Source organism: Nakamurella sp., from assembly GCF_044224575.1.
GTDB lineage: Bacteria > Actinomycetota > Actinomycetes > Mycobacteriales > Nakamurellaceae > Nakamurella.
Map to the genome: position 1 here is coordinate 1 of NZ_JBGAKE010000033.1, position 47,060 is coordinate 47,060.

Genomic DNA, 47,060 nt, shown 5'->3' on the forward strand with positions numbered 1-47,060 from the left:
CGTTCGAGCATCCGTCCCCCTTGACGTCACACCGGATCGATGCGCCACCAAGGCCCCCGCACGGACGCGCACCCGAGGGTCCCACCGAGGGCCGGGACGCGTCGCCACGCGATGGAGTGAAATTTCCGGTTCGTCCGTGTCCGGCGGGCCGACGACGCTCACCCGACGCCGAGCACCACCCCGGGTGGGTGGACCGGTTCCGCGCCCGGGTACGGCGAATCGTGGGCGGGCGCCCACCCCGGCGCGAGCGGGAAACGGGCCACCCAGCGCGTGTGATCCGCGGTCACGGTCCCGCCACCGCCGGCCACGACGTCCGCCAACTCGACCGGCACGGGTCGATGAGCGCCGAGATCGAATCGCAGGATCAGGTCGGCCCCGACCACGGTCAGGTCGACGGCGCCGATCCGTGGGGCGACGGTCACCGCCGTCACCACCGCCCGTTCGACGGTGATCGCGACGACCGGATCGGGGGGCCGCGTGGTGATCTCATCGGCCACGGTCAACGGCGCCCGGCTGCCCGCATGGGCCAGCCGGGCCGCCACGGCCGCCCCGAGGCCGATCGACTCCAACACGTCCGAATGGACCCCGTGCGACAGGTCGCGCAACGCGGTCAGGCACCGCCCGACCTCGTCCAGCAGTTCCGCCCAGGCCGGGCTGTCACCGGTCGGCGGATCGGCGGCGAGAACGGCCAGCCGGCGGCCGAGCCGGTCCAGGTCGGGGGACATGGTCATGCGCAGGGTCCGTTCGAGCCGGGCCAGTTCGTCGTCCCGGACCCGGGTCAGCCGGGCCCGCGACCGGTCGATCTGGTCGGCCACCATCGCGAGCTCGTCGATCTTGGCCCGCAGGCCGGCCTCCAGCCGCAGGTTGCGGAAGACCAGGGCGGCGTGCTCGGTCAACCCGTTCACCACGAGCCGGTCCCGCCGGCCCAGTGGACGGTCCGGCGCCGGCCGGATCCGGATCACGCCGAACCGGTCGCGCCCGTCGGTGATCGGGGTGGTCACCATCGGGTCGGCGGGACCGGGATCGGCGCCGGCCACCCCGACGGCCACCGGGACGCCGGCCTCGTCGTGCAGCTCGATGACGACGGTCTGCGCGCCGGTGGAACGCTGGCAGGCGTCGGCGATCTCGGCCAGGGTCGCGTCCGAACCGGGGCTGTCGGCGAGCCGCCGGCTCAGCTCGGCCAGCGCCTCGTAGGGCTCCAGCCGGACGCCGTAGGCGAGCCGGTCGGCCAGCCGGACCACGTGCGCACGCAGCGGTTGGAACAGGCACGCGGCGACGGCGCTGGCCAGCAGCACGGGCCAGAACCCGTCCGCCGAGCCACCGACCACGCCGACGACGACGACGTAGGCCACGCCCACCACGACGGTGGCGCCGAGCAGCAGCCACGCCCGGTTGAGCACCAGGGTGATGTCGTAGAGCCGGTACCGCAGCACGGCCACGGTGATGGCCAGCGGGAACGCCAGCTCGGCCAGGAACAGCGGCAGATGGGTGGCCTCGCCGCGGGGCAGATCCAGCAGGTACCGGGAGCCGACCAACCACAGGATCGCGGCGGCGAACGGCACCGCGGCCACGATGAACCACTGGATCTGTACCCGGGCCACCCCGTGCGACCGCCGGCGCCGCACGAACAGCGAGACCACGCCTGCCACCACCGCGGCGTCGATCAGCACCAGGCCGGCCACGAAGAGGATCTGGGACAGCGGGCCGGGCTGCGGATCGACCTGCGCGTACGTCGCCGCCTCCAGCAGCGGCGGCAGCGACCAGCACACGCAGCCGATCACGGCGGCGGCGACGGCGGCCGACCAGCCCCGGCCGAGCAGCCGGCCGCGGGGCGCCAGCAGCAGGATGATCGCGTTGGCCGCGAACGGGATCTGCGCGCCGAGGAACGAGGCCAGCCAGCCGCAGATCAGGGCGGCGGTGGTCGAACCCGGCCCGCCGTCCAGCAGCACCCAGCCGCAGTAGGCATCGAGCGCCAACGCCAGCGTGGTGGTGACGCCCGGGATCAGCAGCAGCCAGCCGATGGGTTGCCGGCGATCCCGGGCCACGATCAGCCCGCCCATCACGGCCGACACCACCCCGGTCAGCGTGATGATCGGCCAGCCGTGATCGATGAAGCCGAACGAGGTGAACAGCCGCCCCCGCAGGCCCATGCACACGGTGTCGACAACAGCGGCCAGCACGGTGATCCCGATCGCCCACCGCACCGTTCGCCGGCTCGCCGGTCGCGGCCCGGGCGGGTCCGACAGGTCCGGCGAACCCGGTCGCCCGGTCATCGCACCGGGGGCGGCACGTCGGATCGGTCAGGTCCGGGATCGGCCGGATCCGGGCCGCTCCGCGCGGGAACGGTGGCGGTCAGCACAGTGCCGGCGCCGGGCATCGACGCGATGCCCAGCTCTCCCCCGACGTCGTCGAGCCGGTGACGCGCGTGGCGCAGGCCGGCGCCGGGTGCCGCCGCGGCCACGTCGAACCCGGCGCCGTCGTCGGTGACGGTCACCCGCAACCGGTCGCCGGCGAGCGTGAGCCGCACGTCGATCCGGCCCGCCGCCGCGTGTTTGGCGGCGTTCTGGATCGCCTCCAGCACCACGAAGTACACAGCGATGCGGCGCGGCAGGTCGGCCCGTGCCCCGGCGCCCGGCGGATCCGCGGTGACGGTGGTCGGGATCGGCAGGCGGGCGGCGGCGTCCCGCAGCGCGGCGGTCAGGTCACCGGCCGCCGGGTCGGCGGGATCCGCGGACGGGCCGAGCGCCGCCGGGTAGAGCGAGAGCGAGATCCGGCCGAGGTCGGTACCGGTGCGGCGGGCCAGCCCGGCGGCGTCGGACAGGGCCGCTCGCACCTGGTCGGCCGACCGGTCGCCGGCCCGTTCCGCGCTGCGGGCGGCCAGGCGGACCGCCAGGCCGAGCGCGATCAGCTGCTGCTGCGCCCCGTCGTGCAGGTCGCGTTCGAGGCGTCGCCGCTCGTCCCGCTCGGCGACCAGCTGGGCGGCCCGGGCCGCCCGCAGCGTCTCGGCCTGCCGGGCCAGCTCGACCTCCCGGTGGCGCAGACTCTCCTGCCGGGCCAGCATCACCAGCACCTCGCCGGCCTGGTCGGCATAGGTGGCCAGCAACCGACGCTCGACGGTCGACCGGCGCTCGGCGGTCGGGTCGACGAGCACCAACCGGCCGACCTCCCGGCCGGCGTGGCGGATCGGGTGCACCTCGGCGGGTTCCCCGGTGGGCGGTTCGGGCCGATCCTCCGACGGCCAGGCGGCGGCCGGCTGCAGCCGCCCGTCCACCTGCAACCACAGTTCGGCCCGGCGGGCCCGCAGACCCTGCGCCAGCAGGCGCACCATGTGCGACGGTAGCTGCTCGGCCGGCACCTGCGCGGCCAGGCTCCGCGGCAGCTGGCGGACCAGGTCGACCGGCGGGTCGGGCACGCCGAGCCGCCACCGGCACCACCGGCGGGTGCGCCGGTACAGCGGCTGCAGGACGAGCGCGACGACGACCGTGGCCAGCACCAGGGACACGGTGGACGGCGGGTGGTCAGCGCTCGACCCGGTGCCCAGCAGCATCACCAGATACGTTCCCGTCACCGCGGTCAGCACGATCAGCAGCGTCGCGGCCTGGGCGCCGACCGATCGGATGGTCATCCGGGCCGGTGCCCGCGCGGCGGCCCGTCGGAACCGGCCGGCGCGACCCGCAGGTAGGCCAGCACGGCCGCGACCCGCCGGTTCGTCTCCCCTTCGTCGGTCAGCCCGAGCTTGGCGAAGACGCCGCCGATGTGCTTTTCCACCGACCGTTCGCTCAGGTGCAGGGACCGGGCGATCGACCCGTTGCTGCGACCCGTTGCCATCTCGGCCAGCACCCGTTGTTCGCGGTCGGTCAGGTCGGCCACCCTCGAGTCGGTCGTCCGGCGGAGCAGCCCCTCGATGACCACCGGGTCCATGGCCGAACCACCCCGGGCCACGGTGCGCAACGCATGCACCAGCTCGTCGGTGTCGTACACCCGGTCCTTGAGCAGGTAGCCAAGGCCGGCCGCACCGTCCGCCACCAGTTGCAGGCACCACTGCGCCTCGATGAACGAGGAGAGCACGACGACGCCGATGGTCGGGTGGTCGGCGCGGATGCGGCGGGCCGCGTCGATCCCCTCGGTGGTGAACGTGGGCGGCATCCGGACGTCGGTCAGCACCGCGTCCGGTTGATGGCGACGCACCGCGGCCAGCAGCGCCGGGGCGTCCCCGACCCCTTCGAGCACGGTGACCGCGGAATCGGCCAGCAGCTTGGTGACGCCCTCGCGGACGAGGAAGCTGTCGTCGGCCAGCACCACCCGCAGCGCCACCCGCGCAATGTACCGGACCGGTCCGGACGTGCGGATTTCCCGCGAGGTCAACCCGCGCCAACGGTGCGGCCGGCCACCCCGCAAGGGCGGGCAGCACGCTGGTGCCCGACCGGGCCCGGCCCGCACCGTGGGCACATGTCTCGCCGACTCGCCATCGGAGCGTGCCTGCTCACGCTTGCCACCGTCACGGCCTGCACGTCGTCGACCGGTTCGTCTACTACGTCCGGTTCATCCTCCCCCGCGAGCACGCCCGCCGCATCCTCGGCGGCCGGCTCGGGCTCGGCCTCGCCCCCGGCGTCCGGATCGGCCGGGTACGTCGAGGGTGCAGCCCTGACCTTCGCCGCGTGCGCCCCCAGCGACAACCCGGCCGTCGACCTGACCGGGTTCGACTGCGCGACCGCGACGGTGCCGCTGGATTGGCAGGACCCGACCGGCGAGACGATCTCGCTGGCTGTCGTCAAGCATCCCGCGGGCAATCAGGCCCAGAAGATCGGCGCGCTGATGTTCAACCCGGGTGGGCCCGGTGGCACCGCCACGACGTCATTCCCGCAGTGGATCGACGGGTTCCCGAAGCAGGTGCGGGACCGGTTCGACATCGTCAGCTGGGATCCCCGCGGCATCGGCCAGAGCACCGCCGTGCAGTGCTGGGACACCCCCGACGAGATGGGTGCGGCGGTCGGGCCGGTCAGCGGCTACCCCACCGACGACGCCCAGAAGCAGGCGTGGTTCCCGCAGATGGCCGCGATCGGCCAGGCCTGCGCGGCCCGCAACGGCGAGCTGCTGGCCCACGTGTCGACCGCCGACACCGCCCGCGACCTGGAGGAACTGCGCAAGGCGCTGGGCGAGGAGAAGCTGAACTACCTGGGCGTCTCGTACGGCACATTCCTCGGCGCCACCTACACGAACCTGTTCCCCGACAACATCCGGGCGATGGTGCTCGACGGCAACCTCGATCCGAACAACTGGACCAACAGCAACCAGCCGGCGACGCACAGCATCAGCCACCGCATCGGCTCGGACCGCGGCATCGCCGACGATCTGGACGCCTTCTTCACGCTGTGCGGGCAGGCGGACCCGTCGGCGTGTGCCTTCTCGGCCGGCTCCCCGGAGGCCACCAAGGCCAAGTACGACCAGATGCTGGCCCAGCTGAACGCGCAGCCGGTCACGATGCCGTCCGGACGGACCATCGACGGCCAGGATCTGGCCAACGACATGGGCAACGCGATGGACATCGTGCAGCCGGCCTTCGGTGGGCAGGGCTGGAGCGGCACCGCGAAGGTGCTGCAGGCCGTGTACGAGGCGCAGACCGCGCCGGCCGCGGCGTCATCGGGGGCGTCGTCGTCGGGGGCGTCGTCGGCCGCCTCCCCGGATGCGTCATCCGCTGCCGCGTCGGGTGCACCGTCGTCGGAGCCGCCGGCGGTGCAGACCTACGCCGGGCCGGAGCAACCATGGGCGGTGATGTGCGGCGACGCGGCGGTGCCCCCGCAGTCGGCCTGGCCGGCCATCGGTGACGAGGCGCTGGCCCAGTACGGGCCCAGCTCGACCGGCATCATCTGGGGCGAGGCGATGTGCGTCGACTGGCCGACCCGCTCCGCGCAGCCTTACCTGGGACCCTGGACCGCCGATCCGGGCATCACCGTGCTGCTGATCGGCAACACGCACGACCCGTCGACGCCGTTCAGCAACACCCAGAGCATGTCCACGCTGCTGCCGCGGACCAGCGTGCTGACCGTCGAGGGCTACGGCCACACGATGCTGCTCAACCCGAGCAGCTGCGGATCGCAGTACGAGGCCGCCTACCTCATCGACGGCACGCTCCCACCGGCGGGGACGGTCTGCCAGCAGGACCGCGCGCCGTTCGCGCAGTGATGAGGCCGGACGCGGCCGGGTCGTTCCGGTCGCCGGGGACCTTGGTGTTGCCGATACGAGGGTGGTCCCGGGCCGGCCGGGTGGCCCTGGCCGGCGCGCTCCTGATGCTCGGCGCGTGCACAGCCGGCGGCGGTGACTCCTCCGGTGACGCACGCACGTCCGCCGGCACCGCGGCGGTCTCGTCGGCCTCGCCAGCCTCGTCGGCCGGGGCGCCGTCGGTCCGGCCCTCCGGGGCGGCTCCCGCGGTACCCGTCCTGGACTGGACCGCCTGCCCGGCCGCGGTCGACGGCGCCGCGAGCACCGCGGGTTTCGACTGCGCGACCGCGACCGTGCCGATGGACTACGCCGACCCGGCCGCCGGCCGGTTCGACCTCGCCGTCATCAAGCACCCGGCTACCGACCCGGGAACCAAGGTGGGCACGCTGTTCTGGAACCCCGGCGGACCCAGCGACGCCGGCACCCAGTACCTGCCCGCGTCGATCAACGGGTTCCCGGAGGAAGTGCGGCAGCGGTTCGACATCGTCAGCTGGGACCCGCGCGGGATGGGCGGCCGGACCACCCCGGTCGTGCAGTGCTTCGCCGACCAGGCGGCCGAGCAGGCTTTCCTGGAGGACCCGGCCTACGGCACGATCCCCCGCACCGACGACGAGTTCGCTGCGTTCGACGCCGCCCACTCCGCGCTGAACCGGCAATGCGGAGAGCAAGCCGGTGACCTGCTGGCCCACGTGTCGACCGCGGACAACGCCCGGGACCTGGACCTGCTGCGGCAGGCCGTCGGCGAGGACACCCTGAGCTACTACGGCACCTCGTACGGCACGTTCCTGGGTGCCACCTACGTCAACATGTTTCCCGACCGGGTCCGCGCGGCGGTGCTGGACGGCGCGGTGTCACCCATCGCCTGGGGCGGTGGCGCGGGCACCGACCCGTCGCTGAGCACGTTCCTGCGGGTCGGCTCCGACCTGGGGACCAAGGAAACGACGGACGAGTTCATGCGCCAGTGCGGCGCGGTGGACGCCACCGCCTGCGCCTTCTCCGCCGGATCGCCGGAGGCGACCCTGGCCAAATGGACCGCGCTGCTTACCCAGCTGAAGGCCACCCCGGCGGTGGTCGACGGGCAGCCGATCGACGACCGGGTCCTGCTCAGCCTGGTGCAGGGCTCGATCTATGTGACGACGCCGCTACCCGGCTTCGGCCGGTTCCCCGGCTGGCCGGCCGTCGCCGAGCAGGTGCAACAGATCTGGGCGGCGGCGCAGCAACCGGCGGGGGCCGCGGCCAGCGGCACCCCGGCCGCGTCCTCCTCCGCGTCCTCCCCCGCGGCGGCCGCCCCGTCGACCGGAGCATCGGCCGGGGCGAGCACTACCGGCCCGGCCGACTCGACCTACGTCACCAGCGCCGGACGGCAGCTCGCCGTCGTGTGCGGCGAGAGCCCCAACCCGGCCACCGGGGCGGAGTACGACGCCGCCGCCCGGGTCAGCGTCGACCGGAGCCAGCCGTCGTACTGGCCGTGGGTCGCGTACTGCGTCGACTGGTCCGCGCGGGCGAGCGAGGCGTACGTAGGGCCGTGGAACAACCCCACCCCGGTCCCGGTGCTGGTGGTGGGCAACACTTTCGACCCAGCCACCCCGTACACCAGCTCCCAGGCGATGGCCGACGCGCTGGCCGACGGGCACCTGCTCACCGTCGACGGGTTCGGCCACACCGAGCTGCTCAATCCGAGCGCCTGTGCCCAGCAGCACATCTCGGACTACCTGCTGAACGGCACCGTGCCGGCCGACGGGACCCGGTGCGCGCAGGACCGGGCGCCGTTCGCGACAGGGTAAGGCCGGCCGGCCACCGGAGGCCACCGGCGAACTTGGCCGGCGCATCGACTCGCCTCATCCGCGGCTTCCTCGGGCCCGGGAACATGCGGATGGGGCGAGTCGGCGCAACCTGGGTGGGACCCGGGCCCCGGGACCCGAGACCCGAGACGCGAGACCCGAGACGCGGGCCGCGGAAGGGCCGCACCTGTACGTACGGGGCGCCAACCCGTCAGACCGCCGTCCGCATGGGGCCGCCGTTCCACGTGACCGCATCGGCCATGGCTCCCATCAGGTCCAGCTCGATGCCGAGGTCGTCGGCGTAGGCCCGGTGCAGGTTGAGCACGATCCGCTCCGCATCGGCCAGATCGGCGAAGGAACCGAGCTCGCAGCGGCGAGCGGCATCGAGCGGCGAGAGTCCGTCGCGTCGCCCGCGGCGAGCCGTGTCGAGGACGAGATCGTAGTACCGCCGGTGGGTGTCGAGCACGCTGGACAACTCGGAACCGGTGATGAGTGGTCCGTGCCCGGGTACGACGTGATCGGGTTCGAACGTCGCGATCCAGTCCAGCGCGCGGCGGGCTCCCTCGACCGAGCCCATGAGTGTCATGGGCGTCCCCTGGTGGAACAGCAGATCGCCGGCGAACAGCACGCGGACGTCCGGCAGCCACACGACGAGGTCGCCGGTGGAGTGCGCCGGGTGGCCGGGATGCTCCACCTCGACCCGCCGATCCCCCAGGTGCACGGTCACCGATGACGTAGTGGTGAGCGTCGGCGGGCGCCGGACGACGTTGCCCCAGTCGGGCACCGGCTGCCAGACCGGCGGGCAGCCGTCGATGATCGAATCGGCGAGGATCCCGGCCCGGGTATTTGGATGCCCGATGATGACCGTGCCGGCCGGCAGCAGGCAGTTGCCGTGGGTGTGGTCCCCGTGCAGGTGGGTATTCACCGCGACGGTGATCGGCGCACCACCCGCGATCTCGGTCAACGCGGCCAGGAAGGCCCGGGTTCGCCGCTCGGTGGCGCTGGTGTCGACGACCACGATGCCGGCGTCGGTGACGACGGCTCCGGCGTTGTTCACCCACCAGGAGCCGTCCGGCTGGATCCAGGCGTAGGCGCCGTCGGCCAGCACCTGCAGGCTCGGTTCGGTTTCGTCGCTCACAGTCAGGTCCCTTTCGCCCTTCGGACCGGACCATCGTCCCCGATGATGCCGTGCCGGGGCCGCAGCGATCGCGATAGCGTTCCGGCGTGGGCACTCCGGTCGCCCGACCACTGCTGTCGGCCAAGCTGATCGTGCCCGCGGTCCGTCCGGGCACGGTGCCTCGGCCGCGGCTGCTCGAGCACCTGGACGGCAGCGTCGACCACCGGTTGACCGTGGTGGTGGCGCCGGCGGGCTGGGGCAAGACGACGGTGCTGAGCGCCTGGGCGCACGGGCCGGCCCGGGCCGGCCGGGTGGCGTGGCTGTCGATCGACGAGGCCGACGACGAACCCGTCCGGTTCTGGACCTACCTGCTCACCGCCCTGGCCGGCATCGCCCCCCGGCTGACCAGCGAGGCGCTGGCCGCGCTGCGGGCCCCGGGTCTGGACCCGGTCGGCATCGCCCTCGACGCGGTGCTGAACTCGGCCGTGGACAGCCCGGGTCGGCACGTCGTGGTTCTCGACGACTTCCACCTGTTGCGGGACCCGGCGATCCACGAGAGCGTCGAGTACCTGCTGGCGTACCTTCCGCCCGCTCTGCACCTGGTCATCGCCGCGCGGACCGACCCGGCCCTGCCGCTGGCCCGGATGCGGGCCCGCGGCGTGATGACCGAACTCCGGATCGATGACCTGCGGTGCACGACCGACGAGAGCCTCGCGCTCATCGCCGGTGTTGCCGATGTCGGCGCGCCGACCGCGCTGGTGGTGGCCGATCGCACCGAGGGGTGGCCGGCGGGGCTGCAGTTGGCGGCGCTGACCCTGCGCGGCGCGGCCGATCCGGGCGCGGCCGCCGCCCGCATCGGCGGCGGCGAGCGGCACCTGCTCGACTACTTCTCGGCCGAGGTGTTGACCGAGCTGGACGCCGAGCAGCGCGATCTGCTGGTCCGCACCTCGGTGCTGGAACGGCTGTCCGGCCCGCTCTGCGACGCGGTCCTGCGCCGATCCGGGTCGTCCCTGGTCCTGGCCGCGCTGGCCCGGGCGGACCTGTTCGTCACCCCGCTGGATCGGGGGTGGTACCGCTGCCACCGGTTGTTCCGCGACGTCCTGCGGCGCGAGCTGGGTGACGCGGAGCCGGATTCGGCGCCGGATTTGCTGAATCGGGCGGCCGACTGGTTCCTGGCCCAGGGTCAGGTCGAGGAGGCCGTCGAACACCGGGTCGCGGCCGGCGACGAGTCCGGCGCGCTATCGCTGTTGCGGGGCCGGGCCAGGTGGTTCCTGGACCGCGGCGCGATGGGCACGATGCTCCGGCTCAGCGCCCACCTCCCGGGCGTCGAGCGCGATCCGCTGCTGTGCCTGCACCTGGCCCTGGCTGCCGGGCTGTCCGGTCGACCCGGCCGGAGCGCGCAGTGGCTGGCGGCGGCCGAGCCGCACATCGGGGCCGATCCGGACCCGGTTCCCGGCTGGCGCACGGTGCGGGCCTATGCGGACTTCATCTGGGCGGTCTACGGCACCACCGGTGATGTCGAGGGCGCCCTGCTGCACGCCCGTCGGGCCGTCGCGCTGGAGACCGACCCGACCATGTGGGGCCACGTCGTCGCCCTGACGTGCCTGGGCGGCGAGTTGCTCGGAGCCGGCCGGATCGCCGAGTCCGCCGATGTCCTGCAGCGGGCCTGGGACGTCCCCGCCCGGCGGACGGTGCCACCGTTCTTCGTGCTCCAGGCGGCCGGCCTGCTCACCCTCGCCCTCGTCCAACTCGGCGAGATCGCCCGAGCGCAGAATGTTCTCGTCGACGTGCGGGCGACGGCGACTGCGGCCGAGCAGGACTGGGGCGACGGGGCGGCCGCTGCCCTGGCCATGCTGCGGCTCGCCGAGGGGCGGCTGATCGCCCTGAGCGATCCCGGACGGGCGATCGCCGTTCTGGACTCCGCCGTGCGGCTGGCCGAGAATTGGGGCCAGCTGTCCGTGGTGGTGGGCGCACTGACCAGCCTGACCACCGCGCAATGGGCGACCGGCGACCAGGCGAGCGCGCGGCGCACCCTCGACCGGGCCCACGAGGCGAGCGCCGCGGAACCGGCCCAACCCGCGGTCGTCGAGCAACTGGCCGCCCTGGACACGCGAATCGGCCGTGACGCGGTTCGCCGGGCCCGAGCCGGTCGAGACCTGGTGGAGGACCTTACCGACCGTGAACTGGCGATCCTGCGCGCCTTGCGCGGACCGCTGTCCGCCCGGGAGATCGGCGCCGAGCTGCACCTGTCGATCAACACCGTCAAGGGCTACACCAAGAGCCTGTACCGCAAGCTCGGGGTGGTCACCCGCGACCAGGCCGTGCACCGCGGCCACGACCTCGGCCTGATCTGACCCGCCGGCCGGCGGCCGTCCACCCCGGGTGGTCATGGATGCGGTGTGGTGTGCGACCACCCACCTGAGCCGGACAGTCTCCTCGTCGCCCTCACCGGACGAGGGCCCAGGAGGATCACCATGACGGAGACCGTTGCTCGACCCGTGCCGACGACGAACGGGTTCCTCGCGCTGCTGCTGTCGACCGCGGGCGGGTTCGCCCTGGCCGGGACGGCGATGCCGGTGGTCGGCGCGGCGGCGCCGGCCGCACTCGGGGTCGAACTGGTCATCTGGGCCTTCGTCGCCCGGGCGGCCGGCCTGCTGATCGCCGGGTCGACGCTGGCCGGGGTCGGCACCGGCGTCATCCTCGCCGCGGGGCCCCTGGCGGGCGCCGGACCGCAGCCGATCGGCGCGGCGTTCCTGTTCGGTGTGGCCGCCGGCTTCACGTTGATCACCACCCTTTCCTGGCTGTGGTGGCGGGAACCCCGCGCCTGGGCCGCGATCACCGCGGTCGCGGTCGGAGCCGCCGGGGCCGCCACCCTGACGGCGGGGACGGGCTGGGCCGGTGCCGTGAACTGGGCCGCCCCCGTCGCCCTGCTGATCGGCGGCCTCGTCGCGGGCCTCCGGTGGCGACGCGGGCGCCGGCCGTGACCGCCCGCCTCCGCGTCACCGTGGCCGGACCGCTGAGCACGGCGGCCACCTCCGCCGTCCAGGCCCGGTACGACGTCGTGATCGGTCCTCGGCGCGCCGGCGACGAGACCGTGCTCGACCTGGAAGAGCTGGACCAGTCCGCGATCCGGGGCCTGCTGACGCTGCTCTGGGACTTCGGCCACGACGTCGTCGCGGTCACCAACGAGACGAAGGAACGCACATCGTGACGACCGATCAACTGCCCGACCAGACCACCGTCTGCATCGTCGGCTGCGGGCCGGCCGGGGCCATGCTCGGCCTGCTGCTGGCCCGGGCCGGCATCCCGGTCGTGGTACTGGAGAAGTACCCCGATTTCCACCGTGACTTCCGCGGCGACACCATCCACGCCTCGACGCTTGCGGTGCTCGACGAGCTCGGACTGATGCCCGGCTTCGACCGGCTCCCCCACCAGCCGACCCGGACGCTCGGGATGATGACCGACGACGGCATCGTCACCCTCGGCGACTTCAGCCGGCTGCCCGGAGCGTTCCAGTACCTGACGATGGTTCCCCAGTGGGACTTCCTCGACTTTCTGACCGCGGAGGCCGCGACATTCCCCACCTTCACCCTGCTCCGGCCGGCCGAGGTCACCCACCTCATCGTTGATCGGGACGTCGTGCGCGGCGTGCGGTACAAGACCGCTGGCCGCGTGTACGAACTGCGCGCCGCCTTGACGATCGCGTGCGACGGGCGGCACTCCGCGGTGCGGGCCGCCGCGGGCCTGGCGGTCAAGGAGTACGGAGTGCCGCTGGACGTGCTGTGGTTCCGCATCCCGAAGCAGATCGGCGATCCCGCCGGCTCTTTCGCCCGGCTCGGCCCCGGCCGGCTGTACCCGCTGATCGACCGGGGGTCCTACTGGCAGGCCGCGGCCACCATGCCGAAAGGCAGCTACGGGAAGCTCCGATCCGCCGGAATCGACGCCTTCCGCGCCGATCTGCGGCGATGGCTGCCGTTCCCCGCCGATCGGATCGACTCGGCCGTGCAGACCTGGGACGACACCGGGTTTCTCGAGGTGCGGGTGAACCGGCTCCGCCGGTGGCACCGGCCCGGCCTGTTGTGCATCGGTGACGCCGCCCACGCGATGTCCCCGATCGCCGGGGTCGGGATCAACCTGGCCATCCAGGACGCCGTCGCGGCGGCCAATCTGCTGGCCGAGGGTCTGCGCCACGGAGCCGTGACCGACCACCAGCTGGCCGCCGTGCAGCGCCGCCGAGCCCTGCCGGCGATCCTCACCCAGCAGATTCAGCTGCGGGTCCAACGTCAGATGATCGCCGGTTCCGGCGATCCCGACGGCCCGGTCCACCTGCCGCGGCCGCTGCGCCTGCTCAGCCGGGTCCGACCGCTGCAACGCCTGTTCTCCCGATTCCTGGCCATCGGGGTGCGCAACGAACACGTCGCACCGCTCCGGCCGGTGGGTGGATCCATCCGGGTGCGCGCAGTGCCGGTGGTCACCACCGGGCTGCTCGCCAGGGCCTTACCGCGGGTCGACTGGTCCGACGCCTACGCGGTGACGCGTCCGGACGGTGCGCCGAGCGACCCACAAGTCTGGAGCGACGCTCTCTTTCACCAGGCGCCGCGCTGGGTGCGGCACCTGCTCGCCGCCCGTCAGGCGACCGTCGGGCTGGTCGGGATCGACCGGGGCCGGCCGAGTACCTTCGCCACCCGCACCCGCACCGACGACGAGGTCCTGCTGGGTACCGACGAGCGTCACCTGAGCTTCCGGGTCTCGGTCCGCACCGAGCTCGACCGGGTCACCCTCAGCACGATCGTCCAGCTCCACAACCGCCGGGGCCGGGCCTATTTCGCGCTGGTCCGCGCGTTCCATCCGATCGTCGTCCGCGCCGTCCTCGGCCGGGCCGCCCGCACCCTGCCCCGCACCGACGCCCACGACCACGACCACGACCACGACCACGACCGACACCACACCGGCTCTGGCGACTGTCACCGCACCGACCCTCGCAACCTTCACCGCATCGACCAAGGAGTGCACCGATGAACGAGACCGCCCCGAACCCGAGTCCGACCGTCCGCCCGAGTGCGGGCACGGTGCTGGTCGCCGGGGCCACCGGGATGCTCGGGCACGCGGTGGCGACCGCGCTGCACCGAACCGGCACGCCCGTGGTCAGCCTCTCCCGAGATCCGGCGCGCGCCAGGGCACTCCGGGGCATCGCCGATTCCGTGGTGCTCGGCGACGCCACGGATCCGGGAACCCTCCGCGGCGCCTTCGACGGGGTCGACGCCGTCATCTCCTGTCTCGGCGCACCGATGGCCTTCCGCACCGGCGACCGCCGCAGTTTTCGCGACCTGGACACCGTGGCCAACCTCAACCTGATCGAGGCGGCCCGGTCGGCGGGGGTCCGGCGGTTCGTCTACGTCTCCCTGCTCGTGCGGCCCGCCTGGTCCGGCACCGGCTACGCCCGGGCCCACGAGGAGGTCGTCGACCGGCTGGCCGGATCGGACCTGTCCTACGGCGTCGTCCGGCCGACCGGCATGTTCCCCATCTTCGACCCGTTCCTCGCGATGGCCCGCCGCGGTCTGGCCTGGATTCCCGGCGACGGGCGGGCGACGACCAACCCCGTCCATCCCTCCGAGGTGGCCGATGCCTGCCTGGATGTCCTCGGCCGCGCCGAAGACTGCTCCCTCCCGGTCGGCGGCCCGGAAACCCTGACCCGCCAGGAGATCGTCGAACTGGCGTTCCGCGCGGTGGGCCGGACACCCCGCATCCTGCATCTGCCGCGCAGCGCGCTCCTCGCCGGCTCGGCCCTGCTGCGGCCGATCCACCCCCGGCTGAGCGAGGTCACCGACTTCGCCGCTCGCGCGCTCACCAATCCTTTTGTCGCCCCGCCGAGCGGCCGGCGCCGGCTGGCCGACCACTTCGCCGAGGTGGTCCGCTCCTCGCGCTCGGTGCCGACCGAGCCGGTCCACTGATCGCCACAAGTAGACCGCGGTGCCGGCCGGGCGGCTGGGTCGCCGACCGGCCGGCGCTGTCGTCACACAGGTCAGCAGTGACCCACGCTGCCCTCCGGCACCGCGATCAGGTCGCGGTGGATGTATCCGGACTGGCCGTCCACATTGACGATGAACCACAACGGGTTTCCGTTCAGCACCTGCCCCTCGCGGAAGCACATGGTGGTCACCGGAGTGTTGGCCGGCAGGTGGTGCACGGCGCCCGTTTGATTGGACGGGCTGGAGTACGTGGTCGCGAACCCCTTGGTCACCCCGATCGCCGATGGTGGCTCGGCGGCCTCGGCAGTGCCGCCGAGAGCACCGAATGCGCCCGCGGTCAGTGCAGCAGCGGCAACAAGTTTGCTCATGGCAAGACCCTTTCGATCGTCGGATCCGGGTGTTTCCCGGACCGCCGTCTCAGAGTCGCTGGAGCCAGGGGACTTCGGTGCCCACCGAACGGCGGATCGACCAGATGACTCCGATTCGCCCGATCGGTGGACACCACAGACGGTCGGCGCGGAGGCCGGTGCGCCGGTGCCTTTCATCGGGTGCGGGGTCGGACTCAGTCACGACAAGGCTTCCCTGCCGAGGGGCCAGCACCCCGTGCTCGTGCCGCCACGATCGGCGCCTGCGCACGATCGTTGTCCGGCCACGGTCGGTCATCCGTGGAACTGTGCGTCGTACATGGAGTCGAAAACCGACTTGTACCGCGACTCGATGACCGTGCGCCGGACCTTCATGCTCGGCGTCAGCTCGTCGTCGCCGACGGTCAAGTCGTGGTCAAGGATCCGGAAGTCCTTGATCGTCTCCCAGCGGTTCAGGCGATTGTTGAGCACATCGATGCACGAGCCGACGTACGCCCGGACGGTGGGATCCGCGGCCAGCGCGACGTAGTCAGCCGACAGACCGTGCGCGCTTGACCACTGGGCGAGGGCCTCGGCGTCGAGCGTGATCAGTGCGGTCGCGTAGTTGCGGCCCTCCGCGTGCACGATCATCTCGCCGGCGATCGGGCACATCGCCTTGAACATCGCCTCGATGGCCTGGGGGGCGATGTACTTGCCACCGGTGGTCTTGGCCAGGTCCTTCTTCCGGTCGGTGATCCGGAGCCGGCCCCGGTCGTCGATCTCGCCGATGTCGCCGGTCGCGAACCATCCGTCGTCGCCCAGCACCTCGGCCGTCATCTGCGGCCGGTGGTGGTAGCCGTCCATCACCCCGGGGCCGCGGATGAAGATCTCGCCGTCGTCGGCCACCCTGATCTCGCTGCCGGCCAGGGGTGGTCCGATGACTCCGATCTGCCGCTCGTCGAGACGGCTGATACACGTCCCGCCGCTGGTCTCGGTGAGCCCGTAGCCTTCGAGGGTCGGCAACCCGGCGGCGTTGAACCACCGGGCCACGTCGGCCGACAACGCGGCGCTGCCGGAGAGCAGGAATCGGATCCGGCCGCCGAATCGGTGACGGATACGGGAGAGCACGAGCCTGTCGGCGAACAGGAGCTGCGCCCGGACCAACGGGCTCGGGCGGCGCTGCGCCAGCCGGGCGTCGGATGCCCGGTCGCCGACCCGGAAGGCCCACGCGAACACGGCACGCCGGAGGCGGCCCTCGTGCTCGATCGCCTGCATGACCTTCGCGCGAACCTTCTCGAAAATCCGCGGCGGTCCGGCCATGAAGGTGGGCCGGACCACGGTGAGGTTCTCGACGATCCTGTCCACCCGGCCGTCGATGGCGGTGCGAAAGCCGATCTGGAGCTGAACTCCCACCAGCATTTTGCCGAAGGCATGGGCCAACGGCAGCCACAGGTACTGCAGGTCGCTCGCCGACATCAGGTCGAGCGTCGTCGCACCGGCGGCGATGTAGGTCCAACACCGGTGCGGCAGTTCGACCCCCTTGGGCTGTCCCGTGGTCCCGGAGGTGTAGATCAGGGTGGCCAGATCGTCGGGCCGCACGGCGGCCACGGACTCATCCACGGCGAACGGGTGCTCGGCGAGGTGCTTGGTCCCCAGGTCCAGCAGATCCTGCAGGCCGATGACCCACTCCCCGTCCGCCGAACCGTCGAAGGTGACGATCCGGTCCAGGCCCGGCAGTTCCGCACGCCGCTGTCTGAGCTTGTCGATCTGTCGTTCGTCCTCGGCGAACACGATCCGAGAGCCGCTGTCGGACAGCACGAACGCGACGCCATCGGCGCCTGTCGCGGGGTAGACGGTCGTGGTCGCGCCGCCGGCGCACAGGACCGCGAGGTCGGCAAACACCCACTCGATGCGGGTGGTGCTCGCGATCGCGACGCGGTCCTGCGCCCGAACGCCGAGCGCCAGCAGGCCCGCAGCCATGGTCGTGACCGTCTCATCGACCTCGGCCCACGTCACCGAGTCCCACCCGGCCTGGGTAGGAAAGCGGAAGGCCTCGACCTGCGGCGTCGCGGTCACCCGATCGCGGAAAAGGCGAGACAGGGATACCGCAGGAGTGGGATATCCGCCGGCGTCCAGCGATCCGGCACTGGTTCTGGTCACGGAACCACACCTTTCCGCCCGCAGACTCGACGACCAGCCCGCGGCGGTCAGCGCGATCGAGAACTCAAGGCGCCCAGCGACTCACGCCGCTTCTCTTCAGCGATGCCGCGGCGTTGGCCGAGGCGATCACGGGGCGAAACCGGACATGCTCACCCCGCCGACACCCGTTCACCATTCTGTCACCCTCGTCCGGTGGGGACAGGGGCCGAAGGTCCCGCATCGACGTGACCCATCGCAGACCGCAAGGATCGGGCTGAACGTCCGGACTTGGGCGCGCCGACCTGGGTGGGTCGGGTGGCCCGGCGGAGTCGCCCGCCGAGCTCCTTCGGAACCGTGCGTCACAGTCTCCCGTCACACGGCCCGTCCTCTGTCGCGACCAGATGAGAGCGGCAGGTCTTCGCGCCCGTTCAGCGGGCCGGCGAGACCAACCACGGCTGGTGCAGGTCGAGGAAGGACAGGTTGTCCATCAGCTGCCCGTCCTGCATCGCCTGGGCCATCTCCGCCGGCGGCGCCATTGTCTCCCGCTGCCGGGCCTCGTCCTCGGAGGTGAAGTACACCGTCTCGACGAACGCCCCGTCTCCGTGCAGAGCGATGGTGGCGCCGATGATCTCCGGGCGCATCCGGTGCATCTCGTCGGTGTACCGCGACATGAGGTCCCGCATCCGGTCGGCGTCGGAGGTGTGGCCCTCCATCACCTGGACGAAGCCGGCTTCGTCGGACCCACCCTGCATCCAGACGTCCACCTGCGGGCAGTCGAAGAAGGTCACCGGCCCGTCGAAGCACCTCTCGGCCTGCGCCCACCAGGCACCCTGTTCCGGGCGCTCGCTGTTGCGTCGAGCCGCCGCCGCGGAGTCGAATCGCACGGTCGCGACGAACATGCCGTCGTCGGTGATGCCACCGGTCGTGCCCAGCCAGCCCTCGGCGCCGGGCTGCAGATCCCGCTGCCAGCTGTCCATGGCCGCCCGTAGGCCGTCGGCGTCGGCCACCTTTCCCTGGATGACTTGAATGAACATTGCCGTTGCCTCCCACCTGTGAAGCCGGGGGCGGGACCGGCGGGCCTCGCCCGGCGCCACTCAGCGCGGCGTCATTTGTCACCTTTGCCCAGATTTCGGCACCGCGCAAGGGAGTCGTCGCTCCGTCCCTGCTACGTATGGGTCCAGGCCGGCGGGACCGTGTCCAACAGGTCGCCCGCCCCCGCAACCGGCCCCGAGTCGACGGCTCGGGCGGGCCGGGCTGGTCTCAGGTTCCAATTCCACCGCCCTGTGGTCACCCCATCAGTGATATTCGGAATCGGACACAGCGCCTACTTTGCCGTGGGAGGTGGCCTGACATTATTCTTCGCAATCGTCTCGCTAGGGCGTCAACAAGACACGTCACCGTCACCGGCGCTGATCTGAGGCGGTTCGGCCGACCGTCCGGTCACAGTGCCCCGCGATCGGCCTGGTTGCCTGACAACGTCAGCCCGACTCGCTGCTCGAGTTCGTCGACGGTGATGCCGAATGTTTCGCGGACGGTGACGTCGCCAAGACAGATGTCGAATACGGCGAGGTCGGTGTAGACCCGGTCGACACAACTGACGGCGGTGAGGGGATAGGTGCAGTGGCGGACCAATTTCGCGGCGCCGTCCTTGCCGAAAAGCGTCATCATCACGAAGACCTGCTTGGCGCCGATCGCGAGGTCCATCGCGCCGCCGCCGGCAGGGATGGCATCGGCGCCGCCGGTGGACCAGTTCGCCAGGTCACCGCCGGTCGACACCTGGAACGCACCGAGCACGCACACGTCGAGGTGGCCGTCGCGCATCATGGCGAACGAATCGGCCTGGTGAAAGTACGACGCTTCCGGCAATTCCGTCACCGGGATCTTTCCGGCGTTGATCAGGTCGGGGTCGATCTCGTCAGCGATGGCTGCTCGACCCATGTTCAACATTCCGCTTTCGGTGTGCAGCACGACTCCGCAGTCCTCGACCAGGTGGTCGGCGACGGTCGTGGGTTGGCCAATGCCCAGGTTGACGTAGGCCCCCGGCGGGATGTCGCGGGCCGCCAGCGCGGCCATCTGATGCTTGTCCAGCGGCCCGTTCATATCGTGACCAACCTGTCCACGTAGATGCCCGGGGTGACCGCGGCCCGCATCCGTTCGGCCAGGTTGCCTTGCGGGACGGGTTCCAGCGCTACCTGACCCGACCGGTAGAGCCGGTCGAACACCCAGGAATCGGATTGCCTCGGAAAGGAGCAGGCTATTTCCGGACTCGGCCGGCAGCCAGGAGCGCGGCCAGCCCGGTGTCGCCGTTGCCGGCGTTGTTCGACACCACCGTGAGGTCACCTGCGTCGGTGCGGATCAGCGCGTCGACCAGTTCGACCGGCATGCCGGCTATCCCGAAGCCGCCGATCAGCACGACCGACCCGCCGGCGATGCCGGTGACCGCCTGATCCGGGTCACGTCAAACCTGCTCGCCGCAAGGCATGCTCGGCCGCCTGGACGGGCGCGATCCCGAAGTCGCGTGGGTCGTTCGCCGCGGTCCCGCGGCCGGCTATCCGCGCCGAAGGGCGCCGTCGACGGAGCCCATGAATGCCAGGGGCGTCAACTGGTGGAACAGCAGGTCGCCGACGAACAGCACACGGACGTCCGGCAGCCACACGACGAGGTCACCGGTGGCGTGCGCGGGATGGCCGGGATGCTCGACCTCGATCCGACGATCCCCCAGGTGCACGGTCAGCGATGTCGACGTGGTCAGCGTGGTCAGCGTGGGTGTGCGCCGGACGACGTTGCCCCAGTCCGGTACCGGTGCCCAGAACGGCGGGCACCCGTCGATGACGGGATCGGCGAGAATCCCGGCCCTGGTGTTCTCGTGACCGATGATCGCCGCGGCCGGCGGCAACAGGCTGTTGCCATGGGTGTGGTCACCATGCAGGTGGGTGTTGACCGCGACCGTGATCGGCGCATCGTTCGAAACCTGTTCCAGGGCAGCCAGAAACGCCCGGGTCCGCCGCTCGGTGGCGCAGGTGTCGATGACCAGGACGCCGGCGTCGGTGACGACGGCCCCGGCGTTGTTCACCCACCACGTGCCGTCCGGCTGGACCCAGGCATAAGCCCCGCCGGACACCAACTGCAGACGTGGTTTTCGCGTTCATCGATCACGGGGGTCCTTCCGTCCTGGTCAGCACCATCGTCCGCGCCGACCGGAAGGCCGCGGGGACACGGCGACGGTCAGTGCATGAAGGAAGTCATCGTGACCGTCCCCAGCCTCATCAGCGTCCATATTGCGCACTTTATCCATTAGGCGTATTTTCGGCAGTCTCCCGGGAACGCGAGAGGAAGCGGCCGGCGGGAGCAGCGACGGCTGTCCGGGCGTCGGGAGGCGGACGACTTGCGTCGGCCGGCGTCGATGATCGCCGCTGCGGACTGCGCCTTCGCAGTCGTCCCGAAGGAGGCACGATGATGAGCAGCGATACCGTGCTGGCGGGGGACGGCGTACCCGATGCCCGCGGCTGACGGCGTCAGAAGGTCGGCCCTCGTTGCGATCGCCTGCGCGATCGTCGGCGGCCTGCTCGGCAGTTGCACGAGTGGAAACTCCACTCTCGACGGGTCGAACTCCAGCGGCCCTGCCGGCTCATCATCGGTGCCCGTTCAGGCGGCGTCAACGACGGTCGAGGCTTCGGCGGCAGGAAGTGCATCCGCGGGACCCAAGGTCATCAGCCTGGCGGGACACGACATGGGCCCCGGTGAAGCTGACGAGTTCGTCGAAGCGGTCGACCAACTGTCACACGGATCGCTGAAAATCTCGCTGCAGCCTGACCTGCACGGGGCCGACCTCGACTACCAGGAGGAGTACATCCAGGACGTACAGTCGGGAAAGTACGACTTGCTCCTGGTCCCGGCCCGGGCCTGGCATCTTGTGGGTTACAACGGCTTCGACCCCTTCGTCGCGCCTTTTCTGATCGAGAGCTTCGGGGTCGAACAAGCAGTCCTCGAGAGCGGACTGGGCACGTCCGCGCTCGACGGGCTGGCCCCGTACGGAGTACACGGGATCGGTCTGATGCCCGGGGTGCTCCGTCATCCCCTCGGCATATTCAAGCCGGTGCTGACTCTTTCGGACATTGCCGGCAAGACCTTCGGGGTGTACCCCTCCCCGATTGCCGACCAGGCGGTCATGGCGATGGGCGCGGCACCCAAGACGATTCCGCCCAGCTTCCCTGCCTCGGGATTGGACGTGGGCGAACAGGACCTTGGCGGAGCGGCCGAACTCGTGTGGGACGTGAATTCCACCGCGATCACCACCAACCTCACCCTCTGGCCCAGAATGCAGACGCTGGTCATGAACGCGGCGTCGTACGGCACGCTCACACCCGACGAGCAGGAGGTACTGCGACAGGCGGTGGCGAATTCCAACCCGGCCAAGATCGACGCGCTGCGGGCCGCCGAACAAAAGGCCGTGACCGACCTGTGCGATTTCCCCTACCAATTGGCTCAGGCAACCGAGACCGATCGAGCGGCGTTCGTCAATTCGGTGCAACCGGTTCTTGCCACCATCGAGTCCGACCCGGCCTCGGCATCGGCGATCGCCGCGATTCGCGATAGTGCCGCCAAGACTCCCGCCGACGACATCGTTCGAACCTGCCCATCGTGAGCTCCCGCCGGGCTCGTCGGGTGGGGTGCGGGCCGGTGTCGGACCGGTGGTCGTTGTCCGCTTACCCGATCTCGGCAAGCGCGGCCGTGGTGACGGTCTGCACGGTCGGGGCGAGGTCGCGCCTCTCCTGGTCGGTCATCGCCCGGCCCTGCATGACGTAGCTCGGCGAGCGGGTCGGGTCCGGCACCTCGTAGGTGGCACCGGTGATCTGCCAGGTGGTGTTGCCCAGCTTGACCGTGAAATCGCCGGTGTACCGGATGACCGGGTTCGTCGAGTCGACCCAGTTCAGCGTGTAGGGGTCGAACTCCAGGTGCAGGGTCTGCCCGCGGGCGACCGAGTCCGTCCACGAGTACCCGTAGGTTGTGCTCACCCCGACCTTCACCACTTTGCCGAGCTGGAACTCGGCGTTCCCGCTGACCTCGATGTTGTTGGTGACGCTCTGCGTCTCGTCGGTGCGGTACTCGGTCCAGTTCGTCGCCCGCGACGTGTTGTTGAACACCGGGGTGCCCACCAGATGCTTGGGTCCCCAGGCGTCCTTGGCCACGCCGGTCGGGGCGAACGAGCAGGTGGCGCTGGGTGTGCCGCCGCCGCAGTACTGGGCGAGCAGGCTGGCGCCCTGCGCGGAGGTGGCGGCTGCGACGTGCGTGGTGGCCTTGTCCATGAACGTCACCGAGTTGCTTGTGGTGCTGGTCTCCGACAGATTGCTGTCGGACACGCTTGCACTGGTCGACTGGCTCGGGTTGGAGAAGCCCGACGACTTCAGCTCGAGGTGGGCCCTGACGGTCCCGAGGCTCGTGCCGTTGTCGCCCAACACGTCGTAGGTGAAGTCGTCGCGCTGAGTGGACATGTAGACGTAGGTGACCTCGACGATCTGGCTGCCGCCCGGCTGGATGACCTCGCCGACGCTCGGTTTGCCCTCGAACCGCTGGTCGCCCTCGATCTTCGCCAGGCGCAACTGATGCCCGCTGTAGTTGTAGATCGTGAATCGACGGCTGGACTGGATGCTCATCTGATCGTCACCGGCGGCCGCGTCACCCGGCGCCGCGGCCGGCTGCTCGGTGACCGACACGCCCACGGGATCGTTGGGGGTGTCCGCGAACGCCGCGGTCGCGCCGGCGGCGCCGCCGAGCAACAGGCCGCCGACGAGCGTCGACATGATCACGGTACGCCGCAGGGCCGCGCCCGACGCCGGTCGCGATGCTCGGGTGGACCTGAAAGCCGTTGCCGCCATGATGATCTCCCCTACTGGTCAGCGGCCCCGGTGGCCGCTCGATGGGGAAATACTCCGGCACCGGGACGCGTCGCACCCCAGGCATAATCCCTAGTCTGCCGAACATCGAGATCGTGAACCGGAGCGCGGACCCGGTCGAGAGGGTCGTACTGAAGAGCGACGACGTCCCTCCACGGGGTGGACATCTATCGCCTCTCGAGTCGTCCAACAGTCCAATGCGGATCTCGTGACTTTATGATCGGCCGGAGCCCTGGTCGCGTGGCGCAGCGGAAGGTCGGCATTGATGCCTAGTCAGAGCCGTCGCGCCAACGAGTCGATCTTCGTCGGCCGGGCCGACGAGCTTGAGCGGATGCAGGCGGCGGCGGCGCAGGCACTGTCCGGCCGGCCCGCCGTGGTCGGTGTCCATGGTCCGCCCGGGATCGGAAAGTCGGCGTTGCTGGGGGAATTCGGCCGCCGGTGTGGTGAATTCCGGACGATCGCGATGACTGCGTTCCCGGACGAGGCCGAGCTGCCGTATGGCCTGATCAGCCAGCTGGCCCTGGCCCTGCGGGGAGGACGGCACGAGCTGGACTGGGCTCGGATCAGCGCCGAGGGCGACCCGGTTGCCGTCGGCATGGCGCTGTTGGAGGCACTGTCGATCGGTGCCACTGATTCCCCGATCTTGCTGCTGGTGGACGACCTCCATCGCGCGGACCGCGAATCCGCGGCTGTGCTGCGATTCCTGATTCGCAGGCTCGTCGCCGACCCGGTCTGCGTCGTCGTCACCACCGGCCGATCGGTTGATCCTGGTGCGCCTGCGATCGTGGGCGGCCATGCCGGGATCCAGACCCTGACGCTGGACGGTCTCGACCTGGCCGATCTGGGCCGACTGGTTCAGCGGTACCTCGGCTTCGAGGGCGCCGTCCGTGACGACGCGGCCGCCCGGCTGGCCGCGTGGACGTCGGGCAACCCGACTATGGCCTGGGCGATGCTCACCGACCCGCAGTGGATGGCCGGGGCGTCCGCGCCCGCCCCGACGGCGCTGGACGGGGCCATCCGCGCGATCGTCGGGCGGTTGCCCCCCGGCAGCCGAGCGGTGCTCGAAGCGCTCGGCGTGCTGGCTTCCCCCGTCGACCTCGCCACAGTCATCGCCGTCGCCGCGGTCGATGGGGCACCCGACGAGCTGATCGAGCCGCTGGTGGGTGGTCGCCTGGTGCGGCGGGTCGGGACCGACTCGGTGCAGTTCGTCAACCCGACGCTGGCCGATGCGGTCGCCGGCACTCTGGACGCCCGCACCCTCCGCCGGCTGCACGAGTCCGCCGCCCGCGCCAGCACGAACACCGGTGACCGCCTGGCCCACCTGGTGGCCGCCCGCGCCGGCCCCGACCCGAACCTGGCCCGAGCCCTGGGCGCCGAGGCCGACATCGAGATCAACGCCGGCAATCTGGTGCGGGCCGGCCAGTACACGCTCTGGGCGTCCGAGGCGGCCGGCGACGACGGGGCCCAGGCGGCGCGGTTGACCGAGACCGTCCGACTCCTGGTCCAGGCCGGCCGTGGACAGGACGCGCTGGACCTCGCGTCCAGGGTCGAGGTGTTGCCACCGTCCTGGGAACGGGACGAGGCGCAGGCCTTGCTGGCGTTGTCCCGCGGGGAGCCGGCGACCGCGATGCAGCTGCTCGAGCGCGCCGGGCGGGGGTGCCCCGCCGATGCTCCGGCCGGGCTGCATGCCCGGCTCGCCATCGAAAAGGCCGTCATCGCAGTCGTGCTGTTCGACGGCGAGAACGCGGTCCGCGCGTCCGCGCAGGCCCGGGCACTGGCCGACCGGCCCGATATCGAACGGCTGGCCGTGGCCACCGGCGCGTTCGGGCGGGCGATCGTCGACGGCCCGACGGCCGCCCTGACCGAGTTGGACCACTTGCCGGCGGCCCCGGCCCTGTGCGCCGAAGGCGATCTGACGGGCCTGACCTTCCGGGGGACGCTCCGCGGTGTCCTCGGCCGGTTCGACGGCGCCATCGCCGATCTGACGGTCGCCGCAAGACGGCGCGAGGCAACGCGGGTCGCGGTGTTCGGGGTGACGGCCCACATTCACCTGTCCTGGTGCCAGCGCGTGGTCGGGCTGTGGGAGGCCGCGGCGCAGACCCTGGCCGTGGCCACCGAGCTGGCCGACGTCTACGGTCGTCCGTACGACCACGCCGCGCTCCGGTCGGCGTCCGCGATCGGTCTGGCCCTGCACGGCGAGACTTCCTCCGCACGGGGGGAACTCGCCGAATCGGTCCGGCTGTCGGCGCGTTCGGACTTCCTCGGACCGTCCTTCCACCAAGTACTTGCACGGGCGACGATCGCCTGGTCGGAGGGTGCGTTCTCGGAGGTGATCGCCCAGCTCAAGCCATTGCTGCGGCGGTCGACCGATCAGCCGCGGACGGACCTCTTCGCTCTCTGGTGGCTACCGGCGCTGGCCGACGCCCAACTGGTGACCGGCCGCAGCGCGGAGGCGGCGGCCACCATCGACCGCCTGGCCGCGGTGGAGAGCGTGCCGGGCTCGATGCGCGACACGGCCGTCGCCTGGCTGCGCGGGCGGATGGCCCGTCGCCGGGGGGACCGCGCAGTCGCGCTGACGATCCTGACTGAGGCGGTCGCCCATCCGGACTTCGAGGACCGGCGCAACGTTTACACCGGCCTGGTGCTGCGAGCCCTGGGCGACGCCCAGTACGAGAGTGGCGACCAGGCGGCCGCGCGCCTGAGCTTGGAGTCGTCGATCCGGACCCTGGACCGGATGGGCTTTGTGCCGCTCGCGAACCGCGCCCAGCAGCGGATGGAGCAGCTTTTCGTCGCGACAGATGCTGGCGGGCATCGGGACGTCCTCGACAGGTTGACGATCAAGGAACGCGAGGTGGCCGCCCTGGTCGGCCGGGGCTGGACGAATCCGGAGATCGCCAAGGCCCTGTTCGTCTCCAGCAAGACCGTCGAGTACCACCTGCGCAACGTGTTCATCAAGCTGAACCTGACAGGCCGTCGACAGCTGCGGGATCTGCTTCAGCTGGCCTGAGCAGGCCTATCAGGGGTCTTCGGACTTGATGAGGCTCCGGGCTCCCGACCTGCGGCGGCTGACGAGCCCCCATCCGGCGATGATCTCGGCGCGCGTCGCGATCGCGCACCTGCCGACCCGACCGGCGCTGTGCGCCTCAAACTTCTTCGCGATCGCGCACCGGGCCGACCCGACCGTCCCCTCGCGTCTGGATTTGGCCTTCTTGATCGTCGCACCGGGGTGTAGCAGGACCCCTTCGGACGGTCACTGGCGGCGAGCCAGCCCGTCACCGGCAGCGATGGGAGGTGGTCGCATATGCCGCCGCACGGCCCGCCCGAGGGGCCGCCCGAACCGAGACTGCCTGATCACCGCAGGCCCGTCGGCTCGCGACGCTGGACGCCCCGGTCCCCTACCGATCATGGCGAGCGCCGGGCCGGCCGGACCCGAAGGACGATTCCGGACGCGCCATCCTTGGCGACCGGGTTGCTCGTCGTGGTGACCAGATCGGACGGTTCGACCCCGGAGGCGCTGGCCCGGGGTCCGGGCGTCACCGCGACCCGCGCCTCCAGCGTCAGGTCGCTGGAGGCGCCGGTCGGCGTCGTGACGGTCATCGAGAACGGCACCATGGTGCGCTCGCCGGCCGGGTGCGCAATTGGCCCCACGACGGTCTCGCCCAATGTCTCCGACGCGGCATCGAGCCGGGATACATCCAGCAGCCGGACGGTCACGACTGCGCCGTCCGCGGCCGGCTGGTCCGGCTCGATCACCACGAATCCAGAGACGTCCATTCCCCGCCCAAAGCTCAGTTCAGGACCGCATAACGGGCCTCGAAATCGACCGGCCCGCCCGTCAGGTTACGCACCTCGATGAAGTATTTCACCAGACCGGCGGCCTGACGATCGACCTTGATCTTCCACTCCAGCTGTGCCGGCCCGTCGACCATCGGCCAGGTTGGGACGGCCTGCCAGAGCACCCGCCACGACTCCGGCCAGCTGTGGGTGAACCAGGTACGGGTCGCCCCGGCCGGCACCTGTCCGCGAAACTGCACGCCAAACCTCATGTTCTGCACTCCTTGTCGATGATGTCGGTCGGTGATGTCATGGATGGATGGGTCGGGGGTCAGCCGGCGGTGGGCGCCACCCCGGCGTCGACCGGCTCGTCGCCGTGACCGTCGGGTCCGGCGGCGGCGAGCGGACCGAGGTCGGCGGGCGCCGCGCCGCCGTCGATCGCGGCCGCCGCCTCCCCGACGGTCGCTGGGCCGAAGGTGGCGGCGGCGTGGTCGCCCGCCGGGTCCTCGGCCGGGGCCGCGCCGCCGTCGAACACCTCGGCAATCGAGGCCGAGGGTTCGAGTGGGACGGTCGGGCTGCCGGCCCCGGCGAGTGCGGGGGCCGGGCCGGCGTCGATATCGACCGGCTCAAGGTGCGGTGTCTGAGTCAACTCCAGCTCCGTTCGGTGAATTCGCGGTTCATTGGAACGTCGGAGACCAGCCGAGGACGTCGTACCTGGCTTCGAAGGTCACCGCGCCCCCGGTCAGGTTGGTGACGTTGATGAAGTACTTGAGCAACCCACCCGATTGCCGATCGATCTGCACCGACCATTCGAGTTGGGCCGGACCGTCCACGACCGGGCCGGTCGGGATGGCCGTCCATTCCACCCACCAGGCCGCCGGCCAACTATGGGTGAACCACCGGCCGGTCTGACCGGCGGCGACGGTGCCGACGAACTGGACGCCGCGGAAGACGGCCGCCGGTTCCAGGTTCGCGTACATGGTCCGCACGGCCTGGCAGTCGCCGGGGCTCAATCCATCGCGCTGCCCGATGGCCACATCGACGAGCGGCTCGATGGTGTCGCGGCCGTTGGCCGAAAAGGCCCACCGCGGGTAGTGCATGATCGAGTGGTAGTCGTACGGGCCGACGTCGTCGCCGTCGGTGATGTGCTGGTTGAAGTTGTGCGCCCGACCGGCCTGAATGTTGTCGAAGTTGATGCGCACGAACGTGTCCCGGTCCTCCCGGCTCTGCTCGTGCCAGGCCCCGACGGCGTGTGCGATCTCGTGGACGGCCGCGCCGAATTCGCAGCCGTCGCCCAGCGTGATGTCCTGTTGGTTGCCGCGGCGGCCGACGTTCGAGCTGCAGCCGTCGCCCGGGACGAACCGAACGAAGTCGGGGTACTGGGCCTGGTTGGCCGCGGTCCGCCGGACGAAGCGGATCCTGGTGTTCCGTTCCCAATGCGCGATCGCGTTGGTGACCCTGCCCTGGTCGGGCAGGCCATTGTCGATCTCGTACGGGACGACGCCGGCGGGCCACCGGAACTGCGCGCCGGGAATGATGACGCCCGCCTGCGCGGGATCGCCCAGCGCGGCCGCTTCGTCGGGCGAAATGAGGTTGAGGACGATGTCGCCCTCCACCAGCGGTCGCCCGTTCACCTCGGTGTACTGGACCGCCTTGGGTCCTCGGGTGGCCGTCTCGATCAGGCCCGTCCTCAGGTCATCACCGACCATGAAGGGCCCGAACCCTTCGGTTCGTCGCTCGTTGTGGGGGTCGGCCCCCTGCGGATCTTCTGCCATGGCACTCCCTCGGGTTGTTGGGGTCGGACGCCGGGCGTCCGCTGCCACTTGACGGATGACCCGACCAGACCCGCAGATACCGGAAATTCCGGACACGGGTTCTCGGCGAGCTGCCGACGAGGCGCAAGGCCATCGATCGGCGGGGTCTCGATGCCGGCCGGTGAACGCCACGGACGACCGTTGTGTCGCAATGACAACCCGCGGGCCGCGCCGAGAAGATCCACCACGACGGCACTTCGGGATCAAGGATGACAACAACGCCCGACGTACGGCCAGGCGTCGGACGATTGCCGCCGGCGCGGCCAGACCTTCCACGAGCAGCACCGTGACGTGGTCGGCGCGCCCGGCACCTCACCGACCACGATGGTCGTCAAGCCGAGATGAGCGCGACGCCGACAGGCGTTCACGAATCGGATATCACGGCATCGCCCGACCGGTGGAAAATGGCTCCCGACCAGGCGCCGCCGTCCGGCTGGACGACGGCCGCGGCGTCGACGCCCGGTTTCGGCCGGCCGCAGGCCGTCACCGCCGGCGCGCCGATCGGTCAGGACCCGACGAAGTGGGCGACGGTGGTGTCGACGCCGGTGCGCCGATCGGTCAGGACCCGACGAAGTGGGCGACGGTGGTGTCGACGCCGGCACTCCGGGCCTGATCGACCGCATCCTGGCCGAGCCTTGCGGCAAGGCCGGCCAGCATGCCGGCGACGGTCTCGTTCGGCGGCCAGGCCCGACCGGTCCCTCCGTGCTGCGCCTCGGCGGCCCCGAAGACGCGTAACGCTCCGGCCTCGTCACCGGTGAGAGCCAGTGCAGTGCCGTAGATCTCGAGGACGAAGATGTTGGTCCGCAGTCCGGACCGGACCGTTGCCCAGAGCGCGTCCCGGGCAACCGGGAGGGCTTCGCGATGCCGTCCGTCGCGGAGCAACAGCCGGGCCGCGGCGGCGGCCGCCGACCAGGCGGCGTGGTGGTTGTCGGCGCGGCGGGCGTCGTCGTGCAGCTGCCGCAAGGGACCGACCAGGTCGTCGCCCGGCGACGCAACCAGGTCCCTGATCAGCCGCGTGTGCCGGACGATGATCTCCAGCGGTTGCCGATCCGTCGCCAGCCCGGCCACGGTGTCGGCCGCCTCGGCCAGCAGGACGGCGTCGCCGACGACTCGAAGCGGTCCGGTCAGGACGGCAATTGCCTCCGCGATGTCGACGGCATCGGCTCCGGTGGCTCCGCGGGCGCCGGCCAGCCCGGCTCGGACGCGATCGCGTCCCTCGACCAGCTCACCGCGGACGAGCAGTTCGCACGCCAGGGCCAGGTCCAGGAGCACCCGGTCGGCGACCGTGTCGGCCGGGACCGGGGATCGGTCGGCCGCCTCCAACCAGCTCATGCCTTCGATCGGCATGCCGTTGAACGCCCAGAAGAAGCCCAGCCGGGCGGCGATCCCCGGCCCGGCCCCGGCCGGCGAGTCGACCAGGATGTGTTGCAGGGTGGCCCGCAGCGCGGCCAGGTCATCCTCGAGGACTTGGAACCAGGTGGCCTGCGCACTTGATCCCAGACGCGGACGCCTGCGCACGAGCCGCTCGATCCAGCGGTCGCGGACCTGGGCCGGTTCCTCGCCCGCTCGGCGGGCGACCTGGACTGCGTGTCCTCGGACGATGGCGAGTTGCGCGAACCGGGTTGACCCTTGTGCTCGGGCAGGCGCTCGGGGGCTGAGCAGCGAACGATGGACCAGGCCGGCGATCTCGTCCGCAACGGCAGCCTGGGTGCAGCCGAGGAGCCCGGCCGCCAGCTCGGCCGTGAAGGGTCCCGGCACCGCGGACGCCGCCCGGTGCAGCGCGGCGGCAGGCGACGGCAGGTCGCGGTAGCTCGTATCCACGGCGTCGAACACGGTGCGATGGTGGCGCGCACCGCGAGGGCGGCCGACCCGGCTCAGCGTCCCGGCGTCGGTACGAACCTGACCTGCGATCTCGAGCAGGGTGTAGGCCCGCGCCCGGCCCGCGGCGAGCTCGAGAGCGAGCGGGAGGCCGTCGACGGCATCGACGATCTCGGCGATCGCGAGCGTCGACGTCGGGTCGTCGAGATCGACCGGGGTGCCCGCCGCGGCGAGCCGCTCCCGCAGCAGTTCGGCCGCATCGGCGCGCGGCAGCGGCTCCAGCCAGAACAGATCCTCCCCGGCCACGCCCAACGGTTCTCGGCTGGTGGCCAGCAGGCTCGGTGCGTCGACCCCCGCGAGGTCGAGCAGCGGCTCCACGAGTTCCGCCACGTCGTCGAGCACGTGTTCGCAGTTGTCCAGGATCAGCAGCAGCCGGCGGCCGGCCAGCATCCGCGCAAGGTCCGCAACCGGATCGGCGGACCCGGTCCCGAGCGGCAGACCGAGCCCGGAGGTGATGGTGTCGAGCACGCGACCCGGCGCCGCGGCCATGAGGTCGACGAAACAGATTCCATGCTCGAAGTTCCCGGCCGCTCGCCGCCGGATCTCCAGGGCAAGCCTCGTCTTCCCGCAGCCCGCCGGCCCGACCACGGTGACCATGCATCCAGGACGGACAGCCGACAGCAGCGAACGCGTCTCCTCGGACCGGCCGACCAGACCGTGACCACCGGCCGCGCTGCCGGCCGACCGACGCGACGACGCCGCCAGCGACGGCGGCGGGGGTGCCGAAAGGGCGGGCTCCGCGGAAGGTGCCGGCTCGTCGTCCAGCAGCCGGGCGTGCAATCGCTGCAGCTCCGCTCCCGGTTCCAGACCGAGTTCGCCCACGAGGACGGACCGGGCGTCGGCATAGGCACGCAGCGCGTCGGACCGGCGACCGGTCTGCCGAAAAGCGGCGATCCGCAGCGCCCAGAGCCGCTCCCGCAACGGCTCCTCGGCCAGCATCACCTCCAGTTCGGCCAGTGCGCGGTCGGCCGCCCCGGTGGCCAGCAGGGCTCCGGCGAGCGTCTGCCGCAGCGCACCGCGGATCTGCTCCGCCCTGGCGACGGCGGCCAGCGCCCATTCCCGATCGGCCTGCCGCCCGAGCGGCCGGCCGCGCCACAACGCGATGCCCGCCTCCGCGGCCCGCAGTGCCTCGGGCGCGGCTCCCGCATCCAGCAGGCCGGCGGCCGTGTCCGCGAGCTCGGCCAGCAGTAGCGAATCGACCTGGTCCGGCCGGACGGCGAGCCGGTAGCCACCCGGCTCCCGGACCACGACGGCGGCGACCCGGCCGGCAGAACGGTCCGGCTCCAGGCGTCGACGCAGCCGAAAGATGTGCGAATCCAACGTCGAGGCGGACCGGCTGGTGGCCTGGTCACCCCACACGGCGTCGATGAGAGCGTCCGTGCTGACCGGGCGATCGGCGTGGATCAGCAACAGCCCCAGCGCCGCCTCCAGCCTGGCGCCGCCCACCGGACGGGCGATGCCGTCGTTCTCCACGAGCAGCGGCCCGAGATCGCGAAACCGCAGCACCGGCCCCTCGCTCTCACCCGCCCGCCGTCCGGACCCGGCCGCGCACGCCGACGACCCGCATCGGTTCCCGATGGTAAACGAAGGCCGTCGGCGGACCTCCGCCGTCCCGGGGGCCGACCTCCGCCGTCCCGACGAGCCGTTGAAGTTGAATTGAAGTGGCGGTGCGCATCCTGCGGTCCATGAGCAATACGACGATTCCGGCAGGCAAGCGACATGCGATCGCGGACAGCCGTTCGACGTCCGTGGCAACGCTGTCCGTCTGGATCTTCGGCACCGCGGACGCCGCGGCCCTCGCGCTCCGCTCCTGCGAGAGCGCCCAACGGCAGGGTCGGCTCCGGATCAGCGACAGCGCCGTCGTGCAATGGCCACCGGACCACGGTCGGCCCAGCGGCTACCAGTGCGGCACGGCCGACGGATCCGCCGAGTTGTCCGGCGCTTTTTGGGGTCTGGTGTTCGGCGCGGTGCTCCTGGCCCCGCTGGCCGGACTCAGCGGGCCGATCTGGCCACCGGACGGCCTGGATCGCATCGGGTTGCCGGGCCCGCTCCTCGAAAAGCTGCAGTTGCTCATCCGGCCGGGCGTATCGGCCCTGTTCGTCCTGAGCGACGCCGACCTGGCCCGGATCCGGCTCGCCGCCATGCGGGCCGATCGCGCCGGACGGCCGCCGCACTGTGTAGCGGCGCGGCTGTCCCGGGAACAGAGCCGCCTGTTGCGCCGCGCCTTCGGGACCGGCGAGCGCATCGAGGCCGACGCCGACGCGACCGGCACCGGCGGCGAAGCCGAATTGAAGTCGCTGCCGCTCCACTGAGCACACCCCCTCGGGCCGGATCTGCCCCGGCCCACCCCACCGAAAGGAACTCCATCCCATGAACATGAAGAACCTGCTGCTGAGCTTTCTGCCCTGGATCGTGTTCAGCGTCGTCGTGCACCGGGCGGGCGCAGCCGTCGCGGGCATCGCGGCGCTGCTCGCCGTCGCCGTGTCGCTGGTGATGGTGCTGCGCGACTCCACCCGCGGTGGCATCAAAACCATCGACGCGACCGGGGTGCTCATCTTCGGGGCGCTGGCCGTCTACGCCTTCGCCGGCGGACCCGAGGCGGCCAGCTGGGTCGCGGACGACGGCCGGGCCGCGGCCGCGGTGGTGGTCGGCATCGTGATGCTGGGATCCTCGTTGTTCGTGCCGTTCTCGGAGCAGTACGCCAGGGAGTCGGTGCCGCAGGAATTCTGGGCCTCGCCGAAGTTCCGGGCGATCAATCGTCAGATCAGCGCGCTGTGGGGCGGCATCATGCTGGTCATGTCGACCTGCCACTTCCTGGCCGGCTACCTGGACCCGGCCGGGTCGGTCGCCGACGGTACGGTGAACGCCACCGGTCCGGTGAACATCGTGTTGAACTGGCTGATCCCGGCCGGCCTGGTCGTTTTGGGCTACCGGGTCACCAAGAGCGTCTCCGCGAGCGCCTCCCGTCCGGCCGGGTCGAACCCGTCCACCACGCCGGTCGGCCGCTGACCGGTCCGAATGCTCCAGGAGTCCTGATGATCGCGCCCACCCGACCGGCTCCACAGCCGATCGACATATCCGCCGAACCCCACCTGTCCGGGGTCTTCGCCCCGACCGTCGATGAGATCGACGTCTACAACCTGCCGGTCGAGGGCGAGTTGCCCGAGGGCATCGACGGCGACTACCTCCGCAACGGGCCGAACCCTCGGTTTTCCCCGCTGGGTGGGTACGTCTTCCCGCTGGACGGTGACGGAATGCTGCACCGGGTCCGCATTCGCGACGGGAAGGTCGGCTACGGCAACCGTTTCGTCCGGACCCCGACGCTGGCGGCCGAGGAACGGGCGGGACGGGCGCTGTGGGGCGGCTTCGGCGGCGGCCTGTTCCGGCCGTCCGCCGACGAGGTCGGCCCGGACCTTGCCCGCACGGTCAAGGACATGCCGGACATCAACGTGGTCCGGCACGGTGGCAAGCTGCTCGCCCTGGCCGAGGCGGCCAACCCGTTCCTGATCGACGACGACCTGGCCACCCTCGGACGTGAAACCTTCGGCGGCCACCTGCCGGCCGGTATGACCGCGCACCCGAAGATCGATCCCCGGACCGGGGAGATGGTGGTCCTGAACTACCAGTTCTCCGCACCGCACCTGACCTGGGCGGTGATCGGCCCCGACGGCACCGTGGTGCGATCACCGACGCCGGTTCCCGGTGTCGACCGGCCCCTGATGGTGCACGACATGGCTCTGACCGCAACCTACGTCGTGCTGGTGCTGGCGCCGTTCTTCTTCGACCTGGCCGGTGCCCACCGCGGCGGGTCGTTGTTGTCCTGGGAGCCCGACGAAGGCACCCGGATCGCCCTGATCCCCCGCGACGGCGGCCGGGTGCGGTGGCTGGCCGGTGAGACGTTCTGGATGTGGCACGCCGCCAACGCCCATGACACGCCTGACGGGAACGTGGTGCTGGACTTCGTCCGGTGGTCGGCACCCGCGCTGGTCTCCGAGCACGCGGCGAGCGATCTGGCCCGGCTCGTGCTGGACCCGACGACGGGATCGGCCACGGTCTCCACGCTCGCGGACCGCGGCATGGAGTTCCCGCGCGTCGACGACCGGCAGACCGCCGCCGATCATCGGGTGATCGGCACCGCCTTGCAGTCGGGTCGGCGGGAGTTGCTCGGCGGGGATGCCGACATGCTCGGCTGGTACGACAACGCGGACGACAGCTTCACCACCTGGGACGCCGGCAACCTCGCGGTCGGTGAGCAGTCGTTCGTCCCGCTCCCCGGTGACCCCGACCCGACCCGCGGGTGGTGGACCACGATCGCCACCGACCGGACCGATCACACCAGCCGGTTGTTGATCATCCCGGCCGCCGACCCGGCATCCGGCCCGGTCGCCACCGTGGCCCTGCCCCAACGGGTCCCGCTCGGTCTGCACGGTTCCTGGCAGCCGACCGAGGAATGACGCGCGCCCCGCAGACCAGATCCCGACCGCTCGAACAGGAGCCTCACCCTCGACTGGATCGCCGATCGCCCGCAGCTCGCAGGGTCGCCGGCGGAATGATGCACGCCAGGGCAATCACATTCACCGGCCGGGTCGCCGGTCGTGTGCGGCCGGTGGGCCTGAACGGATTGTGCTCACGAGCCGAGCGGCGCACAGTAACGCGGTGACCAGTTCGTTCGAAGCGGCACGCCGCCCGCGCCGACGCCCGGACGAGCCGCGGACCGACCAGCTCGAAGCCTCGCCTTCGATGATGGACGCGGTCCCGGTTCGCAGATCGGCGTACCTGGTCGGCTCGGTCGATGACCCGGCTGAGGCCGCGGCCGACGCGCTGGCCAGCCGAGCCCTGGGTGCCCTCCCATCGTCACCGACCCCCACCGCCGGGATCCGTGCTCGGTCCGACGTTGCCGGTGCGCCCTCGATCGGGCGATCCGGTGGAGCGGTTCCGGACGCAACCGGCCGTATGTTGGATCTGCTCCGCGGGTCCGGTGATCCGCTGCCGACGACGGTCCGCGCTCCCATGGAACGCGCGTTCGGCACCAACCTCGGTGACGTCCGCGTGCACTCCGGGCAGCCGGCCGCGGCCCTGAACCGGAACATGGGTTCGATCGCTTTCACGGTCGGACGGGATGTGGTGCTGGGCAGCGGAACGGCCGCGTCGGCACATCCGCACGTCCTCGCGCACGAGCTCGCGCACACTGTGCAGAACGCGTCCGACACTCAGGTCCGCCGCCGTATCGCCCCCGAGGCAGCGATCATTCGGCGACTGGTCGGGTTCGAGGTGGAACTGCGGATCCCGACCATCGCCCGCAACGCAACGACGCCTCTCGGCCAGGTGATGGGAGGGCCCGCGCCGGACCCGTTGGTCGGTACCTTCTTTGCCGGCGGCCAGCCGGACAAGTGCGAGATGGGCGCGATCAGCACCGGTTTGGGCGACAAGATCGGACTGTCGTCGGATCATGACACGACGATGGCCAAGCACGGTCGGAGCTACTTCGACGCGCTGGCCAGCCGCTACGGGGCCGCCATGAAGGGGGCGAAATATGCCCCGCTGAGCAACCTCGAATACGGAACCCCGGCCCTGGACGAGCTCGCGCCGAAGTCGGACGCGGCGTTCCATCAGATGGCCACCACGATAGACACGCACGCCAACAAGATCCTTTCCGCGAATCCGGACCGCGCAATGGGTAACATTGACGGAGCGATGCTATTCATGACCGGAGTTCCGGTCGCTCAACTGGACAAATGGCTGACCCGAGCCGGCAACGACCAGGAACGTGACCAGGCGCGCGAAGAGCTGCAAAAGCACATCAGCTGGATGATGTATATCCAGGCCACGGTGGGCGTCTTGCCGTCCGGCCTCATCCCCCTCTACGCCAGCCAGCTGGCGAGCATCCCCGAGGCGGAGACCGACGGGGAGCCCCTGGCCGCCATCAATGAGGCCGCGGCCGCAGTGGTCGTGCTGTCCAAACAGCTGCTGCAGCTGCCCCAGCTCAAGAAACTTGGTTTGGGGGCCAACGACCAGATCGTCGTGGCGGGTATTCTCACCATGGCGGCATCGCACGCCATCGGACGCGCGATGCTACAGACCAACCTCGTCAGCGGCAGCGACAAGAACGCCGTCCAGCTGTTCAACAAATTCGCATCGAATAAGCTGGTTTCCGACTCAGCCAGTTCGGGGGTGCGCAAGCGTTTCAACGGCCAGGCCGACGATGTGGAGATCATCAAGCTCGTCCGGTCGGCTGCCGAATGCATCCACCAGGCGCCGCAAACCACCGTCGACCACTGGAGAGGCGAGCCCTATCAAGCCGAGCGCGTCAGCCGCCCCCGTCTATACGGACGCAAGAGCGCCGACCCGACCACCGCCACTGCCGACCTGATCCGGGACTGGTTGACCGGTTCGGCCACCATCGACGTTCTGCGGTCCGGTGATCCTGGAAACATCTACCGGCCGGATCCGCTGCCCAAGGCGCTCGAGAGTAAGGGGGGTAAGACTCAGCAAGGCGTGACGCTGGAAATGCGTTGGATCTTGGAGTTCCCGGACGGCCCCGGTCAGCTGTGGCCGGTCTTCAGATCAGTGCTCGCCGAGGTGCGGGCGGCCAATACGGCCCACCTCACCGCGCCGGACCGGAAGGAGATCATTGCGGCCACCGCTGAGGGCTGAGGGCTGAGATGGCACCTATCCATCGAGTTCGGCACCAGACGGGGCTGAATCCCCCCGGTGAGTCCGGAGACTCCAGAACTTGGGAAGGCGGTGGACAGCCTGGACAAGGCCGAAGTGATCCGGCACCGCGGCCCCTGGCGCAGCATCGACGCCGTCGAGTTCGCCACCGCCGAATGGATCGACTGGTACAACCACCGGCGTCTGCACGAGTACTGCGGCGATATCCCACCCGCCGAACTCGAGGACGCGTTCTACGCTCACCACCGAGCCCAGCAACCCGCCGGGCTCACCGTTTGCGACAGTCTCCGGACATGCCGGGGGGTCCAATGACGTTCTCGCCAGAGTGATCATCCGAGATGCTCAGATGCCTTGGCGGACATGAGAGGCGTGTTGCAGGGGTAGCGCGGTGAATCTCCGGAGAGGACGCGCACCACGTCCTCGGCGGCCTTCGTCCGCAGTTCGATGAGGGACTCGTCGGAGGAAAACGCGACATGCGGAGTGATGACAGCAGCGGGATGATCGCGCAGACGCTGGTCGACATTCGGCTCATCTTCCAACACGTCCAGTGCAGCACCCCCGATGTGCCCTGAGGCGAGAGCGTGAGCCAGTGCATCGGTATTGACCAGTCCACCCCTGCTGACGTTCACCAACAGCGCTCCTGGACGCATCCCGGCGAGCTGCTCGGCGCCGATGAGGTGGTGGGTTCCTGGTGTGAGCGGCGCATGCAGAATGACGATGTCCGAGACTGCCAGTAGCTCGTCCAAGAGCTCGCCCCGACGACAGCATCCCCGTGGAAGTTCGGATCGCTGGCGATGACTCGACAGCCGAAGCCGCTCAGCTTGCCCGCCGTGGCCCGTCCTATCCGTCCGTATCCGACGATGCCGACGGTCTTGGATCGCAGGCGGCTCACCCGAGCGCCGGCGGGATTCCAGTTGCCGTTGCGCACATCTCGATCGAAGGCAGAGATACCTCGCATCCGATCCAGAACCAGACCCACGGCGGATTGCGTCGGCGGACACGTTCGCCCAGCACGTCCTGATTGCCACCGGGTTGTGCCGGTCGACCAGCGCTTCGATCTCGGTGGCCGGCACCGGATCCGCGGGCCCGGCGACAAGTGCCAGCCTGCGTCCAACAGGATGCGGCGTTCGATGTCGTCGTCGGGCCAGGCCCTGTCGGTCAGCAGTACTACCCCTTTGTCGCGATGCATGGACGCTCCTGTGCGTAGTTGTTGCCAGCCGATCAAGATTGCTGCGTAAGGCCTGAACCACCGGGGCCACCACGTACGCCGGCTGGGCGGCCTTCTGCTCCACCCGGAGCCGTGTCTGCTCAATCATCGGCGTGTCATCCGCCAACGAGCGACCCCCCGTGGCCACCGGCAGATTCAAACCTGTCCGCGATGTGCCGCGCCGTCATCGCCTGAAGGATGGATCTTGCTAACGTTAGCACGGTCAGGTAATTCCGCTCGGGGGTCGCCGTGGGGTGACCGAGATGTCCTGTCGTCGATCAAGTGTCGCCTCGGGGTGGGAGGTCATTATCGTTCGACCGGGCGGCGGCGCGGATCACCGCGGCAGCGCGGCGGACCGCCGGGACCGGGTCGACGCGGTGGGCCAGGGCCAGCGGCACCTCGATGGGCGGCCCCGTCAGCGGGCGGTAGACCACCCCGTCGAGCTGCAGCGCACGGACCGCTTCGGGCACCAGGCCGACGCCCAGGCCGGCGGCAACGACGGCGACCAAGGTCCCCGTCTCGCCCACCTCGATGACCTCGGGCTCGAAGCCGGCTGCCCGGCAGGCATCCAACACCAGTGGCTGCATGGTCGACTTGCGCCCCGACGGGTGCGCCACAAGTGGGTCGCCGGCCAGGTCGGACAGGCGGACATGCTCGCACGCGGCGTAGCGATGGTCGCGGGGAAGCACCACCACCAGCGGCTCCCGCCGCAGCTCCTCCACCCTCAGCCCCGCGGGCGCCGAGCCACTGGGTCGGAGCACGGCGACGTCGAGCTCGTCGCGCACCACCCGGTCGAGAAGATCGGGGCCCAGTAGTTCCCCGCGCAGCTCGAGCTCGAGGCCGGGAAGTTCCTTGCGCATGCGGCGAGCGACGCTGGGAAGCAATTCGTAGGTCGCCGTGCCGACGAAGCCGAGCCGCACACGGCCGACACGGCCGGCACTCACCAGAGCGAGGTCGGCGGTGGTGCGGTCGATGACGGCAAGGGCTTGCCGCGCCCGCTCGGACAGGAGCCGGCCTGCTTCCGTGAGCTCCGCGCGTCGGGTGGATCTGTCGAGCAGGCGCACCCCCAGCTGCTGCTCCAGTTGCTTGAGCTGCTGGGACAAGGCCGGCTGCGCGATGTGCAGCCGCGCGGCGGCACGCCCGAAGTGTTGCTCCTCGGCGAGGACGACGAACGAGCGCAGCAGGCGGATCTCCATGGAGGAAACATATGCACTTGCCTTATCAATCGTCCATCGTTTGGTCTTGGACGAAGCATGAGTCACTCGCCTAGCGTGCTGTCATGCCGTCCAGCCACCTCTACGCCAGCGCCCGCACGCCGTTCGGACGCTTTGGTGGTGCCCTCGCGGGCGTCCGCCCCGACGACCTGGCCGCCACCGCGCTGACCGCGGTGCTCGACCGGGTGCCGTCGCTCGATCCGGACCGCATCGACGACGTCGTCTGGGGCTGCGCCAACCAGGCCGGCGAGGACAACCGCAATGTCGGCCGTATGGCTGTCCTGCTCGCCGGCCTGCCCACCTCGGTGCCCGCGACCACGGTCAATCGGCTGTGCGGCTCGTCTCTGGACGCGGCGGTCTTTGCCTCCCGCGCCGTGGAGGCCGGGGACGCCGATGTCGTGGTCGCGGGCGGCGTCGAGTCCATGTCCCGCGCCCCATGGGTGGTGCCCAAGCCCGAACGTGCCTACCCCGCCGGCGATGTGACCGCGGCGTCGACCACCCTGGGGTGGCGTCTGGTGAATCCGGCGATGCCGAAGCTGTGGACCGCATCGCTGGGTGACTGCAACGAACAGCTGGCCGAGCGGCTGGGCATCTCCCGTGAGCGGCAAGATGTCTTCGCCGCACGCTCCCACCAGCTGGCCGCGCAGGCTTGGTCCGAGGGCTTCTTCGACGACCTCGTCAGCCCCGTGGCCGGCGTGCAGTTGCCGCGCGACGAGTGTGTCCGCGACGGATCCACTCCGGAGGCTCTGAGCCGGCTCAAGCCCGCGTTCCGCGGCCCCACCGAGGGCACCATCACCGCCGGTAACGCCAGCCCGCTCAGCGACGGGGCGGCCGCACTTGTCATCGGATCGGAGGCCGCCGCGGATCTGCTCGGCGGCGCCCCGCTCGCTCGGATCGCCGGACGTGCCGTTCATGCCCTCGACCCGCAGGACTTCGGCATCGCTCCCGTCGAGGCGGCCAATGCCGCCCTCGCGCGCGCCGGCGTCCGCTGGTCGGACGTCGGCGCCGTCGAACTCAACGAGGCATTCGCGGTGCAATCGCTGGCCTGCCTGGATGCCTGGGACGTCGATCCCGACGTGGTCAACGTCTACGGTGGCGCCATCGCCCTCGGCCACCCGCTGGGCGCCTCCGGTGCCCGCGTGTTGAGCACGCTGGCGAAGGTGCTGCGGGAACTGGACACCCGCTGGGGCGTGGCCGCGGTCTGCATCGGCGTGGGCCAAGGCGTGGCCGTGGTACTGGAGAACCAGGAGGCAAGCCGATGAGCCGCACACGCTTTCACGTCGGCGGCGACGCGGCGGACACCGCCATCGCCGCCGCCGACATCCGGCCGGGGTCGACCGTCTTCGTCGGGGGCTTCGGCATGGCTGGCATGCCGGTGATGCTCATCGACGCCCTCATCCGTCACGGCGCCGATGAGCTCACCGTCATCAGCAACAACGCCGGCAACGGCGACACCGGCCTGGCGGCGCTGCTGGCGGCCGGGCGGGTGCGCAAGGTCGTCTGTTCCTTCCCGCGCCAGTCCGATTCGTGGGTCTTCGACGGCCTGTACCGCTCCGGGCGTGTCGAACTGGAAGTGGTGCCGCAAGGCACGCTGGCCGAGCGGATGCGGGCCGCCGGCGCCGGCATCGCCGCCTTCTACTGCCCGACCGGTGTGGGCACGCTGCTGGCTCAGGGCAAGGAGACTCGCGTGATCAACGGCCGCGAGTGCATTCTCGAGATGCCGTTGGGCGCAGACGTCGCATTGATCGGGGCCCACCGCGCCGATCGCGTCGGCAACCTGGTCTACCGCAAGACTGCCCGCAACTTCGGCCCCGTGATGGCGGCGGCGGCGACGACCACGATTGTGCAGGTCAACGAGGTCGTCGAGACCGGCGCGCTCGATCCGGAGGCAGTGGTCACGCCAGGAATCTACGTCGATCATGTGGTCGACCTGTCGACGGCGCACACGACGACACAGGAGCCCAGCGTATGAGCACTCGAACCGGCACCGTCGAACATCTCGATCGCGGACCGCTCTCACGCGAGGAAATGGCGGCCACCGTCGCCCGCGACATTCCTGACGGCGCCTTCGTCAACCTCGGCATCGGGCAGCCCACCAGCGTCGCCGCCCACCTGCGCCCGGCCAGTGGCGTGGTGCTGCACACCGAGAACGGCATGCTCGGCATGGGACCGGAGGCGCACGGGAACGACATCGACCCGGACCTGACCAACGCCGGCAAGATCCCCGTCACCGAGCTGCCCGGTGCCGCCTACTTCCACCAGGCCGACTCCTTCGCCATGATGCGCGGCGGTCACCTTGACATCTGCGTGCTCGGTGCCTTCCAGGTTTCCGCTCGCGGAGACATCGCCAACTGGCACACGGGCGCTCCCGATGCCATTCCGGCCGTCGGCGGCGCGATGGATCTGGCCACGGGCGCCAAGGAGGTGCTGGTGATGATGGGGTTGTTCGCCAAAGATGGCTCCGCCAAACTCGTCCCGTCCTGCACGTACCCGCTGACCGGAGCCAGGTGCGTCAGCCGCGTCTATACCGAGGTGGCGCTGTTCGACGTGAGCGGACCTGAAGTCGTGGTCCTGGAGACCTGGGGCACGACGGTGTCGGCGCTCGGCGACCGACTCGACGTGCCGCTTTCCACCCAGTGAGGTCATCGAGGAGCGCCGACAAGGCCGCGACCGAATCTGCCCTAGGCCGAGGCGCTTTCCTTCGCGATCCGCGCGCCGACCGCCGGCGCCATGGACCCGACGGGGCGGGCGGCTGCGTCGGTGGCGCTGCCACGCACGACCAGTGTCCCCGCCGCGGTGGATGAATACGGACGGACATCCGTCGTCGAGAGGCCTTGGCTGATGTGGTTGATCAACCAGAGAGCACTGGAGACCGCGAGCTGCTCGGTGGGCAGGGAGACCGTGCTCAGACCTGGTCCCCACCACGACCACCCGGGTTCGTCACCGAATCCGACGACGCCGAGCCCGGAGGGGACGGAGATCGCCAGCCGCCGGATCTCTTCCAGCAGGCTGCGGGTGACCTGGACGGATCCACAGACGACCGACGTCGGTGGGTCTGCCGCGCCGAGGAGGACCCGCAGGGCCGTGGGCCCCAGGTCGCCGGAGGCCGGCGCTCCGAGGCGGATCAGGTCCGGGTCCTGGTCGAGATCGGCCGCCGCCAGTGCTCGCTGATAGCCACGGATCCGGGCGGCCCCGGTGGACAGGTCGGCCGACCCGCCGATGAAGGCGATGCGTCGATGTCCCAGGTCGACGAGGTGCTGCGTCGCCTGCTGGACGGCGTGCTCGTCGTCGATGCCGAACCAGACCTCGCTGAGCCCCGCTGCCCGGCGCAGCATCTGTACGTGCGGAAAGGTTGCGAGCAGACGCACCGTTTCGGCGGTCGGCCGGGCGGTCGGGACGATGAGCGCTCCCGCAACCCTGGACGCCGCCATGGCCCGCACGTGCCGCAGTTCGACGCCCGGGTCGTCCGCAGACTCGCCGAGCATCATTTGCAGCCCATGGCGAAGGAATACCCCGGACAACGCATGGGCGATGGTGGCGTAGAAGCCGTTGCTGATGTCGGGGACGACGACGGCGACCGTGTCGCTCGCCGCGCCCCGAATCAGCCGGGCGGCATGGTTGGCGACGTAGCCCATCTCGCGGGCCGCCTTGACGACCCGCGCCCTGGTGGATTCGCTGATGCGGGGGTCATCGGCCAGTGCGCGTCCCACCGTCGACGTGGACACGCCGAGCTTCTCTGCGACGTCTCGCGCCGTCGTCATGGCCCCTCATCTCCTGGCCAGTCCGCGCGGCCGTCGACCGAACCCTTACGTCGACCGCGACGCCGTCTGCCGTCATCCGGCGGCGACCACTCCAGCGCAGTCCGACCGCTTCGGTCATGCTATCGATGGCCAGGCGGAATGGCCAGCCCGGCCCGAGTGCTGGGCCGCCGGAGGCTTGCACGACGACCGGGACACCCCGCGGACGTCCCCCGTGAGCTGCCTCGATACCCCGGCCGATGGGCGGTGCCGGAGCACTCGAGCCACCCGGTCAGGCCACCCCGGACCGCTCTTGACGGCAGGCTGCGCCTGCGGTGTGCTACCGATGGCACGAACAAGTGGCCAGGCCCGGGATCGACGAAGGCCACCCCTTCGAAACGGGCAGCGCAGCTGCCGACAGAGAGGACCTGCAGTGGCAAAGATGCGAGCTGCACGGATGCACGCGCGCCATGAGCCCTTCGTCGTGGACGAGGTGGACATCCCCACCCCGCGTCCGACGGACGTGCTGATCAAGGTCGAGGCCTGCGGCGTCGTGCCCAACCTCGGCAACGTCCTGAGCTTTCTGCCGGAGTGGTGGCCCCACTTGACCTTTCCGCCATTGCCATCGATCTACGGTCTCGACGTGGCCGGTGTGGTGGCCGCCAAGGGCGAGCAGGTGCGAGGCATCGAGGTCGGTCAGCGGGTCTATGTGAACCCGGCTCGCTCGTGCGGCGGTTGCCACGCGTGTCGGACCAGCGACCCCCAGCATTGCCCGGCCTACACCTTCGCCGGGTACTTCGGGTTCGGCCGGGGTCGGCTGAATTGTCCGCCGATTACCCCTACGGCGGATTCTCGGAGTTCATGACCGCACCCCAATCCAGCCTGGTCACCATCCCGGACAACCTGTGCCGTCGAGTTGGGTCTCGCGTGTCGGTCAGTGACTCGTTGGGCTAGCGCCCGAGCTGCGAAATGAGGATCCTTTGTCTAACTTGATCGGCGAGGGAGCAGCCATGCGGCCGGCGCGTGATGAGACTGGCGATCGTCACGGCATGCGCACGTGCCGGCTGCGGGCGGCGAGATGCGCGGCCGCTGTCCTCGTGGTCGCCGTGGTCAGTGCGGCCTGCTCATCGTCCTCGGGGGGAACCTCTGGTACAGAAGTCAGTTCGCCGCAGTCGTCGAGTCACACCGCCGCCTCGTCGTCATCCTCCGCAGCGCCGATGAAACCCACCGGGCCAGCACTCTGCCCGAACGTCGAAGGAGGCTCATGTCTGGGTGACCTGTTCGCGGGCACGGAATACGCAACCCAAGTGTTTCATCCGCAATTGACGTATAGCGTGCCGATCGCCGGTTGGTCGAACTACGAAGACACTCCAGGGAACTTCTTACTAGTACCCCCGCAGAATGACCTCCCTGGTGTCAATGCGGGCACATCTGACTTTCTTGGTGTCTACACTGCGATCTCGCCATCGCGCATTGTTGAGCCCGAGGGCTGCTCCACCGAGCTCCTACCTGATGCTGGGGCGTCACCGGAGGCAATGGCGTCTTGGTTTCAGCAGCAGCCCGACCTTGATGCGACGCAGCCGGCTCCCGTACAGATCGATGGCTTACAAGGTGTCGTCATCGATCTGCGCTCGAAACCGGCCGCCGACCAAAGCTTCTGCATCATCGATGGAAAGCAGATCGACGTGGCGGGGCTCTTCAGTGGAGTTCCCCCGTCTTCATTGGACCACGCCGTCATACCGGGCATGACGATGCGCTTGTACCTGCTCGCCTTCGGAGGCAAGGTCCTCGGCATCGAACTCGACGACATCGATTCGGCACCCGGGGACCTCGCCCAATTGAGCTCAGTGGCGACCAGCCTCAAGTTCGCGTCGTAGTCAACCGTGTTGGCCCTCGCCAGGGGCGGCTTGGAGGCATCCGAGGCGAACCGGCCCACACCGCTGTTCACCCGCGGACCCTGTCATGGCGCTCGTCTGAATCTTCCCCAGACCTGCTGGTTAAATTTGCATGGCCGGGTGGCTCCGCTTCATCGATCACTCGGGAGGACGAACGTGGGACGCATAGGCACTCGTCCGACGCCGGAGGGCCTGGTCGATCCCCGCGGTCGCCGGTCACCTGGCCGCCGACCACAGGACGGGCCGGGAGACGCTGCGCCGCCGGCCAGCGGGGAGCGCGGCATGGCCGACGAGTACGTCCTGCGTCTGGCCGAGCGGGCGGCCGAGGCCGTCCGAGAGCTCAACCACCGCACCCGAGACCCGGGCGTGTTCACTGGGCCGGCCCAGCTGTACCGGCTGATCGGCGAGCTTGCTCTGGTCGCAGCCCGGCTCCCGCAACTACTGGACCAGCTCGACCACTGGCTGTCCGCGGAACTCGACCTCCTGGGTGACGGAAACCAGACCTGACCTGGGAAATTTCATGACTGCTGACATTGGGCGTCCGGCCGCACACGTCCCCTTCGCGCCGCGGCCGCTTGGGGTCGGCCGGCCAATTGCACCGGCGAAATCACACGGCCCCGGCGAGGCTTCTTCATCACGGCACGGCGCTCCCCGAGACATCAGTCGGGCTGGACCCGATCCTCCCGGCGGGATCGGTGCTCAGCGAACCACCGGGCGGCGTAGTCGACCAACGGGCGCTGCGGGACCAGCCGGGCCGTCGCATCCCCTACCCGCCCGACGCGCTGCTGGCCCGTGTCCCGGGCGAAGTCCGCCCCGACGGCATCGAAGTCATCGTCCTGAACGACGATCTCGGCGTACTCCACCCACCGACGCCGGCCGTTCACCAGCAGCGGCGCCCCGTTCCGCATTGTCTCCGTCAACGTGCCGCTGCGGTGCTCGGCCAGGTGCAGGATCGTGCTCTTGTCATGTCCCACGCCGAGCAGCAGGGTGTGCCCGTCGAGGTCGTACATCGCCTTGAGCGGTGACCGCTCACCGTTGGGCGAGTCCAGGTCGTGCACGGCGACGATCTGAGCGGCATGGGGTCCCAGCGCGGCGAACGACCGGTGGGGATGGCCGCTGCGGACCACGTCCGGAATGCTGCGGAACAGCTCCGCGACGGCGCCCATCGTCCGGGTCGGCGTGACCGCGGGATCGTAGGCGGGCAGGTTGTCGCGAATCAGCGACCAGACCTCGCGGGGAACGTCGGGATCGGCCAGGTACTCGGGGTCGCACAGCTGCCAGGACTGCGCCGGCATCACCACCGTTCCCGACGGGCCGACGGCCCGGAGCAGAGCCTCGATGACCGCTTGTTCGCCGCCGACGACCCGGCCCAGCCGAGAGAGGGAGATATGCGCGAGGACGACCGC

37 protein-coding genes and 4 pseudogenes are annotated in these 47,060 nt (G+C 70.5%); 21 read left to right on the forward strand and 20 right to left on the reverse strand.

Features of this window, described 5'->3' with window-relative positions; all coding sequences use genetic code 11:
• Positions 1 to 158 precede the first annotated feature (158 nt).
• The 3 genes from ACILSK_RS23830 to ACILSK_RS23840 form a co-directional block, all read right to left on the reverse strand.
• The gene (locus ACILSK_RS23830; protein ID WP_395729682.1) at positions 159 to 2,204 is read right to left on the reverse strand and encodes a hypothetical protein; all 2,046 of its coding nucleotides are present in this window, start codon (positions 2,202 to 2,204) and stop codon (positions 159 to 161) included.
• A gap of 65 nt (positions 2,205 to 2,269) precedes the next feature.
• Entirely contained in the window at positions 2,270 to 3,625 is a 1,356-nt protein-coding gene (locus ACILSK_RS23835; protein ID WP_395729683.1) for a sensor histidine kinase, read from the reverse strand.
• Positions 3,622 to 4,314, reverse strand: coding sequence for a response regulator (locus ACILSK_RS23840; protein ID WP_395729684.1), 693 nt, complete (start codon positions 4,312 to 4,314; stop codon positions 3,622 to 3,624). The genes ACILSK_RS23835 and ACILSK_RS23840 overlap by 4 nt, the downstream gene beginning before the upstream one ends.
• Before the next feature lie 135 nt (positions 4,315 to 4,449).
• Here ACILSK_RS23840 and ACILSK_RS23845 point away from each other — a divergent pair, with 135 nt between their 5' ends.
• Together ACILSK_RS23845 and ACILSK_RS23850 are read left to right on the forward strand one after the other, a co-directional pair.
• Positions 4,450 to 6,183 (forward strand): alpha/beta hydrolase, encoded by a 1,734-nt coding sequence (locus ACILSK_RS23845; protein ID WP_395729685.1) that lies wholly within the window; start codon positions 4,450 to 4,452, stop codon positions 6,181 to 6,183.
• A 44-nt stretch (positions 6,184 to 6,227) separates the two neighbouring features.
• Positions 6,228 to 8,003: an alpha/beta hydrolase gene (locus ACILSK_RS23850; RefSeq protein ID WP_395729686.1), complete on the forward strand. Its 1,776-nt coding sequence runs from the start codon at positions 6,228 to 6,230 to the stop codon at positions 8,001 to 8,003.
• Positions 8,004 to 8,211: 208 nt separating this feature from the next.
• Here the strand turns inward: ACILSK_RS23850 and ACILSK_RS23855 are convergent, their stop codons facing one another.
• Positions 8,212 to 9,138: an MBL fold metallo-hydrolase gene (locus ACILSK_RS23855; protein WP_395729687.1), complete on the reverse strand. Its 927-nt coding sequence runs from the start codon at positions 9,136 to 9,138 to the stop codon at positions 8,212 to 8,214.
• A gap of 86 nt (positions 9,139 to 9,224) precedes the next feature.
• Here ACILSK_RS23855 and ACILSK_RS23860 point away from each other — a divergent pair, with 86 nt between their 5' ends.
• The 6 genes and pseudogenes from ACILSK_RS23860 to ACILSK_RS23885 all read left to right on the forward strand — a co-directional run bounded on the left by ACILSK_RS23860 (position 9,225) and on the right by ACILSK_RS23885 (position 15,068).
• Entirely contained in the window at positions 9,225 to 11,471 is a 2,247-nt protein-coding gene (locus ACILSK_RS23860; protein ID WP_395729688.1) for a LuxR C-terminal-related transcriptional regulator, read from the forward strand.
• Between the two features lie 120 nt (positions 11,472 to 11,591).
• Positions 11,592 to 12,101, forward strand: a complete 510-nt coding sequence (locus ACILSK_RS23865) for a hypothetical protein (protein ID WP_395729689.1) — start codon at positions 11,592 to 11,594, stop codon at positions 12,099 to 12,101.
• A complete protein-coding gene (locus ACILSK_RS23870; RefSeq protein ID WP_395729690.1) occupies positions 12,098 to 12,328 on the forward strand; it encodes a hypothetical protein in 231 nt (76 codons plus the stop codon). Before ACILSK_RS23865 ends, ACILSK_RS23870 begins: the two co-directional genes overlap by 4 nt.
• An 11-nt stretch (positions 12,329 to 12,339) precedes the next feature.
• A pseudogene (locus ACILSK_RS23875) lies at positions 12,340 to 13,536 on the forward strand (FAD-dependent oxidoreductase); the annotation flags it as partial.
• 48 nt (positions 13,537 to 13,584) lie between these two features.
• Positions 13,585 to 14,136, forward strand: coding sequence for a DUF2867 domain-containing protein (locus ACILSK_RS23880; protein ID WP_395729717.1), 552 nt, complete (start codon positions 13,585 to 13,587; stop codon positions 14,134 to 14,136).
• Complete coding sequence (locus ACILSK_RS23885) at positions 14,133 to 15,068, forward strand: SDR family oxidoreductase (protein ID WP_395729691.1); 936 nt, start codon at positions 14,133 to 14,135, stop codon at positions 15,066 to 15,068. The genes ACILSK_RS23880 and ACILSK_RS23885 overlap by 4 nt, the downstream gene beginning before the upstream one ends.
• 71 nt (positions 15,069 to 15,139) lie before the next feature.
• Here ACILSK_RS23885 and ACILSK_RS23890 read toward each other — a convergent pair whose 3' ends face one another.
• The 6 genes and pseudogenes from ACILSK_RS23890 to ACILSK_RS23915 all read right to left on the reverse strand — a co-directional run bounded on the left by ACILSK_RS23890 (position 15,140) and on the right by ACILSK_RS23915 (position 20,690).
• Positions 15,140 to 15,454 carry a hypothetical protein gene (locus tag ACILSK_RS23890; protein WP_395729692.1) on the reverse strand — a complete coding sequence of 105 codons (315 nt, stop codon included), beginning with the start codon at positions 15,452 to 15,454 and terminating at the stop codon, positions 15,140 to 15,142.
• A gap of 291 nt (positions 15,455 to 15,745) precedes the next feature.
• Complete coding sequence (locus ACILSK_RS23895) at positions 15,746 to 17,590, reverse strand: AMP-dependent synthetase/ligase (protein ID WP_395729693.1); 1,845 nt, start codon at positions 17,588 to 17,590, stop codon at positions 15,746 to 15,748.
• Between the two features lie 407 nt (positions 17,591 to 17,997).
• Positions 17,998 to 18,603, reverse strand: a complete 606-nt coding sequence (locus ACILSK_RS23900) for a hypothetical protein (protein WP_395729694.1) — start codon at positions 18,601 to 18,603, stop codon at positions 17,998 to 18,000.
• Positions 18,604 to 19,009: 406 nt separating this feature from the next.
• On the reverse strand, positions 19,010 to 19,642 hold the full coding sequence (locus ACILSK_RS23905; RefSeq protein WP_395729695.1) for a 3-oxoacid CoA-transferase subunit B: 633 nt from the start codon (positions 19,640 to 19,642) through the stop codon (positions 19,010 to 19,012).
• A gap of 65 nt (positions 19,643 to 19,707) precedes the next feature.
• A pseudogene (locus ACILSK_RS23910) lies at positions 19,708 to 20,000 on the reverse strand (3-oxoacid CoA-transferase subunit A); the annotation flags it as partial.
• Positions 20,001 to 20,117: 117 nt separating this feature from the next.
• Positions 20,118 to 20,690, reverse strand: a complete 573-nt coding sequence (locus ACILSK_RS23915; RefSeq protein ID WP_395729696.1) for an MBL fold metallo-hydrolase — start codon at positions 20,688 to 20,690, stop codon at positions 20,118 to 20,120.
• A 375-nt stretch (positions 20,691 to 21,065) separates the two neighbouring features.
• Between ACILSK_RS23915 and ACILSK_RS23920 the strand changes: the two genes are divergently transcribed.
• Positions 21,066 to 22,214 (forward strand): TRAP transporter substrate-binding protein, encoded by a 1,149-nt coding sequence (locus ACILSK_RS23920; protein WP_395729697.1) that lies wholly within the window; start codon positions 21,066 to 21,068, stop codon positions 22,212 to 22,214.
• A 61-nt stretch (positions 22,215 to 22,275) separates the two neighbouring features.
• Here the strand turns inward: ACILSK_RS23920 and ACILSK_RS23925 are convergent, their stop codons facing one another.
• Positions 22,276 to 23,370, reverse strand: a complete 1,095-nt coding sequence (locus ACILSK_RS23925) for a hypothetical protein (protein ID WP_395729698.1) — start codon at positions 23,368 to 23,370, stop codon at positions 22,276 to 22,278.
• Positions 23,371 to 23,728: 358 nt separating this feature from the next.
• Here ACILSK_RS23925 and ACILSK_RS23930 point away from each other — a divergent pair, with 358 nt between their 5' ends.
• Complete coding sequence (locus tag ACILSK_RS23930; RefSeq protein ID WP_395729699.1) at positions 23,729 to 26,470, forward strand: AAA family ATPase; 2,742 nt, start codon at positions 23,729 to 23,731, stop codon at positions 26,468 to 26,470.
• A gap of 395 nt (positions 26,471 to 26,865) precedes the next feature.
• Here the strand turns inward: ACILSK_RS23930 and ACILSK_RS23935 are convergent, their stop codons facing one another.
• The 5 genes from ACILSK_RS23935 to ACILSK_RS23955 all read right to left on the reverse strand — a co-directional run bounded on the left by ACILSK_RS23935 (position 26,866) and on the right by ACILSK_RS23955 (position 32,435).
• Positions 26,866 to 27,237: a YbaY family lipoprotein gene (locus ACILSK_RS23935; RefSeq protein ID WP_395729700.1), complete on the reverse strand. Its 372-nt coding sequence runs from the start codon at positions 27,235 to 27,237 to the stop codon at positions 26,866 to 26,868.
• Between the two features lie 14 nt (positions 27,238 to 27,251).
• Positions 27,252 to 27,509, reverse strand: a complete 258-nt coding sequence (locus ACILSK_RS23940) for a hypothetical protein (protein ID WP_395729701.1) — start codon at positions 27,507 to 27,509, stop codon at positions 27,252 to 27,254.
• 59 nt (positions 27,510 to 27,568) lie between these two features.
• Positions 27,569 to 27,886: a hypothetical protein gene (locus ACILSK_RS23945; protein WP_395729702.1), complete on the reverse strand. Its 318-nt coding sequence runs from the start codon at positions 27,884 to 27,886 to the stop codon at positions 27,569 to 27,571.
• A 28-nt stretch (positions 27,887 to 27,914) separates the two neighbouring features.
• Positions 27,915 to 29,012, reverse strand: coding sequence for a M12 family metallopeptidase (locus ACILSK_RS23950; RefSeq protein WP_395729703.1), 1,098 nt, complete (start codon positions 29,010 to 29,012; stop codon positions 27,915 to 27,917).
• Between the two features lie 597 nt (positions 29,013 to 29,609).
• Positions 29,610 to 32,435 carry an AfsR/SARP family transcriptional regulator gene (locus ACILSK_RS23955; RefSeq protein ID WP_395729704.1) on the reverse strand — a complete coding sequence of 942 codons (2,826 nt, stop codon included), beginning with the start codon at positions 32,433 to 32,435 and terminating at the stop codon, positions 29,610 to 29,612.
• A gap of 179 nt (positions 32,436 to 32,614) precedes the next feature.
• On the opposite strand from ACILSK_RS23955, the gene ACILSK_RS23960 reads away from it, so the two are divergent.
• The 5 genes and pseudogenes from ACILSK_RS23960 to ACILSK_RS23980 all read left to right on the forward strand — a co-directional run.
• On the forward strand, positions 32,615 to 33,241 hold the full coding sequence (locus tag ACILSK_RS23960; RefSeq protein ID WP_395729705.1) for a DUF1269 domain-containing protein: 627 nt from the start codon (positions 32,615 to 32,617) through the stop codon (positions 33,239 to 33,241).
• A 58-nt stretch (positions 33,242 to 33,299) separates the two neighbouring features.
• The gene (locus ACILSK_RS23965) at positions 33,300 to 33,938 is read left to right on the forward strand and encodes a hypothetical protein (protein ID WP_395729706.1); all 639 of its coding nucleotides are present in this window, start codon (positions 33,300 to 33,302) and stop codon (positions 33,936 to 33,938) included.
• Between the two features lie 26 nt (positions 33,939 to 33,964).
• A complete protein-coding gene (locus ACILSK_RS23970; protein WP_395729707.1) occupies positions 33,965 to 35,383 on the forward strand; it encodes a carotenoid oxygenase family protein in 1,419 nt (472 codons plus the stop codon).
• Positions 35,384 to 35,585: 202 nt separating this feature from the next.
• Positions 35,586 to 37,583: a DUF4157 domain-containing protein gene (locus ACILSK_RS23975; protein WP_395729708.1), complete on the forward strand. Its 1,998-nt coding sequence runs from the start codon at positions 35,586 to 35,588 to the stop codon at positions 37,581 to 37,583.
• 99 nt (positions 37,584 to 37,682) lie between these two features.
• Positions 37,683 to 37,913, forward strand: a pseudogene (locus ACILSK_RS23980) (integrase core domain-containing protein); the annotation flags it as partial.
• A 17-nt stretch (positions 37,914 to 37,930) separates the two neighbouring features.
• Here the strand turns inward: ACILSK_RS23980 and ACILSK_RS23985 are convergent.
• Positions 37,931 to 38,790: pseudogene (locus ACILSK_RS23985) on the reverse strand (NAD(P)-dependent oxidoreductase).
• Between the two features lie 296 nt (positions 38,791 to 39,086).
• Complete coding sequence (locus ACILSK_RS23990; protein ID WP_395729709.1) at positions 39,087 to 40,004, reverse strand: LysR family transcriptional regulator; 918 nt, start codon at positions 40,002 to 40,004, stop codon at positions 39,087 to 39,089.
• Positions 40,005 to 40,087: 83 nt separating this feature from the next.
• Here ACILSK_RS23990 and ACILSK_RS23995 point away from each other — a divergent pair, with 83 nt between their 5' ends.
• Genes ACILSK_RS23995 through ACILSK_RS24005 form a run of 3 tightly spaced genes read left to right on the forward strand, consistent with a single transcriptional unit; the run spans position 40,088 to position 42,662 of the window.
• Positions 40,088 to 41,284 (forward strand): thiolase family protein, encoded by a 1,197-nt coding sequence (locus ACILSK_RS23995; protein WP_395729710.1) that lies wholly within the window; start codon positions 40,088 to 40,090, stop codon positions 41,282 to 41,284.
• Between the two features lie 59 nt (positions 41,285 to 41,343).
• Positions 41,344 to 41,994, forward strand: coding sequence for a 3-oxoacid CoA-transferase subunit A (locus ACILSK_RS24000; protein WP_395729718.1), 651 nt, complete (start codon positions 41,344 to 41,346; stop codon positions 41,992 to 41,994).
• The gene (locus ACILSK_RS24005) at positions 41,991 to 42,662 is read left to right on the forward strand and encodes a 3-oxoacid CoA-transferase subunit B (RefSeq protein WP_395729711.1); all 672 of its coding nucleotides are present in this window, start codon (positions 41,991 to 41,993) and stop codon (positions 42,660 to 42,662) included. Before ACILSK_RS24000 ends, ACILSK_RS24005 begins: the two co-directional genes overlap by 4 nt.
• Before the next feature lie 41 nt (positions 42,663 to 42,703).
• Here the strand turns inward: ACILSK_RS24005 and ACILSK_RS24010 are convergent, their stop codons facing one another.
• Complete coding sequence (locus tag ACILSK_RS24010; RefSeq protein ID WP_395729712.1) at positions 42,704 to 43,783, reverse strand: LacI family DNA-binding transcriptional regulator; 1,080 nt, start codon at positions 43,781 to 43,783, stop codon at positions 42,704 to 42,706.
• 418 nt (positions 43,784 to 44,201) lie between these two features.
• Between ACILSK_RS24010 and ACILSK_RS24015 the strand changes: the two genes are divergently transcribed.
• From ACILSK_RS24015 to ACILSK_RS24025, 3 genes are all read left to right on the forward strand, one after another.
• On the forward strand, positions 44,202 to 44,624 hold the full coding sequence (locus ACILSK_RS24015) for an alcohol dehydrogenase catalytic domain-containing protein (RefSeq protein WP_395729713.1): 423 nt from the start codon (positions 44,202 to 44,204) through the stop codon (positions 44,622 to 44,624).
• 352 nt (positions 44,625 to 44,976) lie between these two features.
• Positions 44,977 to 45,636, forward strand: coding sequence for a hypothetical protein (locus ACILSK_RS24020; protein WP_395729714.1), 660 nt, complete (start codon positions 44,977 to 44,979; stop codon positions 45,634 to 45,636).
• A 300-nt stretch (positions 45,637 to 45,936) separates the two neighbouring features.
• Positions 45,937 to 46,161, forward strand: a complete 225-nt coding sequence (locus tag ACILSK_RS24025; protein ID WP_395729715.1) for a hypothetical protein — start codon at positions 45,937 to 45,939, stop codon at positions 46,159 to 46,161.
• A gap of 152 nt (positions 46,162 to 46,313) precedes the next feature.
• Here the strand turns inward: ACILSK_RS24025 and ACILSK_RS24030 are convergent.
• On the reverse strand, positions 46,314 to 47,060 hold a 747-nt coding region (locus ACILSK_RS24030; protein ID WP_395729716.1), incomplete at its 5' end, for an aminoglycoside N(3)-acetyltransferase.

Coding starts and splice junctions, on each gene's coding strand:
- ACILSK_RS23835 (WP_395729683.1), bottom strand. CDS start 3,625: ATGACCATCCGATCGGTCGGCGCCCAGGCCGCGACGCTGCTGATCGTG.
- ACILSK_RS23845 (WP_395729685.1), top strand. CDS start 4,450: ATGTCTCGCCGACTCGCCATCGGAGCGTGCCTGCTCACGCTTGCCACC.
- ACILSK_RS23865 (WP_395729689.1), top strand. CDS start 11,592: ATGACGGAGACCGTTGCTCGACCCGTGCCGACGACGAACGGGTTCCTC.
- ACILSK_RS23885 (WP_395729691.1), top strand. CDS start 14,133: ATGAACGAGACCGCCCCGAACCCGAGTCCGACCGTCCGCCCGAGTGCG.
- ACILSK_RS23890 (WP_395729692.1), bottom strand. CDS start 15,454: ATGAGCAAACTTGTTGCCGCTGCTGCACTGACCGCGGGCGCATTCGGT.
- ACILSK_RS23900 (WP_395729694.1), bottom strand. CDS start 18,603: ATGTTCATTCAAGTCATCCAGGGAAAGGTGGCCGACGCCGACGGCCTA.
- ACILSK_RS23905 (WP_395729695.1), bottom strand. CDS start 19,642: ATGGCCGCGCTGGCGGCCCGCGACATCCCGCCGGGGGCCTACGTCAAC.
- ACILSK_RS23920 (WP_395729697.1), top strand. CDS start 21,066: ATGCCCGCGGCTGACGGCGTCAGAAGGTCGGCCCTCGTTGCGATCGCC.
- ACILSK_RS23925 (WP_395729698.1), bottom strand. CDS start 23,370: ATGTCGACGCTCGTCGGCGGCCTGTTGCTCGGCGGCGCCGCCGGCGCG.
- ACILSK_RS23930 (WP_395729699.1), top strand. CDS start 23,729: ATGCCTAGTCAGAGCCGTCGCGCCAACGAGTCGATCTTCGTCGGCCGG.
- ACILSK_RS23935 (WP_395729700.1), bottom strand. CDS start 27,237: ATGGACGTCTCTGGATTCGTGGTGATCGAGCCGGACCAGCCGGCCGCG.
- ACILSK_RS23940 (WP_395729701.1), bottom strand. CDS start 27,509: ATGAGGTTTGGCGTGCAGTTTCGCGGACAGGTGCCGGCCGGGGCGACC.
- ACILSK_RS23950 (WP_395729703.1), bottom strand. CDS start 29,012: ATGGCAGAAGATCCGCAGGGGGCCGACCCCCACAACGAGCGACGAACC.
- ACILSK_RS23960 (WP_395729705.1), top strand. CDS start 32,615: ATGAGCAATACGACGATTCCGGCAGGCAAGCGACATGCGATCGCGGAC.
- ACILSK_RS23965 (WP_395729706.1), top strand. CDS start 33,300: ATGAACATGAAGAACCTGCTGCTGAGCTTTCTGCCCTGGATCGTGTTC.
- ACILSK_RS23970 (WP_395729707.1), top strand. CDS start 33,965: ATGATCGCGCCCACCCGACCGGCTCCACAGCCGATCGACATATCCGCC.
- ACILSK_RS23990 (WP_395729709.1), bottom strand. CDS start 40,004: ATGGAGATCCGCCTGCTGCGCTCGTTCGTCGTCCTCGCCGAGGAGCAA.
- ACILSK_RS23995 (WP_395729710.1), top strand. CDS start 40,088: ATGCCGTCCAGCCACCTCTACGCCAGCGCCCGCACGCCGTTCGGACGC.
- ACILSK_RS24005 (WP_395729711.1), top strand. CDS start 41,991: ATGAGCACTCGAACCGGCACCGTCGAACATCTCGATCGCGGACCGCTC.
- ACILSK_RS24010 (WP_395729712.1), bottom strand. CDS start 43,783: ATGACGACGGCGCGAGACGTCGCAGAGAAGCTCGGCGTGTCCACGTCG.
- ACILSK_RS24015 (WP_395729713.1), top strand. CDS start 44,202: ATGCGAGCTGCACGGATGCACGCGCGCCATGAGCCCTTCGTCGTGGAC.
- ACILSK_RS24020 (WP_395729714.1), top strand. CDS start 44,977: ATGAAACCCACCGGGCCAGCACTCTGCCCGAACGTCGAAGGAGGCTCA.
- ACILSK_RS24025 (WP_395729715.1), top strand. CDS start 45,937: ATGGCCGACGAGTACGTCCTGCGTCTGGCCGAGCGGGCGGCCGAGGCC.